We start from the raw sequence: 56,721 nt of genomic DNA, 5'->3' as shown, positions 1-56,721 counted from the left end.
TGGAGAGGGCCGGCATGGCAAGTGAACCCCTCACGCCGAAGGGCATGAGCTACCCGACGGACGGCGCGTCCACCTACCCCGTGCAGGACATCGCGGCCGCCTGGGAGCGCGAGCGGCCCGGCACGCCCGTCGCGTCGATCGGGATCGTCACGCCCATCTGGCGGCTGGCGAAGCTGCTCGGCGACGACCGGCGTCGGGTCCTCACGCGGGCCGGGGTCGATGCCGCGACCCTCGACCTGCTGAGTGTTCTGCGGCGGAGCGGCAAGCCGTACACGCTGAGCACACGCGAACTCGGCCGGCGGTCACTGGTCACCGCGGGCGCCATCTCGCAGCGCGTCGCCCGCGCCGAAAGCGACGGGCTCGTCACCCGCCGGCCCGGGGAAGGGCGGCCGCGCACGGTCCTGGTCTCCCTGACCCAGGCCGGGCACGACCTGATCGAGACCACTGTCGACCAGGTTCTGGGCCGGGAGGCCGAGCTGATCGGCGGCCTGACGGGCGAGCAGCAGCACCAGCTCACCGAACTGCTGCGGGTACTGCTCCAGGATGTCCAGCACCGGCTCGGCGACGACCGTATCTCCCAAGTCGGCGACGAGTGACAGGCGTACTGCAGGGCGGCCCGTGCCTCCGGGCGGCACCCGGCGCTGTCTCGTGCTGGACGAAGCCACCACTCATACGGCCTCGGGGCTCAGGCGCAGCGGACCCTGATCCGGGACCTGATCCGGTCCATGGCCGGCCGGACGGCACTGGTGGTGGCGCACCGACATATGTCGTTGCACCGGGCGCAGTTCGACGAACCCCAGCCGGGCCCTAACGCCGCAGGTAGGCCAGGACCGCGAGCACTCGCCGGTGGTCCGCGTCGCTGGAGTGCAGCTCCAGCTTGTCGAAGATGTTCCCGATGTGTTTCGACACGGCGGCCTGACTGACCGACAGCAGCTGGGCGACGGCTGAGTTTCTCTCTCGTCCTCAACTCCTGCCGGTCGCGCCTGGGACAGTACGCGGGTTCGCTGCTCGTTGTGGTCATGGCGTCCGCGTTCTTCACGGCGCTCGCCACGATCGTGGACCGTGTCAAGCGGGCCGGGCTCGGGCACGGGCCGGTGCAGACCGCCGAGTCCCTGACGGGCCTGGTCGGCAGCACCTCCGGGCTGACGGCCCTGCTGCTGGTCGGCAACACCCTGTCGCTCGTCGTCCACCAGCGTCGACGCGAGATCGGCGTACTGCGCACGATCGGGGCGACGCCGGCCCAGATACGGACCGAGATCGTCGCGGAGACCTTGGTGATCGCGCTGGCGGGCGGTGTCGCGGGGGCCGTCGCCGGCAGCGCCTGCGCCGGCCCCGCCCTGCGCTGGCTCATCGCCAACAAGGTCTTCCCGCCCGGCCCCGAGGCGGGGTTCTCCCCGCAGGGCTTCGCCGTCGGCGTGCTGAGCACCGCGGCGGTCACCGTACTCGCCGCACTCGCCGCGGTGTACCGGCCCACACGCACGTCCGCGCTCGCCGGCCTGCGCGAGGCGGAGATCGAGCGCCGCGCCATGCCGGTCGGCCGCCTGGTCACGGCCGTGCTCACCCTGGCCCTCGCCGGGGCCGTCTGGCAGCGCTACGAGCACAAGGCCGGTGCGAGCCACGCCGTCAACGGCGCCATGGGGCTGTGTCTGTTTTTGCTCCTGTCGGCCTGGCTGCTGGCTCCGCTCCTGGTACGCCCGCTGGTCGTGCCGGGTGCACTGCCGGGGCTCCTCCTCTCCCGTTACTCCGGGCACCTGGCAGCCGTGAACAGCGTGCACGCGGTACGGCGGGTGGCGGCCATGTCCGGTCCCCTGCTCATCGCGGTGGGGCTCAGCGCGGCGCTGTTGTGCAGTGGCGCGGCGTCGGACGCGATCACAAAGAGCCGGGTCGCCAAGGACACGTCCGTCACCACAGCCTCTCCGGCACCGTCTCCGGCCACGTCGTCCACGGGCACGTCGCCAAAGTCAGGGCAAGTGGAGGACGGCAGCCTCGACGTCGCCGCCCTTCGCGAACAACAGCGTCGGAACGAGGTGGGAACGCGCGTGCTGATGGCGCCGCTGATCGTCTTCTCGGCCGTCGGCATCCTCAACTCCCTGCTCCTGGCAACCCGGCAACGCCGTGGAGAGTTCGCCGTACTGCGGCTGACCGGCGCCACCGGGGCGCAGATGCTACGCATCCTCTTCTGGGAGTCGGTGGTGGTCGTGGTCGGCGGTGTTCTCACCGCGGGCGCTGTGCTGGGCGTCTTCCTGTCGGTGCTGTCGCGACGGCTGGCACCGTACGGTGTGGACTCCGGCTCCATCGTGCCCGGGGAGTCGCTGGCCCAAGTCGTCCTGTTCTGCGCCACGTTGGGCCTGCTCGGCGTACTCGTACCGGGCGCCCTGGCGCTGCGCGTACGCGCGGTGCGGGCGGCGCGGGCCCGGGGTTGAGCAAGGACGACTGTGGGCCGGTCATCCACGTCGTCCCGGAGGCGGTTCCACAGCAAGGTCATTCCGGCATGCTCGTACAGCCCGCGAGATGCCTGATTCGCCGCTGATGGGTGGGGGTAATACTCGTTTTCCGATTCCAAGCACGGCACCCACGCCCCCGCCGGAGGTCGAGCATGCTTCACCGACACCGTGGCTGCGGCTCTGTCTAAGCTGATGCGCGTGGATGTGACGGGGTGTCTTGGGTGCGACCTTCTCGCTGGGCGCAGGGAGCTGCCTGGAGGCGTCCTGCACGAGACCGGGGCATGGGTGGTGAACCACGTCGTCGGTCCGATGAATCTCGGCACCTTGATCATCGGTCCACGGGAGCATGTAGTGGCTGTCGCTGAGCTTGACGACACAGCGATGGCGGAACTCGGTCCTCTGTTGCGCGATACCGCTCGTGTCGTGGAGACGCTGTGCCGACCCGAGCAGACCTACGTATGTCTGTGGTCGCACGGCCGCGACGGGCGCAAGCACCTGCACATCGCGGTCCAGCCCGTGACCGCCGAGGTGAGGGCCCGCTACGGCGGGCTGCGCTCAGAGCAGCTCCAAGCCCGGATGCTGGCGGACGGTGACGAGCCGAATCCCGCGGACGTCGAAGAGTTCTGCGTACGGGCCCGTGAGCTGTTCCGAGCGGTCTCTGGCAGCGCCGGATAACCGCGGCTGATCATCGGCGCCAGGCCCACGTCACGGTCGCGCAGATGCGCATCGTGTCCTCCACGCACTCGCAACAGGCGGTCGGAGGAGGCTCATCGGGTCGAACTCAACGCGGCCGCCCGGCCACCCCGTGCCCGACCCTGCTCTGCTTCCGAGGCAGGCCGGCAAACCCGGTGGCGACAGGTGCCGGGCCCTCCAGCAGAGACCGGGACGCCAACGTCGTCTCCTGTCCCCTGGCGCCGGGTCCAGAGCTGAGTACGCGTACTCATGCGCATCACCACCAGGCTCGACACCCTTCAGCCGTGACGAACACCCTTCCAGCGCCGAAACGCCGGCGCCCCTGGTCGCACCGAACACGCCGGGGCGTGGACCTTGCCCTCGCGATCCCGCTGTTCCTGCTGGAGACCGCGTGGCTCGTGCTGGACTGGATGTTCGGCCACGGCTTGGAGGTATGGGCAGCGCAGGGCGACCAGGCCCGGATCGACGCGGCCGAGCTCGCTCACATCGGTCGGGTGCGGGTGCTGCTGGTCGCCGTACTCATCTTGGCAGTTCTCGCCGGAATCTTCCGTGCCCGCTGGACCGTGATCGCACACCTGCTGGTGGCTCTCCTCGCCGGCGGGGTGCTGACGGTCGTGCGGCACCAGTGGGATCACCACCACGCCCCGCCCCCGGGTGCATCCGCTACAGCGCAAATTGCTGAGAGCGCCGGGCGCGGCTCGGGCCCGGTGTTGGCTGTTGTAGTTACTCACGGACGGCGAACTCGCAGACCACGCCACCATCGGCCGGTCCCCCGGCGGACTGTCCACAAAGATGCGTGTGCCAGGCCCTGGTGCCGGCCGACAAAGCAGTAACCCACCGCCCACCGGTGTCGTCGTCGACGGCTTGAGTCGCCGAGCCCATGCTTCCACGACTCACCGAAGTCGCCATTCGCCTCAATGTGTTCAAGGATCACGCGGCGCTTGCCCCGCCGCTCGGGGTCGGCGGCCCGGGATCCACGAAACCAGCGGCCTGCCCGGACCACCGTGCCCAGGACAGGGCCGCGTCAGCGCCAGGTCTGGTTGCTGAAACATGGAGGTCTTTCCCCTCTGTTCGTGTTGCTGCTCTTGGACCACCCGCCGTCCGCCCTGCGGGCCCGCGCCGCGGTGTGTGCGGCACGGGCACGCAGGTCTGGCTTCACGCCTCCGGGCACCAGTCCTGCAACAGCCGGAAGAACGCCTCCTCGTTGCCCGTGAGGCCCGCGTCCTGAAGAGCCCGCTCCGCCTCGGCGAGGACCGTGGGCGGGACGACGGGTGGTCGCGGGCAGTCCGGCGGGGCGGACGCGTCGTCGAAAGCGGCCCGCACGGTGTGCAGCAGTCGCAGGTAGGCCTGTACGGCGGTGCGCTCACGGTCGGTCAGTACGGCAGTGCGCATCGGTCGCCTCTCCCCGTGTCGTCTCCCACGCGCCCGAGGGCGCGTACGCCCCCGTACGGCGGCGCACCCCCAGCTTGCCTTCCACCACTGACAATCGGGTCCCGCTCCACATCCGTTCGCCCACTCAGCGGAGGTCGAACCTCTCCGAAGCACCCGCTCGACCTGGGGGTTACGCGCCTCACCCCCACGGCTGTGGCGAGAGGCGCGGCCCACCGGCGAACAAGCCCCGGCTACAGCCCCACGTACCCCAACGAGGCCTCGATCCGCCCCGCCAGATCGTCCCTCTGCACCGGCCCCCGCAACGACGACCCCGCCAGCCACCCCCTGCACTTGCTGGCGAGCAGCAGGCCGAAGCTCTCGGCCTCCTGTTCGTCGGCGAGGTCGAAGTGGGTGCGGGCGGCGACCTTGAGGACGGTGGGGCCGAGGTCGGCGCCGTCTTCAAGGAGGCGGGCCGCGACCCTGGCGCCCTCGATGCGGTGGCCGCAGTGGCCGGCCTTCATGTGCCACAGTTCGTGGCCGAGGATCACCAACTGATGGTCGGGTGCGGTGCGTTCCTCGACGACGACGAGGTCCTGGTCGGCCATGTCGACCCACAGCCCGCTGGCGGTGCCGGGCGGGAAGGCGGCCGTACGGAAGTGGACGGGGCGGCCGCGGCGCCGGCTCATCGCGTCGCACAGCGCGGCGTACAGGTCGGCGGGCGGAGCCGGGGCCGGGACGGTCAGCTCCGAGACCAGCTCGCCGCACAGACGCCGCATTTCCCTACCCATGCCCACAGTCCTCCCCAGGCTCACGACTCGGGCCGCTTGACGCTCTCCAGGAGCATGTCCAGCCACTCGGCGACCTTGTCGCGGTGCTGGTCGGTGGGCAGTTGCGCGGCCCGCCAGGCGATTTGGCGCACGCCGTGGTCCTGCAGCAGTCGCTCCAGGGGGTCCGCGGCGGCCGCGGCCGCCGCCCGCTCCCGGTCGGCGAGTTTCTGCAGCAGCTCCTGCTCGGTGCGCTGGAGGGCGCCCGCGAGCGCCTCGGGGTCCTCGGCGGTGAGGAAACCGGCGTGCACGCGGAAGAAGCGCTGGAGTGCGTCGCAGTGCTCCATGGTGGGCCGGCGGTCGCCGTTGAGGAGGGCGCCGGCCTGCTGCCGGGACATGCCCGCGCCGTCGGCGATCTCCTGCTGGGTGTACTTGCGCCCGTTGGGTTTGAGCCGGGTGCGGCGCAGCAGGTCGAGGCGTTGCAGGAAGCGGGCCTGAACGTCCGGCTCGCCCTCGGGCCGGCCGCTCAGCAGCGCCTTGACCACGGACTCGGGCACACCGCAGGCGACGGACAGCCGACGGGTGTCGAAGACCTCCGCGTGCGGGACGCCGAGCCGGTCCGCGAGTGCCGCGACACGGGCGACGACGGCGGACAGCGAAACCGTCGCCGTGGCGCCCGGTACCTCGTAGCCATCCGTCACCGACAGGTCTCCTACGTCTCTCCCAGCCCCCTCACGGGCACGGACGTGCGCCGTGAACTGCCGGGAGACTAGCGGGTGGTTCGAACTCACATCCAGGTCTCGCCACAACTGTGGCCAATTTCAGCCGTCAACGGGCGTGGAATGCCACGATAGTTGACACGACTCGCGTCCCGGCATCAGGATCGGGGCGCCGCGTAAGGCCGCATCAGGCAAGAGGGGTGACCTCCCGATGGCATATCAGGCAGGAGGGCAGCGGCCGGCACCGCGGCCCGTCCCCGAGAAGCTCGAAGCCCAGGCGTATCTCCAGGACTACGCCGCGCTTGTGGAAGCCGTCCCCTTCCCTTCCGTCGTGCTCGACCACCGCTGGGACGTCGTACTGGCCAACACCGCTTTCGCGTCACTCTTCGGCGGGGTGGGCCCGCACCCGACGGCCATGCCGGGCGACAACTTCCTGAGGTTCGTGCTGTTCCACCCGGACGCGGCCACGGTCCTCGGCGACCACGAGCCGAGCTGGTGCCTGCCGATGCTGGCGCACTTCGCGGCCGCCGTGGAGCGACACGGCCACGACCACGGACTCCAGGCGATCCGCCGGGAGATCGCCCAGGACCCGATCATGGAGGCCGCCTACCGGCACGGCCTGCCGCACTGGATCCGCGCGGTCGGCGAGGGGGCCGTGGAACCGGACGGCGCGGTCCGTCCCGTGCTGCACCCCGACCCGCGCTGGGGCGCCACCGACTGCCGCATCGTCGACGAGACCCCGAGAGCCCTGCGGGAGATGGACTACACGCGGCTGACCATGGTCCTGCGCGAGTCCCGCAGGCCCGCGCCCGCGCCGCGCCGACCGCGCCGGGTCCGCCGGACCGCGGGTCACCTCAGCGTGGTTCCCGCCCCCGAGGCCTGACCGGGCACCGTCGGCGTTCAGGTCGCCGACGGCGCCTGGTCGGCGGGGGCGCCCGTACCCGTCTTCTCCGTGCCGGCTGTCCGCTTCGCCGCCTGGATCTGCTGGTACACCCGGGTCCGCAGCTCGGCGAAACGCGGGGCCACGCGCGTGGTCAACTGATCGCGTTCGACGGGGAGATCGACCTCCAGCTGCTCCTGCACGACGGTCGGGGAGGCGGACAGGACGACCACCCGCTCACCGAGGTAGACCGCCTCGTCGATGTCATGGGTGACGAACAGGATCGTGATCCCGCGCTCCCGCCACAGCCCCCGGACGAGGTCCTCCAGATCGGCGCGGGTCTGCGCGTCCACCGCCGCGAACGGCTCGTCCATCAGCAGCACGTCGGGCTCGTACGCCAACGCCCGTGCGATCGCGACACGTTGCTGCATCCCGCCCGAGAGCTGCCACGGATAGGCCCCGGCGGCGTCCGCCAGGCCGACGGAGCGCAGGGCCTCGTCGACCAGTCCGCGCCGTCGCGACCGCCCCAAGCCCTTCTGCCTCAGCGGGAGTTCGACGTTCTCGCCCACCCGCATCCAGGGGAACAGGCTGCGCCCGTACTCCTGGAACACGAACGCCATTCCCGGCGGCGGACCGGTCACCCTGCGCCCCTGGAGGAGCACGTCGCCCGCCGTCGGCGGGAGCAGACCGCCCACGCACTTCAACAGGGTCGTCTTGCCACAGCCCGACGGGCCGACGAGACAGACGAGTTCACCGGCGCCCACGGTGAAGGTCAGGTCGCGCACCGCCTCCACGCGCCGCCCGGACCCCTCGTACACCTTCTTCAGGCCGCGCACCTCAAGCATCCCGTCCCCCATCAGCCCCGCCCCTTCACGAGCGCCCCCCGGGCCGCCGGCCGGCGGCGCGCAGACCGTGGTACCAGCCGAGCATCCGCCGCTCGAACAGCTGGAAGAGGACCGAGAGGAGGAAGCCCAGCAGGCCGAGCACCAGGATCCCGGTCCACATCTCGGGGACGGCGAAGCCCCGCTGGAACTGCACGACGGTGAAGCCGAGACCGTTGCCGGCGGCGAACATCTCGCTGATGACCATCAGGATGATCCCGACCGACAGCGCCTGCCGCAGCCCCGCGAAGACCTGCGGGCCCGCCGACGGCAGGACCACCTTCCGCAGCCGTGCGAGGCCCGTCACCCCGTAGGAGCGGGCCGTCTCCGCCATCACCGGGTCCACCGCCCGTACGCCCTCGACCGTGTTGAGCAGGACCGGCCACACACAACCGCTCGCGATCACCACGACCTTCATGGTGTCGCCGATGCCCGCGAACAGCATGATGACCGGGACCAGGACGGGCGGCGGCACCGCGCGCAGGAACTCCAGGACCGGTTCGCACACCGCGCGCACCCCCCGGTACGAGCCGATGACCGTGCCCAGCGCGACCCCGACCACGGCCGCCGTGACGTAGCCACCCGTCAGCCGCAGCAGGCTCGGCACCACGTCCGCGCGCAGTCGGTCGGACGTCCAGACGTCCGGGAAGGCATCCAGGACGGTCCGCAGGGGCGGCCAGTACGGGTTCGTGCTGTCCGCGGACGCCAGCCACCAGACCGCCACGAGCACGGCCGGCAGGGCGAGGGCGTACAGCAGCCGCACGAGGGCACGGCTCACACCGTCACCTCCCCGCGCACCGACTGGTGCCAGGCCAGCGCCCGCCGCTCCACCGCCCGGGCGCCCATGTTGACCAGCAGTCCGAGCAGCCCGGTCACCACGATCAGCGCGTACATCTCGGGCACCGCCTGCGAGGTCTGCGCGACGGCGATGCGCGCGCCCAACCCCGGTGCCCCGATGACGAGTTCGGCGGTGATGGCGAGGATCAGCGCGACGGCCGCGGCCAAGCGGACACCGGTCATGACGTACGGCAGCGCGGTCGGCCACAGCACGTACCGGATCCGCGCCCAGGTGCCGAGGCCGTACGACCGCGCCGTCTCCTCCGCGACCGGGTCGACGTCCCGCACGCCGTACAGGACCTGGATCAGCACCTGCCAGAAGGAGGCGTAGACGACCAGCAGGAGCACCGAGCGCAGTTGCGTGCCGTACAGCAGCACCGCGAGCGGGATCAGGGCGACCGAGGGGATCGGGCGCAGGAACTCGATGGTGGACGCGGTGAGTTCGCGCAGCAGGGGCACGACCGAGATCACGACCCCGGCGAGGATCCCGGCCGTCACCGCGATGGACAGCCCCAGCGCCCAGCCGGTGAGGGTGTCCCCGAGCGCGGTCCAGAACGCCGGGTCGCCGAGCTCGGTGAGGAGCGCGTCGGCGACGCGGGCGGCCGGCGGGAAGTAGTTCTCGTCGACGATGCCGAGGCGCGGGACGGCCTCGCACAGCGCGAGGAAGCCCGCGAGCCCGGCCGCACCCAGGACGGCACCCGAGCCCCTCACGGCAGCAGCTTGTCCAGGTCCGGACTCTGCTTGAACAGGCCGTCCTGTTGCGCAAGTCGGGCGAGCCGCTCGATGGAGGCGCGGTCCGGTTCGGCGGGCCAGCGGGGCAGGGTGAGCCGGCCCAGCAGGGTGTCGGGGATCTTCGTGTACGTGGTGAGGATCTCGCGGACCTCGTCCGGGTGGCTGTCGGCGTACTTGAGGGACTCGATGGTCGCCTCCTGGAACCTCTTCACCAACTCGGGGTTCTTCTGGGCGTATTGCTGCGAGGTGAAGTACATCGCGACGGTCAGGTCCGGCGACACGTCGAAGAAGTTGGACGCGATGGATTTGCCGCCCGCGGCCTTGACGGTGGCGAGCGCGGGCTCGGGGGTGCATGCGGCGTCGACCTGTCCGCCGGCGAGCGCGGCCGGCATCTGGTCGAAGGGCATCTCGACGAACTCGACCTTCGAGGCGTCGCCGCCGTCCTTGCGGACCGACTCCCTGATGGAGGTGTCGCAGATGTTGTTGAGCGTGTTGACCGCGACCTTCTTGCCCGCCAACTGCTTGGGGGACGTGAGGGGGCTGCCCTTCTTCACGGTGATGCCCGCGAAGTCGGCGCCGTCCTCGGCCGTGGAGGCGACGCCGTTCGCCACCGCCTTGACGGGCAGCTTCTTGGACTGGGCGACCAGCAGGGAGGTCGTGTTGCTGAAGCCGAACTGGAACTGGCCGGAGACGACGCCGGGCACGATCGCCGCCCCGCCCTGGGCGGGGATCAGCTGCAGCTTGAGGCCGCGCTTGGCGTAGAAGCCCTGTTTCTGGCCCAGGTAGACGGGCGCGACATCCAGGATGGGGATGACGCCGACCTTCAGTGTGGTGGTGCCGCCCGACGCGGCGCCCGCGTCCGACGCGCCGGAGCCGTCGGACGAGCCGCAGGCCGCCGTGCCGAGTAACAAGAAGCCGGCCGCGAGACCGGTGAACAGACGACGCATGGCTCCCCCTGTGCAGACAACGACGTTCCGACAGGCTGTGCGCATCTCGCACAGTAGTGCTCACCGGTACTCAGCGGGAAGCCGTGCGCCGTGCTGCGACCCGTCTCGAGGGTTCACAGATCCAGCACGAGCCGCTTCCCCCGGCACCGGGACACGCAGATCATCATGGTCTCGCCGGTCTCCCGCTCCTCGTCCGTCAGCACGGAGTCCCGGTGGTCCGGGGCGCCTTCGAGGACGTCCGTCTCGCAGGTGCCGCAGGTGCCCTCGGTGCAGGAGAACAGCACCTCGACGCCGGCGGCGCGCACGGTGTCGAGCACGGAGACGCCGGGCGGGACGGTGAGCGTGCGGCCGCTCTGCGCGAGCTCGACCTCGAACTCGGCGTCCTCGCCGGTCTGTTGCTCCTTGGGCTGGAACCGCTCGATGTGCAGGGCCCCGGCCGGGCACCGTTCCTCCACCGCGTCGAGCAGGGCGCCGGGCCCGCAGCAGTAGACGAGGGTGCCGTCGGACAGGGCGTCGAGCACCGAGGGGAGGTCCAGCAGACCGGTCTCGTCCTGCGGGGCGACGGTGACCCGGTCCCCGTAGCGCTCCAACTCCTGGGTGAACGCCATGGATTCGCGCGTACGGCCGCCGTAGAGCAGGCTGAACTCGGCGCCCGCCGCCTCCGCGGCCGCCAGCATCGGCAGGATCGGGGTGATGCCGATGCCGCCCGCCACGAAGCGGTAGCGGGGAGCGGACCGCAGGGCGAAGTGGTTGCGCGGGCCGCGCACACGTACCTTGTCGCCCTGCCCCAACTGCCCGTGCACGTACGCCGATCCGCCCCGCCCGTCCGGCTCACGCAGCACCGCGATCCGCCAGGCGTCCCGGTCGGCGGGGTCGCCGCACAGCGAGTACTGCCGCTCCAGGTCCGGGCCCAGGACGACGTCGATGTGGGCGCCCGGCTCCCAGGCCGGGAGCGGTTCGCCCAGCGGGTGGCGCAGAGTGAGGGCGAGCACGCCGTCCGCCGCGAACTCCCTGCGGTCGACGACGAGTTCGGCTTCGTAGACGGTCATGAGCTGTTTCCTCGCGGCTCGTGTCCTGCCGGCTCGTGCGCTGGCGGCTCGTGTCCTTGCGGTTCGTGTCCTTGTGGGTGGGCGAGCATCCACTCCCACATCTCGACGGGGTCCTGCGAGGTGTGCTCGCGGCCGCAGTGGCAGGTGCCGTGCAGGATGTCCGTGCCCGGCAGCCAGTCGATGCGGTAGATCTCGCCGGTCGGGCTGGTCACAGGACCTTCTCCACGGGCTTGTCGCCCTCCTCGACCAGCCGGGCGAGGATACGGCGGGCGGCGAGGCCGCCGGTGTCGATGTTGATGCTCAGCTCCTGGTAGCCGGTGCGCTCGGTACCGAGCGTCTCCTGCAGCAGGTTGAGTGCGTCGACGTCCTGCATGACGACGGTGTGGTTGTTGCCCCGCAGGAACTCCGTGACCTCGTCGTCGTCCGTCGCCCAGTCCCGGGAGACCATCCAGAAGTCGTACACCTTGCCGTCGGCGGACGGCGTGATCGCGTACGTGATCTCGGTGTGGAAGCCGTTCGGGTCGCTGCCGTCCGCCTCGGGCAGCACGCCGACGGGGGCGATGCGGCTGTGCAGCAGATAGAGGCACGGCGCGTGGTACTCGATGTCCTGCCACCGCGTGATCCGGCCCTCGATGCCGGTGGAGCGGGCGTAGAACGGCGGGCACTCGGCGTCGTCCATGTGCCGGCTCACCCGCACGATCCCCGCGCCCTCGTCCACCTCGGTGGTGATCGGCGTCTCGGCGACCTCGGGCGTCCCGATGTAGCCGCCGTGCAGGTACGTCTCGTGGGACAGGTCGAGGAGGTTGTCGACGAGGAGCCCGTAGTCGGCGTCGATCGGCTCCATGCCGCGGACGGTGGTCCAGCCGGGGGAGTCGAGGTGACGGGCCCGCCGGATCGTCAGCGGGTCGGCGAGTGCCGGGTCGCCGATCCACACCCACACCAGGGAGTCCTGCTCGACCACCGGGTAGGAGGCGACGCGTGCGGTGCGCGGGACGCGTTTCTGCCCCGGCACGTACACACACGTCCCCGTCGTGTCGTACGTGAAGCCGTGATAGCCGCACACGATCCGGTCGCCGTCGAGCCGGCTCTCGGACAGCGGGAACCGGCGGTGCACACAGCGGTCGTGCAGGGCGACGGGCGTCCCGTCCTCCTCGGTCCGGTAGAAGACGAGCGGCTCACCGAGGATGGTCCGTCCGAGCAGTTCCTCGCGCCCGACCTCGTGGCTGTAGGCGGCGACGTACCACTGGTTCCTGGCGAAGGCGGTCATGTGCGGCATGGATGCGGCTCCCGTCTCTCTTGATGCTCGCATCGTGCGGGAGCGCTTCGCAGGGCCGCAATGCTTCTTCCGTCTCACGGAAGGGGCCGGTAAATCGCCTGTTTGGAGCGGCAGTTAGGGTGCCGGCAGGGCACCTCGTCAGTGCCGGCGGTGCTGCCCTCCGCCGCCGTCGCCGGTCTGCGGGGGGTATGGCGGGTGGCTCCCTCGGCGCGTTGGAACGGGGCCGGCCGCCCAGGAATCGTCAGCCGTTTCGTCGGAGTCGAGCATGCCTTCGCCGTAAAGATCCTGCAGCCAGTTGGACTGGTAAATGGTGTCGAGATAGCGCTCTCCGAGGTCCGGGGCGATGGCCACCGCGGTGAGTTCACGCGTGTCGTGGTCGGCCAGCCAACGCATCGCGCCGCTGACGACCGTGCCGGTGGAGCCGCCGAACAGGAATCCGCGTCTGGCCAGACGATGGCAGGCACGGATGGTGTCCGTCTCCTCGACGTGTATCACCTCGTCCACGTAGGACTCGTCGAGCAGCGGCGGACGTATGCTCATGCCGAGACCGGGAATCATGCGGCGGCCCGGCGCATCACCGAAGATCACCGATCCGACGCTGTCCACCGCGACGATCCGCACCGGCCGGTGCCACTGGCGGAAGTAGCGTGCGCAGCCCATCAGGGTCCCGGTGGTGCCGGCGCCGACGAACAGTACGTCCAGGCGCGGGAAGCGCTGGGCGATCTCCGGCGCCGTCGTGCGGTAGTGCGCCTTCCAGTTGCCCGGATTGGTGTACTGGCTGAGCCACACGTACCGCTCGTCGGAATCGCACAGCGCGCGGACGTAGTCGATCCGCGCGCCCAGGAAGCCGCCGTTGGCGTCCAGGTCGGCGATGGTGTGCACCCTGCTGCCCAATGCCTCCATCAGGAGTCTGGTCGACAGGTTGCAGCGGGAGTCCGTGACGCACAGGAACCGGTAGCCCTTGCTCGCCGCGATCATGCTCAGGGCTACGCCGAGGTTGCCGGACGAGGACTCGACCAGGATCGACTCCGGTGTGAGGACCCCCTCCCGCTCGGCGGTCTCCACCATCTCGGTCGCGGCCTTCAGCTTGATCGAGCCGGCGAAGTTGAAGCCCTCGCACTTCAGGAACAGGGAGCGCCCGAGGATGGGCCGAAGGTCTACATAAAGCTGTGTTTCGTTGAAGGCATGGGGAGCGGATATGACGGGCACGACGGCCTCCTCCTCAACTGCGGCAGGACTTTCGGAACGTCCCTCCGGCCGTGGTCACCCGTACCGGCGCAGTTCGTGGAAGAAGTCGTCGACGACGTGCAGCTCTCCGGAGCGGACCACCTCGTCGTAGACGTACTTGCCGACCGCGAGGTCGAGCACCCCGAGGCCGAACGGCGAGAACACCACCGGCCGCCCCGACGGCACCGTCACCCGTCCGGCCATCACGTCGTCCAACGTGCCCTGCAGGAAGTCCCGGTTGCCCGTGAGCTGCTCGGCCAGGTGCGGCGAGGTGTTGGCCTGCAGACAGTGCTCGACGTCATCGACGATGTTGGCCGAGGCGAGAACGATCTCGGGCGAGAGGTCGCGCAGTGACACGTGCAGGACCAATGGATTGTGGGAGAACCATGCAGGGTCGCTGACGTGCGGCTCACCGGCGACGGTGGCGAAGACCACCAGGTCACTGCAGCGGATCAGCTCCTCGGCGCTGTCGTGCACCGTGATCCGGCCCGTGGTGCCCGACTGCTCCAGGTAGCGGCGGAACCCGGTCGCGCTGTCGGCGGACAGGTCGTGCACGCCGATCTCGTCGAACGACCAGCCGCTGCCGGCCAGGAACGTGTGGATGTAGCGGGCGATCAAGCCCGTCCCGAAGAATCCGACACGCGTGGGCCGTGGCCGGTCCCGGCTGAGCCGGTCCGCGGCCGACGCCGCCGACGCGGCCGTCCTGGTGGCACTGATGATGGAACTCTCCAGGCAGGCGAACGGGTAGCCGGTGTCCTGGTCGTTGAGGATCAGCACGGCGGACGCCCTGGGAATGCCGGCCTGTACGTTCTCCGGGAAGCTGGAGATCCACTTCAGACCGTCCACCCGTACGTGCCCGCCGACCGAGGCCGGCAGCGCGATGATCCGGGAGGATGGGCGGTCGGGGAAACGCAGGAAGTACGACGGCGGGTTCACCGAGTCACCGGCGCCGTGCACCCGGTAGGTGGCCTCGACCAACTCGACGATCTGCTTCTCGCGCCCCTGCAGCACCTGCTGGACCTGGGCACCGGAGATCACCGCGAAGGGTCGCACGGCGTGCGGCTCGGTGGTCGCGGACGCCGTCACGGCGGTGGGGTCAGTGGTCATCGGGCGGTCACCTCGGCGGTCGGCGAGCAGGAGGACAGTCGCACCGGGTCGGCCATCGCGACGAGCACGTCGCGTGATCCCTCGAAGGCCTCCCGGCTGTGCGCGGTGCGTATGTTGTCGACGAGCATCAGGTCGCCGGCCTGCCACGGCTCGCGGGCGGTGTTGGCCTCGTAGACCTTGTTGAGCAGCTGCACGACGTCCTCGCCGATCTGGTCGCCGCCTCCGAAACGGGTGTTGAACGGCAGCCCGTCGGCGCCGTAGACCTCGACGAGGTACTCGCGGACCTCGGGGGCCAACGTCCACTCGTTGAGGAACGAGATCTGGTTGAACCAGCAGCGTCGGCCGGTGATCGGATGGCGCACCACGGCGCTGCGGCGCTGCCTGGTGCGCAGGGTTCCGTCGGGCTGCCATTCGAAGTCGATGGCGTTGGCACGGCAGTACCTCTCGACGGCGCCCCGGTCGTCGGTGCCGAACGCCTCGGTCACGGACGATCCGATCTCGTCGTTGTAGCTGCGGGTGAGCAGCCAGCCCTCCCGCTCGAACCGCTCGGTCAACCCGGTGGGCAGATCCTCGAGCACCGTCGCCGCGTCGGCCACTCCGGTCGCCCCGCCCTCGGTGGGCGCGGTGAGGCAGGCGAACAGCATCAGGCCGGGGAACTCCAGCGTGTAGCTCAGTTCGTGGTGCATGCACATCGGCTGGTTGGCCGGCCACTGCGCGGAGGAGTACACCCCGTCGGCGTAGGTCCGCCGGGGCGCGAAGGCCTCGCGCTCCGTCATCAGCCCGGTGCTCAGCCGTTCGAAGACGGCACCGGTCCCGGCCACGTCGCGCAGCCCGACGCCGCGGACCACGACGCAGCCATGCTCGGCGACGACGGCGCGCAGAGCGTCCCGGTGCTCGGCCGCCCAGCTCGGCGCGTCGCCGGGGGCCTCGGCCCGAAGTATCGGCGGTCGGCCGGGTTGCAAGTCGACGTCGTCGAGCAGTGACGCCGGGGGGATGGAGGACATCGCGATTTCCTTTCGGTGTGCGGCTGTCTGCCGCTCAGGAAGAAGGCAGTAGTTCGGCGGTGCGCAACACGGCCTGTGCCGCCTCGGCCGGACAGGTGCGCGGGAAGTAGTGGCCGCCCTCGGCGAGTTCGTGCAGGTCGACGCGGACCGCGAGGAGCTCCCAGTCGCGGTGGCGGCGCGGGTGATCAGCCGTGATCGGGTCGTCGGTGGCGACGACCACGGTGACCGGCGCGGAGAGCTTCACCGCGGGGGGAGTGTCGAGGACATCGGCGAAATAGCGATGTGCGGACACGCCGTCGTGCCGGTAGGCGGCACCGACGAGTTCGGCACGCCGCGCATCCAGCTCCTGGAGCTCGGTGTAGCCGCTGTCCGTGCTCAGCTTCGCGGCGATCTCGGCGTTGCTCTGCCCGGCCAGCTCGGTGACGGCATCGCGCCGGTCAGCGGCGTTGCCGAGCAGCTGCGCGCCGACGAAGACCCGTTGGACGTCCACGCCGCGCTCCTCCAGCCGCAGGGCCGTCTCCAGGGCGAAGGCCGCGCCCGAGGAGTGACCCCACAGCAGGACTCCGGGCAGGCCACGTTCGGTGATCTCGGCGACGACCTGAGAGACCACGTCCGCCATCGGTGCGAAGGGCTCGCTCTCGGCGGCCACGTCGTGACCGGGCAACTCAACGGCGTAGACCGCGATCCCACTGCCCCGCAGCGCCTGGGCCATCGGCTGGAAGTTCACCGCGTTGCCGCCGGCGTAGGGGAAGCACACCAGGGCACCGGCCGGCGCACCCTCCGGTTCGGACAGCGACTGGAGCAGCCCGGACGGCCGGTCGGACCTGCCGTCGACCAGCGCGGCCAGATCGGCGAGGACCGGATGACGGGTCACGTCCTTGAGCGACACCGCGCGGTCCAGGGTGATCGCCAGCTTCACGGCCGACAGTGATGTGCCGCCCCGGTCGAAGAAGTGGTCCCGTCGGTCGATCCGATCCTGCGGGACGCCGAGCACCTCCGCCCAGGCGGCCGCGAGCCGCCGCTCGGTCGGCGTACCCGGAGCGTGGCGGCCTCCCTCGTGGTCCTCGACGACGTCGAGTTCTCCCGCGAGCGCCGCCAGCGCCCTCCTGTCGGTCTTGCCGTTGGCGGTCAGCGGCAGACTCTCCCGCCAGTGGAAGGCCGACGGCACCATGTACTCCGGCAGCGACTCACCCAGCCGGTCCCGCAGGTCCTCGACCGGGAGTGCCCCCGGGCCGGAGCAGAAGGCCACAAGGTGCTTGCTCCGGTCGGGCCGCTCGGCGACCACCACCGCACCGTCGCGGACACCGGGCACCCGCAACAGGGTGTTCTCGATCTCGCCGATCTCGATCCTGAAGCCACGGATCTTGACCTGGGTGTCGCGGCGTCCGAGGAACTCCAGCTTGCGCTCGGGCAGCCAGCGGCCGTGGTCGCCACTGCGGTAGAGCCGGGCGCCCTCGTGGTGCGGATCGGGCATGAAGGCCTGCTTGGTGCGGTCGGGGTCGTTGACGTATCCGCGGCCGACGCAGACGCCGGAGAAGACGATCTCGCCGGGGGCGCCGAGCGGCACCGGTGACAGCTGCCCGTCGACCACGTAGACACGCACGTTGCCGACGGGGGGACCGAGCGGCACCCGTTCGCGGTCCGGCACCCGGTCCATGACCTCGTGGTTGGTGTCGTCGGAGGTCTCGGTCAAGCCGTACGCGTTGACCAGCTTGATGCCGGGCTCGGCCGCGAACCAGCGCTGCGTGAGCTCCTTCTTCAACGCCTCACCGGTGACGGACACGCACCGCAGGTCGGGCAGCTCGCGCGGGTGCTGCTCCATATGCGTCAGGACGATTTCGAGGTACGACGGCACGACCTGGAGCACGGCGACCCGGCCGCGGGCGATCGTGTCGACGAACCGCTGCACGTCCAGGATCACCTCCTGCTCGACCAGCAGGGTCCGCCCACCGACCAGGAGCGCGGACACCAGTTGCCACAGAGAGATGTCGAAGCACTGGGGGGCGGTCTGGGCGACCACTTGCCCCTCGCCGATCTCCAGGTCGTCGATCTTGGCGTAGAGGTGGTTGAGCATGCCGGCGTGCTCACACATCGCGCCCTTGGGCTCTCCCGTGGAGCCGGAGGTGAAGTAGATGTAGGCGAGTTGGTCCGGCGCGACGGCGATGCCCAGGTCGTCGTCGGCATGGCCCTCGTCGTACGCCGTGCCGACGAGGAGCTTGCGGACCCCGGGCAGTGAGTCCAGGGCCTGGTCGAGCGAGTCGGAACTGCCGGGGTCGGTGAGCACGAGCCCGCACTCGGCGCGGGAGAGCATGGCCGCGATGCGGTCGGCCGGGAAGTGCGGCTCGACGGGCAGGTACACGCCTCCGGCCTTGAAGATCGCGAGGACGGCGGCCATCCAGTCCAGGTCTCTCCCGGTCACCACCGCGACGACACCTTCGCGCCGCAGCCCCCGTGCCAACAGGGCTCGTCCCAGCCGGTTGGCACGTGCGTTGAGCTCCTGGTAGGTCCAATGCCGGTCGCCGTGCACGGCGGCGACGGCATCCGGGCGTATCCTCACCCGCTGCTCGAACAGCTCGTGCATCCGGGCGTCCGGCAGGGTACGGCGCGGTCCGGACAGCCCTTCGAGCTGGAACCGGAGCTCCTCGGGTGAGAGCAGGCTCTGCCGCTCGTGCTCGGCATCCGGGTCCGCGACGACGAGCGCGAGCGCGGTGAGGTGGTAACCGGCGACCCTGGCGGCGTAGTCCGCGTCGAGTACGTCCGTCCGGTACCGCAGTCGCAGCACGGGTCGGCCGCCGTGGTCCGAGAATCCCACCCACAGCACGGTGCCTGCGGCGAGATCGCCGCCGGCGCCCGTCGGACGGGGACCGAACGTCGGATGCGGATCGAAGACGGTCTCGATCGACGCTTCGGTCAGGCCCAGCTCGCGCCTGAGCTCGTCGACCGGAAAGTCCTTGTGCGACAGCAGTTCCGACGCGACGCGATGGGTGTCCGCCAGCAGCGCCCGCCACGATTCGGGTGCCGTCGTCAGCCGGCAGGGCAACGGTCGGCCGCCCTCCTCGGCGACGTAGCCGGTCGTGACGTCCTGCTCGCCGGACAGCGCGGCGAGCACCTTGGCGTGCGTGGCCAGCATCACGGTGCCGAGCGGCATCGTGAGGTCGTCCGCCAACCGGCGCACGGCTCCCATGACGTCGTCCGGGATCGTGGCCTCGTACTCGTCGACGCCCGTCATGGGATGCGGCGCCCACCGCGGGATCGTGGTGGATCCGCCGGCGACGAGCACACCGCGCCAGAACTCCTGGTCCGCTCCCACTCGCGTTGCCATCGATCTGTCCCTCTCCGCCCGCCGTGACCGGCATGTCCGTCACCGCCGACCACGGCGGCTCCACTGTCGTCGTTGCTCTCGGCAGACCAACGGGCCGGTTTGTCCAGCCAGTTGAGCCAGCTGACCGAGAGGGTCCTGCTACCCCTTGCGCACCAGTGCCGGCGGCCGACCGGGGGCCTCTCTCGTCTCCGTGGCCGGGTTTCCGCCCCACCGCGCGTGCTGCGGGACTTCCTCGCCCTTCATGAGAAAGGAGTCGGGCGCAAGGACCGCGCCGTCACCCATCGTCACGCCGTAGTGGACGTGGGAGCCGACACCGACGGTGCATCCGTCGCCGATCGTGCTGCGGTCGGACTTGAAGGTGCCGTCCTCCTGCGAGTGGCACTGGATCTTGCTCCCCGCGTTGAGGGTGCAGTCGTCGCCGATGGTGGTGAGCATCCGCTCCGTCAGGTAGCAGCCGTCGTCGAAGACCCTGCTGCCGAGCCGGACACCCAGGAGCCGCCAGATCACGTTCTTGAAGGGGGTGCCGTTGAAAACGTCGAGGTACTTGTCGGGCACCTTCCACAGACGCTCGTGCCACCAGAAGTACGGGTCGTAGATGGAGCACAACCGCGGTCGCAGCCCGCGGAAAGCCACGATGGCTCGCTCCACCAGTACGAAGTAGAGGGGGGTGAACACCAGGGTGAACACCAGGAATGCCGCGATCGGTACGTGTCCGAAGGAGTCGTACAGATCGGCATCCGCGAGGGCGAGCAGCGTGAGCACGAAGAAGTAGAGCCACCGCACGAGGAGGAAGAGGACCATCGTCCGGATGTTGTAGCGGTTCTTGGCAGCAAGGTTGCGGCGAAACTCGTCCCCGGTCCGCATGTGGTCGAACCGGGAGTCGCGCTCCACCGACCGGGGAATCTCGAAGCACGGTGAGCCGAGCAGACCCACGCCCTCGCGCGTCTCGCCGTCGAGCGGAATCATCACCTTCGTCGCGAGGAGGCAGTTGTCGCCCGTCTTCGCCCCGGACGGATAGACGATGTTGTTCCCGAGGAAGTTGTGCGGCCCGATCGACGCCCGGGACACCCGGAAAGACGTGCTCGAGAAGTCGGCATTGACGATGGACAGGCCGTCGGCGACCATCGTGCCGCTGCCCACAGAGCACAGATACGGGGTCTCGTGCTGCACTTCTGTGCCGAAGTTCGACCCGGTCTGCTCCACCCGGGACAGGTCGTATCCCAGGCCGCGTAGATAGTGGACGATGTAGGAGCTGTCACCGAGGAGCCATTTGAAGAACTTCACGTTGGTGAGGCGCGCGATCGCCCGGTGCGTCGAGTAGTGAAAGCCGTACAGCGGATAGACCCTGTCCGGCTTGACGGCCAGATGCAGCAGGCGCGGAACAGTGAACAGAGCGGCGACGCCCATGACGACGAAGCCGAAGAACAGAGCGCAGGAAACGATCAGCGCATCGACGTAGAGCTCCGGCGACACGAGCCCCGCCGCGCCCGGGTCCAGCCGGTTGCTCAGCGCCGGAACCTGTGTCAACAGCACGTACAGACCCCCGACGGCCAGCGGCACGGAGAGGAAGAACAGCTGGCCCACGGTGGCCAGGGCGAAGCCGACCCGGCGCAGGGTGCCGCACCTGGCGGGCGGGACCCTCACATAGTCGACCTCCGTGCGCTGCGCCTCAGACCCGTGCCACCGCTGGCCGTCCGGGACCGCCTGGCCGCTGTACAGCGAGGACGTATGGCCGAGCTGCGCCCCGTCGCCCATCGATGTGTCGATGTCGAGCACGGTCTTCTCGCCGATGAACACATCCCGGCCAAGGGTGACCGGGCCCGTCTGAATACGGCCCGCATGCGCCCGGTAGCAGAGGAAGAACGAGTCCTTGCGGATCACCGTGCCGGCGCCGATCGTGAGCAGGTCGGTGCAGACCGGAACGTTGCGGGAGAGGATCGTGACGTCCTTGCCGATGCGGGCGCCGAGTGCCCGCAGGTACAGCACGTACAGGGGATTGCCGACGAAGAAGACCATCGGGTTGGCGTGCAGCAGCACCTTGACGGTCCAGAAGCGCAGATAGGTCGGACCCCAGACCGGGAATTCGCGTGTTCTCCACCGGCCGACAAGGATCCATTTGGCCGCGATCGGGAAAGTGCACATGCCCACGAATCCGGCGCCGCCGAAGACGACGGACCGCAGGTAGATGTCCATCGCATTCGAGCTGGCGGATATCCATTCATAGCCGCGTGCGGTGAAAAATGCGGCGACGAAAGAGTATCCCAGAAAGAGCAGGAACTGCAGCGTTCCGCAGAGGGTGTACTGCAGCGTGCCGACCGGAGTCACCACCTCCGACGGTGTCGGGACCGCTGAGCCGGCGGGGGCGGGTGCGGCAACGGAATCGGTGGTGGCGAGCCCCGTCGCAAGGCTGCGGACTGTCGGGTAACGGTAGATGTCCTTCATCGACACGGATGGCAGATCCGCCCGCTTCCTGACGCGTGCACAGAATTGGGCCATCACCAATGAATTACCGCCGAGGTCGTCGAAGAAATTGCTTTCGACCGACACCTGCTCGACGCGCAGGACGCCGGCCAGTATCTCGGCGAAGTTACTCTCGGTGTCTGTCGACGGGCTGTTGTCCGTCGACAGGCCGTTCGTTCTGCGCTTGGCGACTGCAGAGTCATCCGGCAAGGTCGTCAGGGAATCGGCAGAACTCTCCACCATCAAGCTCCTTGAGGAAATTTGAACACCATCGGCCGGTGCGACCGATGCCCGGTTTCCTCGCGCTGAGCGTCGAGCGCTCAGCAGGCAGAGCAATTCAGACGCCGCGAGTCGTGAATTCATGCCCTCACGAGACCAGTGCGCTCTCAGCTTCCGTCGTCCACCGGCGGGGTGCCACTCGACTCGATCGCGGTCGCGCGGCACGAGGACTCGTCGGTGCCGGGGAAAGTCGGTTCCAAGGGCCTCAGAGCCGGGCATGCGGACCAGGTTCGCATTACTGCGTACGGGTGGGCGTGGGCCTGGTCCGTGGGTGACTTGAGCGCCTTCCGCGAGGAAGGGAATGGAATACCGGGGCGGCTTGTGCGCGGTGTCTGACAGGGCGCTGGCCGCGGCGGAAACCGTCGGTGTCCGGCGCGTCAGTCGGACGGCTCCTCGGCAGGTGACGCCACGGTTGAGCCGAGGGCGCGCTGGTGGGCGACGATGCCGGGCAGCTGCTCGTAGATCGCGTCGATCAGATCGCAGATGCGCTCGGTGATCGGTTGGCCGAGGTCGGTGAGCTCGTAGTCGAGCCGCCTGGCGACCGTCGGGTGCGGCGTCCGTATGGCGAGGCCGTCGTCCTCAAGGCGCTGGAGGGTCTGCCACAGCATCCGGTCGGAGACCCGGGCAACTCCCGCGGTCCCGAAACGCTCGCCGACCTGGCCGCCGAGCTCGGCGCGAACGCCCGGGCCACCACCCCGGAGGAGGCCGCGGAAGCCGGCGACCTGGTGGTGGCGAACGTAAGGCGCGACCCGCTGCCGGAGCCGGCCTGTTCGCGGCTCCGTCACGGCATGGCCAGGCGCCGGCGGTACGACGGGAGCGGGCCGACGTCGAGCAGGACGGCGACTTCCGGACGCAACCCCGAAGAGTGCTGGCCCCTCATACCAGTCGAAGCACCAGTCGAAGCACCAGTCGAAGCCCCACGATGCAACAGTCGACATGCCAGTCGAACCAACCCGGGAACTCGGAGAGGAGCGTCTGTTGGCCCGTCAGTTGTCCCGCCGCAGGTTCATGGTCTACTCGCTTGCCGCGTCCACCCTGACCGTCGCCGCCCCCATCGGCTGCGACACGTCGTCCGCGGAAGGCGCCGAGGCCGTCCGGAGGCCGTCCGACGTCCTGGTGACCGGGACCGATGAGGAGATGCTCGTCCTCGAGGTCACCGAGGCCAACAAGGTCGTCGTAAAACTGCCGCGCGTCGAGGTCGGGCAGGGCGTCACCACCGCGGTCGCCATGATGATCGCCGAAGAGCTGGACGCCCGGCTCGTCGACGTGGAGATCCCGCTCGCGGAGGCGCGCTCCAAGGGCAACCAGTTCACCGGCGGTTCGAGCTCGGTCAGTTCGCTGTACGGCCCGGCCCGCGAGCTGGCCGCCACCGCGCGCGCCAAGCTGGTGACCGCGGCGGCCCGGCGCTGGAGTCTTCCCGCGCGGTCGCTGCGTACCTGGAACACGAGGGTGATCGCGCCGGACGGGCGGTCCGCCACCTTCGGCTCGCTGACCGCGAGTGCCGCCGGGATCCAGCGTCCTGCCGTGTCGAGCAGACCGAAGCCGGCGTCCCGGCACCGGGTGATCGGGCGGCCGACGACCAGGATCGACGCCCGGGACATCGTCACCGGCAAGGCCGAGTACACCGGGGACCTCGCGGTGGCCGGGGCGAAGCCGACCGTGGTGGCGCGGCCGCCGACGCTCGGGGGTAAGGCCGTATCCGTCGACGACCGGGCGGCCCGCGCGATGCCGGGCGTCCACGCCGTCGTCAAGGTCGCCGGCGGGGTCGCCGTGGTGGCGGACTCCTTCCACCATGCCTTCAAGGCCAGGGACGCACTGCGGATCACCTGGGCCCCGGGCCCGCTGGCGTCGCTGTCCGACACCGCGATCCGTGCGCGGCTGCGGGCCGCCGTCCCCCGGCTCCCGGCACCGCCGCGCGGGTCGGCGCAGGTGGAGGGCGAGTTCGCGTTCGCCTTCGTCAGCCACGCCCCGATGGAGGTGCTGACCGCGGTGGCGGACGTGCGGGCCGGTCGTGCCGAGATCTGGTTCTCCTCCCAGACGCCGATGGACGCGCGGGAGTCCATCGCCTCGGCGGTCGGGCTGCCCGCGTCGAAGGTACGGGTCCATGTCGTGCGGGGCGGCGGCTCCTTCGGCCGTCGGCTCAACTACGACGCCGCGATCGAGGCGGCCCTGATCTCGAAGGCGGCAGGCCGGCCGGTCAAGCTGATGTGGAGCCGCGCCGACGACATCCGGCACGGCAGGATGCGCCCGGCCAGTCATCACCGGATCCGCGCCAGCCACGCCCGGGGGAGGGTGGTCGCGTTCACCCACTCGATGGCCTCGGTGAGCGAGTCGTACGGCGAGGAGGGCCTGTCCGCCCAGGGCGGGACGACCCAGAGCGGAACGACCCGGAGCGGGACGCCCCACGGCGGAACGACCCCGGCCCTCGCGCGCGCCGCCGGGCCGCTGCCCAGCGACAGCGGCCTGTACAACTTCGGCCGCGTCGACGGGAACGGGGGCTCGGTCGAACTGGCGATGCCCCTCGGGGCCTGGCGGTCGGTGGACTCCGGGACGATGCGGACCGCGGAGGAGATCGTCGTGGACGAGGTCGCCAGGAGCCTGGGCAAGGACCCGGTCGCCTTCCGGCGGACCACGCTGCGCAGCAAGGCCGTCAGGGCCGTGCTCGACAAGGTCGCGGCCGCCGGACACTGGGGCCGCCCCCTGCCGGCGGGCCGGGCGCAGGGCGTGGCCGTCCACGAGGAGTACGGCTCCTGCGTGGCCTGTCTGGTCGAGATCGACGCCACCGACCCGAAGAAGCCCCGGGTGACCAAGGTGGTGATGGCGGCCGACGTCGGAACGGCCGTCAACCCGCGCGGACTCGAGGCCCAGCTCATGGGCACCGCGATCGACGGCATCTCCACCATCCTGACGGCCGGCCTGCACATCGACCGGGGCGCCGTCCGCGAGAGCAGCTACGCCGACTTCCACTACGCCCGCCAGCGGCACGCCCCGCTGCGCTTCGAGGCGCACATCATGCCCTCCCGGCGGGAACCCGGCGGGGCGGGCGAACTCGGCGTGCCGGCCGCGGCAGGTGCCGTGGCCAACGCCTACGCCCGGGCGACCGGATCCAGGCCCCGCCGCTTCCCGATCAACTTCTAGTCAACCTCTCAACCTCCAGTCAGCTTCCAGTTCCAGAGAAGGTGCCGATGCCGTCCTACTCCTTCGTGCTCAACGGGAAGCCCGTCACCGTCGAGGCCCCGGCCGACATGCCCCTGCTGTGGGTGCTGCGGGACCTGCTGAACGTCACCGGACCCAAGTACGGCTGCGGTGTGGGCGTCTGCCGTGCCTGTACGAGTCACCTGGACGGCGCGGAGATCCAGCCCTGCGTCGTTCCGGTCGCGGACTGTGTGGACCGCGAGGTCACCACGATCGAGGGCCTGGCCGACGGCGAGAAGCTGCACCCCGTCCAACAGGCCTGGCTCGACTGCGACGTGGCGCAGTGCGGCTTCTGCCAGCCGGGCCAGATCATGGCCGCGGCGGCCCTGCTGAAGAGGACGGCCCGTCCGACCGACGCCGACATCGACCGCATCGAGAACGTCTGCCGCTGCGGTACGTACTCCCGGATCCGCGAGGCGATCAAGAAGGCCTCGACGCCCAGGTGACGGCCTAGGCATCTCGTCGTCAGAGAGCAGTCAGAGAGCAGTCAGACAGCAGCAGTCAGAGAGCAGTCGGAGACCGGAAGTTGGGGCGGTGCCGTCGGTTACGCTGCCCAGGTGTCCACTGATGAATCGTCCTATTGGTGTGCTCGTAGTGATGTGTCCGACGTGCTCGGTGCCTACGACGGTCTCGAGGCCTGGACGCTGCACGCGACCGCGCTCACCGACCGCGACGAACAGGTCGTCGTCTCCCTCCACGAACGACTGCACCACGAACTCCAGCACACCACGCCCTGGGGCCTGGTGGCCCGCTTTTCGGCGGACCTCGCCCGGCTCGGTGTCCTGACGGAGCGACTGAGGCTGCTGTTCCGCTTCTGCCGGGAGTCGTCCCGGCTCGTGCACGAGACCTACGCCACGACCCTGTCGATCGGGGACGACACCGCCGCCCTGCGGTTCCTCGGCGAAGGCTCCGACTACCGGCGCTACTTCGACCAGGGCCGACGCCTGCTCGGCGGGCTGGACTGGGAGACCGGCCGGTTCCGGGTCGACGCGGTGCTGAGGGCGGCCATGGCACCGGCCGCGCTCGAACCGGCGTACGCCGGGGGATTCGAGGCCGTCCGCACGCGCGATCTCAACGCCCCGGACACCCGCCCCGACGCCCGCCTGGAGACCATCCTCGCCCTCGACCTGCCGCAGTTCGGGCCCCAGGGCCTCGGCCCGCACTCCGGCCCGGACGAACTCGGCGTCTTCTTCGACGAGGTGGCGGAGTGCCTGACCCGTCAGGGCCTGCCCACCTTGCGCACGGCCCCCGTGCGGGCCCTGATCGACGACCTGTTCGAGGACGTCGCGCGGCTCAGCCCCGAGCTGCGCGCCCGCATGGAGCTGGACACCGTCCGCGATCCCGTCCCCGACGACATCGAGGAACACCAGCGGGAGCGCATCCGCCTCCACGACACCGGCCCCCTGCCGCTGGAGATCGTCCCCCAGGCGGAGATCGCCGCCCGTGCGGCCGACTTCGCGCGCCATCACGACCGGTTGGGCAAGCACGTCCTGCTCGTCTGGGCGCGAGCGGACCTGCTGGCCCGCCAGTTCGCCCGCCCCAACGCCCTGGAACAGCGCGAGGGGTTCGTCGTCGCGCTCCAGGCGGCCGGTCACGACTCGGAGGGGCGGGCCGTGGCGCGGCTGGGGCTGCTGGAGACCGACAACCCGGCGGAGGCGGTGAGGGCCTTCACCCTGCCGGTGGTCTGCCTGAGCACCGCCGCCAGTCTCGCGGACGCGCCGGGCACCGCCCGGTCCGACGGCATCGACACGATCCACGCGGTGGCGGACCTGCCGATCGTGTCCCAACTCGTGCACACCTTCCGGCAGAAGGCCCACGTGACCTGGATGCGCTCCGACGTCGACGGGGACCGGAAGCTGCACCTGTTCTCCTACACCGTCAGCGTGCTGCCGGGCATCGTCTGGCTCCAGCTCACCGGCGAGGCGGGACGGCACTACACGCAGCGCTGGCTGACCTCGCTCGGACCGGACCAGGCGGAGCACCGGCCGGAGGCGTTCACGGAGTTGCTGCCGGGCATCGACGCTGCCGTCCAGCACGTCGTCAGCGCCTGGTGGATCATCGACCAACAGGGCGGACGTTCCCATGCCTGACACCATCGACCTACTGTCGCTCACCGCGTCCATGACCGGTGCCGACGGAGAGGTGACCGTCGACAACGAGCGGATCGCCCGTCTCCTCGCGGAGCTGGGCCTGACCGAGGGCGCCACCCGGGACGGCGTGGACGGGATGCTCCGGCTCGCCCTCGACGATCTGCTCGACGAACCCCTGACGATGCGCGGCGGCTCCCGACGGGCACGCATCCCCGCCCCGCGGTTCAGGACCGTGCTCGCCTCCGCGCTGCTGGTGACCGCCCTGAAGCGGGCCGGGGTGAACGGCACGGCGGACCTGGTCCTGGCGGCGCTGACCCCGTTCCTCTTCGACGTCGACCGCGTGCGGGTGGACACCAGGGAGCAGCTGGTCCTCGCCGCTCTGCGGGCCCGGCTCGCCTCCCGGGAGGAGATCCGCGTGTTGTGGGAGGACCTCCCCGCCCATTTGCGGCACGAGGTGGACCTGGACGAACTCATCGAACTGGTCACGGCGATGGAGAAGGCCAGTGCGGGGGGCCTGCGTCCGAGTGGGGCCACCGGTGGGGCCGCCGGTGAGGCCGCCGGTGGGGCCGGTGAGCCGGGCGGAGCGGCCGCGCCCGGCGTGTTCCGGGGCTCCCTGCGCCCGGGCAACGGTGTGTCCGCCGGCCGGCGCACGCCGCGGTTGCGGATCCTGGTGGTCGCCGACGAGTGGTTGCCCACGAAGGGCGGGATCAGCGTCCTGAGCCAGTCGCTGTGCCGGGCGCTGGCCGCGGCGGGCCACGAGGTGTTCTGCCTGCTCCCGTCGGCCACCCCGCAGGAGATCGCGGACGCCGACGACGGCAGCGTACGGTTCGTCCTCGCGCCCCCGCTTCCCGGCGCCTCGGAGCGGGACCTGTTGATGCGCAAGCCGGTCCTCCCGGGCGGCCTGCCTCCGGATGTGGTCATCGGCCACGGCCGGGTGACCGGTCCGGCCGCCTTCCTCCAGACGGAGCAGAACTTCGACGGAGCGGCCCGTCTCCACTTGGTCCACGACTGGTCGGAGGAGACGGACCGGTACAAGAAGGCACGCGGCGTCGATCTCCACGCCCGGGCCGAGGACCGCAAGTGGACCGACCTGGACCTGGGGCGCGGCGCGACCCGGGTGGTGGCCGTCGGCCCGAAGCTGCACGAGCTGTGCGTTCAGGAGTTCTCGGTGTGGCCGGAGGTTCCCCGGCCGCTGCGGCTCGATCCCGGCTTCGACAGTCCGCTGATCCGGCCGCGCGTGCCGGTAGAGGGCCCACCGCGGATCCTCCTCACGGGACGGATGGAGGACCACGCGGTGAAGGGGCTCGATCTCGCGGCCCGCGCGATCGGTCATGCCCTCGCGCTGCGCGACCCGGAGGAGCCCGAGGTACGGCTCATGGTCCGCGGGGCCACCGACGGCCAGGCCGAGCGTCTCGACCGGAAGATCAGGAAGTGGGCAGGTCAGCCCTCGCTGAACCTCGTGGTCCGGCCCTTCACGACCAGGAAGGAGCGCCTCGACCACGAACTGCTCCTCGCGACCCTGGTGCTCATGCCGTCGCGGGCGGAGGGGTTCGGCCTCGTCGGTCTCGAGGCGATCGTCCAGGGCACGCCCGTACTGATCAGCCGCCGGAGCGGACTCGGCGACCTGCTCCAGGAATGCCTGCCGAAAGAACTCGCCGCGCGCACCGTCCTCCCGGTGACGGACCAGCCCGACCGCGACACGCCGCGCTGGGGCTCCGCCGTCGCGGCCGTGCTCCAGCGGCCCGAAGCGGCCTTCGGCGACGCCGAGACCGTACGCACCGTCATGGAGCGGAAGCGCAGCTGGGCCAGGGCCGCGGCCGAGCTGGTCGACGGTCTGGCGCGGGACGGTGACGGGCCGTCGGAGGGGTGGCGGCTCACGGTGTGAGAACGGAGCGGCTCACGGCGTGAGGACGGGGCCGCTCACGGTGTGGGCCGCTCACGGCGTGAGGAGGGACGCGCTCATCGCCCGTGCCCTCGGCCAAAGGGGCGGTACGGGACGCATCCCCGCCGGTGCCTTCAGCCGAACGGCCGATGTCCGGCGCCGCACCCGCGCCCAAGAATCGGCAGGGAACACTTCTCGGCGCCTGCCGCTTCGCCCCGTGCCCCGCGCGAATCGGGCCGCCGACCCCTCTGAAAGACGGAGAGGCCGCCCTGATGACAGGCGCTGTCGAGTCGGTCCGAGCCCCATCACCCGAAGTCGCCCCGCCGCCGGGCGAGGTGCGGCGCAGCCGGTTCCGGGCGGTGGTGCGCCGATGGCGCGTCCCGCTGTGGGCCACGGCGGCGACGCTTCCGCTGTACCTCGTCTGGGCGTTCTTCCGTGCCACCGGCGGCGGCGACCTCGCGGCCCAGGAGACGTGGGCGCGCTTCGCGGTGGAGCACGGGGGTTCGGCGTACGGCCTGTTCTGGTTCGGCGGGCTGCACATGGCGAACTACAGCGTGATCTCGCCGTATCTGATGGGCGCCTTCGGCGTGCGGACCGTCGCCGTCGCCTCCGGTCTGGTGGGTGGCTGGCTGGCCGCCGTCCTGCTGGTGCGGTGCGGGATCCGGCGTCCGCTGGGACCCGCGCTGCTGGCCGCGTTCGGGCTGTGGTGCAACGTGGCGGCGGGGCGTGAGACGTTCGCGCTAGGTGTCGCGCTGGGCCTCGCGGCCTGTGTGTCGCTCGTGGGGGAGCGCCGGGTGGGGATCGCGGCGGGGTACGCGGTGCTCGCGACGGCGGCCAGCCCGGTGGCGGGGCTGTTCCTGGTGGTCGCGGGCGCGGCCCACGGTCTCGTCCGGGACCGGGCGCGGGCCGCCGCGCTCGTGCTGCCGCCGTTCGCGGTGGTGGCGGCGACCACGCTGTTCTTCCCGTACTCCGGGGAGCAGCCGATGCCGGCGGCGCGGACGCTCTGGCCCGCGCTGCTGGGCGTGGCGGTCGCCGTGCTGGCGCCGCGGGGCTGGCGGGTGGTGCGGTGGTGCGGCGCCGTGTACGCGACGGGTGTCGGACTGACGTACCTGATCCCCTCGCCGATAGGGACCAACGTGGAGCGGCTCGCGCTGCTGTTCGCGCCCGCCGTGCTGCTCGCCGCCCTGCTCACGGTGGAGCGGCGCCGCCGCTGCCGCCGCGCCGCCCTCGCCGTGGCGCTCGTGGCGTCCCTGGCGTGGCTCGGATCGGGGACGCCGCTCACCTTCCTGCGGGGGTCGGCCGAGGTCCCGGCGTGGGCCGTCGACGCGCCCAGCGTCGTACGGGCGTTGCAGCGGATGGGCGCCGACCGCGCCCGCGTGGAGGTCGTCCCGGCCGCCGACCACCGCGAGGCCGCCCTGCTGTCCCCGTACGTCAACCTGGCGCGCGGCTGGAACACCCAGCTCGACATGGAGCGCGGCCGCATCTTCTACGACGGGACGCTCACCGAGACGAACTACCGGGCGTGGCTGGACCGTTGGGCCGTCGGGTTCGTGGTGCTGCCCTCGGCCGAGCCCGACCGGTACGCGGCGGACGAGGCCCGTCTGGTGCGCGGCCGGCCCGGCTGGCTGGAGCCGGTGTGGAGTGACCCCCACTGGCGGGTGTACCGGGTGCGGGACGCCGTACGGCTGGTGTCGGCGCCCGCGAGCGTGGTCCGTACTTCGAGCGCCGACCTTGCCGTGCGGATGCCGCGGGCCGGCTCGGTGACCGTGCGGGTCGCCTACTCGCCGTGGCTGCGCACGGCGGGCGGCTGCCTGCGCGAGGAGGGCGGGTTCACGCGCCTGACGGTGCGTGAACCGGGCGTGTACCGGATCGGGGCCGCGTACGTTCCCATCGCGTCCGGCTGTTGAGCACCGGCCGGCCCGGCCCTGCATCCGGTTCCCGACGTGACGCGGACCCTACGAAGGGCCGCGTCCCCGGCTCAGGTGTCGCGTGTCACCCCGCGGTCGCGGACGGGGCGGGCGACGGCGCGCCCGTCGGCTTGGGCGTGCTGGTGTTCACGTTCAGGTCCGGACGCGGGGTCAGGACGACGACCGGCGCACCCCCCTGCGGTGCCGGCGGGGTCATCTGGTCCGCGGGCAGCTTCGGCGGCGTGGTCTGCTGGAAGACCGTCTGCTCGAAGTTGACCATCCCGGTCTTCTCCAGCACGGTCATGTGGTCGAGCACGGTGTCGTTGGCGAGGTCGGCGAGCTCGCGCACGAGCGTGTTCTTGGTGTTGGCGCGGATCTTCGCCACCGTCGGGAAGATCTGACCGTGCGTGATCCGCATGATGTTCGACGCGGTCTGGTCGAACTCCTTGCCGTTGCTCGACTGCGCGGTCTGCACGAACTGCTGCTGCTGAGGACTCGCCACGTTGGGCAGGGTGATGCCCAGCTGGGGGGCGATCTTGCGGCACAGCTCGTCGAGGCCCGCGTGCCCGACGATCAGGTGGGCACCGGCTTCCTTCATCTCGGGCGTGGTGCCCTTCTGCATGGTGATCTCGCCGAGCGGGTACTCCCACAGCCCGGCCGCGCGCACCTTGACCACGAAGTCGCGGTCCGCCTCGGTGAGCGGCCCGAACTGGGTGTTGGCGATGATGCGGTCCTGAGTGGTGCTGGTGTTCTGCAGGCCGAGCATGGCGGGATAGGCGAGAGCGGTGATGGTCAGCGTCAGGCTGCCGATCACGAAGACGGTTCCCGCCTTGGTCCGTGAAATGCGCATGACTGCTCCCTGGCGTGAAGTGGCGACGGACGCCATGGAGTACGGATCGGTTGCGCCAACTGATCACAGGGAACGGAAATTTTTGCCTCAGACCTTATGACGTGCATCACTTCACTGTGTCGAACCGCAGGTCAGGGCTCATCGCGCCAGCTCCGTGCGGGCCGTCTCCGGCAGCCGCAGATACACCAGCGACGACAGCAGACACAGCACGGCCACGTACCAGGGGAAGAGCCCCGAGTGACCCGTCTCCTTGAACAGCGTGCCCACATACGGGGCCGTCCCGCCGAACAGCGCCACCGTCAGCGAGTAGGGGAAGCCGATGCCGGCCGCCCGTACCCGGGGCGGGAAGATCTCCGCGTTCACGGCGGCGCTGATCGAGGTGAAGCCGGTCAGCAGGACCATGCCCCCGCACTGCACCAGCAGCAGCACCGCGAAGGAGTCGGTCAGGGCGTGCAGCAGCGGCACGCTCAGCAGGGCGAAGCCCAGACCGAAGAAGAGGAGCAGCGGGCGGCGGCCGAAGCGGTCGGAGAGCAGACCGCCGATCGGCTGGAGCAGCCCGAAGAAGGCCAGCGAGATCGTGCCGGCGAGCAGCGCGTCCGACTTGGCCATGCCCGCGTTGAGTTCGGCGTACGTCGGCAGGTAGGAGGTCCAGGTGTAGTACGCGATGGTGCCGCCCGCGGTGATGCCGCAGATCAGCAGGGACTCGCGCGGGTGCCGGCGCAGCGCCTCCAGCAGGGCGGGACGCGGCCCCTCCCGCTGTTCCTCGCTGCGGGTCTCCTGCGCGCCCTGCCGGATCCAGAAGCCGACCAGGCTGAGTACCGCGCCGAGGATGAAGGGGACGCGCCAGCCCCAGCCGTTCATCTGCCCCTCGCTCAGCGTGTCCACGAGCAGGGTCGCGATGCCGGAGGCGACGAGTTGCCCGGCGGTCGTCGACACGTACTGGAAGCTGGAGAACAGCCCGCGGCGGCCCGGCCCCGCCGACTCGACGAGGAAGGTCGTCGAGGCCGCGAACTCGCCGCCCACGGACAGCCCCTGGAGCAGCCGGGCGAGCACCAGTACCACCGGCGCGGCGACACCGACCGCCGCGTACGTCGGGGTCAGCCCGACCAGCAGGCTGCTGCCGCCCATCAGCAGGATCGTCACCGTCAGAGCGGCGCGCCGCCCGTGCCGGTCCGCGATCGCGCCCATGAGGAGCCCGCCGACCGGCCGCATGAAGAAGCCGACCGCGAAGACGGCGAACGTCGAGAGCAGCGGCACCAGCGAGTTGTCCGCGCCTTCGGGGAAGACGGCGGCGGCTATGTAGGTGGCGAGGAACGTGTAGGCGTACCAGTCGTACCACTCCACGGCGTTGCCCACGGAGGCGGCGAGGAGCTGTCGTACGGGCCGTTTCGTCGGCGTGTGCGCCGGGTGCGTCTCCGTCATGAGCGCCACCTTGCCCCGGGGCCCTCGACGGCACACCTCCCGTACCCATGACTTTCACACCCGCGCCACCAGACCCTTCCCTGACGTTTGGTGCTCCTGGAACACTCCTTTCGCGCGCATTCCGTCACGATCCGGCCGGTCGAACACCCTCCAGGCGAGAGGTACCTCAGCCATGTCCGAAGCCAACCCCGCAGTCAACCGGCGCCGATTCCTCCAACTCGCGGGCGCCACCACGGCGTTCACCGCGCTGTCGAACAACATCGAGCGTGCCGCCGCACTGCCCGCGAACCACCGCACGGGGTCGATCGAGGATGTCGAGCACATCGTCGTCCTGATGCAGGAGAACCGTTCCTTTGACCACTACTTCGGCAAGCTGAGAGGCGTCCGCGGCTTCGGCGACCCGCGCCCGGTGACCCTGGCGAACGGCAAGTCGGTCTGGCACCAGTCCGACGGCACGAAGGACGTCCTGCCGTTCCACCCCGATGCCGACGACCTCGGCATGGCCTTCCTCCAGGACCTCCCGCACGGCTGGAACGACGGACATGCCGCCTTCAACGGGGGCAAATACGACAAGTGGGTGCCCTCGAAGGGCTCCACGACGATGGCGTACCTGACCCGCGAGGACATCCCGTTCCACTACGCCCTCGCCGACTCCTTCACGATCTGCGACGCCTACCACTGCTCGTTCATCGGCTCCACCGACCCCAACCGCTACTACATGTGGACGGGGTACACCGGCAACGACGGCACGGGCGGCGGCCCGGTCCTCGGCAACGACGAGGTGGGCTACGGCTGGACGACGTACCCCGAGCGCCTGGAGAAGGCCGGGATCTCCTGGAAGCTCTACCAGGACGTCGGCGACGGCCTGGACGCCAAGGGCAGCTGGGGCTGGATCGAGGACGCCTACCGCGGCAACTACGGCGACAACTCGCTGCTGTACTTCAACCAGTACCGGAGCGCCCAGCCCGGCGACCCCCTCTACGACAAGGCCCGCACCGGCACCGACGCCCGTAAGGGCGAGGGCTACTTCGACCAGCTCAAGGCCGATGTGAAGGGCGGCAAGCTGCCGCAGATCTCCTGGATCGTCGCCCCCGAGGCCTTCACCGAGCACCCGAACTGGCCGGCCAACTACGGCGCCTGGTACGTCGCCCAGGTCCTGGACGCGCTCACCTCCGCGCCGGAGGTGTGGGCGAAGACGGCCCTGTTCATCACGTACGACGAGAACGACGGCTTCTTCGACCACCTGGTCCCGCCGTTCCCGCCGGCCTCCGCCGCGCAGGGCCGGTCCACGGTCGACGTCGGCCCTGACCTGTTCAAGGGGGACTCCGGTCACGTCGCCGGACCGTACGGCCTCGGTCAGCGCGTGCCGATGCTGGTCGTCTCGCCCTGGAGCAAGGGCGGTTACGTCTGCTCCGAGACCCTGGACCACACCTCGATCATCCGGTTCATGGAGCGCCGCTTCGGCGTCCACGAGCCCAACGTCTCGCCCTGGCGGCGGGCCGTCTGCGGCGACCTGACCGCCGCCTTCGACTTCTCCCGCAAGGACACCCGGCCCACCGCCCTGCCCGCCACCGACGGCTACCTGCCGCCCGACCGCGAGCGCCACCCCGACTACGTGCCGGCCCCGCCCGCCAACCCCGTCCTGCCCAAGCAGGAGCGGGGCCTGCGACCCGCCCGCCCCCTCAGGTACGCGCCGTACGTGGACGCCTCGGCGGACCCGGCGGCCGGGAAGCTCACCCTCACCTTCGCCTCCGGCGCCCAGGCAGGCGCCGCCTTCCTCGTCACCTCCGGCAACCGCACCGACGGGCCGTGGAGTTACACCACGGAGGCCGGCAAGACCGTCGCCGACGCCTGGAACTCCACGTACTCGAACGGCTCGTACGACCTGACCGTGCACGGCCCCAACGGCTTCCTGCGCGTCTTCAAGGGCCCGGGAAAGGCGGCCGGACCCGAGGTCACCGCGCGGCACACCGGCGACGACGTCCAACTGACCCTCACCAACCGGGGCTCCGGCACGGTACGGCTGAAGGTCACCAGCGGCTACGGCTGCCCGGCCAGGACCTTCACGGTGCGCCCCGGCGCCACGGTCCGCCACACCGTCGACCTCGCGGCGAGCGCGCGCTGGTACGACCTGACCGTCACTTCCGACGCCGACCCGGCGTTCCTGCGGCGGTTCGCGGGGCACGTGGAGAACGGGCGGCCAGGGGTGAGTGACCCGGCGATTGCCGTCGGGTAAAGGCTGAACCATGCCGTATCGCCGGGGCTGGTCAGGTCCGGGTCGGGTCGGGATAGTGTGCCCCGGTGACCACGCATTCGAACACTCCTGCAGGCTGGTATCCCGACCCGCACGGAGCGCCCCAGACGCTCCGTTACTGGGACGGTGTGCAGTGGACCCAGCACACCAACCCCGACCAGCAGCAGGGTGCGGCGGCGCAGCAGATTCCGCAGCAGCCGGCCGGCCCCGACCCGCGTGTGCAGCGTCAGGTGCAGCAGCAGGCCGGGGTCGCGGCCGGCGGTTCCGGCGGCGGCACCCTCTTCAGTGAGCCGGTGCTGGTCGTCAACCAGAAGGCCAAGCTGATCGAGCTGACCAATGAGTACAAGGTCATGGATCAGAACGGCAACCAGCTCGGCTCCGTCGTCCAGGTCGGGCAGAGCGCGCTGAAGAAGATCCTGCGCTTCGTCGCCAGCCTCGACCAGTACATGACCCACAGGCTGGAGATCCGTGACGCCTACGGTCAGCCGGTGCTGAAGCTGACGCGGCCGCGCAAGATATTCAAGTCCCGGGTCGTCGTGGAGCGTCCGGACGGGCAGCAGGTCGGCGAGATCGTCCAGCAGAACGTCTTCGGGAAGATCAACTTCGCGATCAACGTAGGCGGCCGGCAGGTCGGCGCCATCAGGGCGGAGAACTGGCGGGCGTGGAACTTCGCGATCGTCGACCACGCGGACAACGAGGTCGCCCGGATCACCAAGACCTGGGAAGGCCTCGCCAAGACCATGTTCACCACCGCGGACAACTACGTCCTGCAGATCCACTACCAGCTGCCCGAGCCGCTGCTGAGCCTCGTCGTCGCCACGGCGCTCACCGTCGACACGGCGCTCAAGCAGGACGCGCGCGGTCTCGGCTGACGCCCCGTTCTACAGCGGTGTGAGGTGCCCCGGTTCGGACTTCGGCCGGGGCATCGGCACCGGTGTGTGCCGCAACGCCGGTTCCAGCGACGCCGACTCCGGCTTCAGCGCCAGGACCGCGGCCACCGGGTGCTCCTCCTCGCGCACCGGTTCGGGTGTCGCCCGCGACAGCAGCACCACGCCCCATGAGGCGATGCCCGCTCCCGCCAGCGCGAGGAGCACGCCCGCCGCGCCGCCCTGGAGCCGCTCGCCGAGCAGCGCGAGGCCGATCACCGCGGCGGCCATCGGGTTCGCCAGCGTCACCACCGCGAGCGGCGCGCCGAGGCCACCGCGGTAGGCGGTCTGCGACAGCAGCAGCCCGCCCGCCGCGAAGGCCGCGACGAGCAGCGCCACCCCGACCACCTGCACGCTCAGCAGCGGGCCCGAGCGGTCGGTCGCCGCCACCGTCACCGTCTGCGTGAGCGCCGAGGCGACACCGGAGGCGAAGCCGGACGCGGTCGCGTGCCGCAGACCGGGACGGGAGCCCGGTCGCGCCAGCAGCCCGATCAGCCCCGCCGTCACGGCGGCCACCGTCAGCGCCTCGGACGCGCTCAGCACGTCCTCGGGTGCCGAGCCGGACGCCGTGACCAGGATCGCGGCCAGACCGGCCAGCGTGTACGCGGTGCCCCGCCACTCGGCCGCGCCGACCCGCCGCCCCGCGACGCGCGCGCCCATCGGCACCGCCGCGACCAGGGTGAGCGCGCCGAGCGGCTGCACCACGGTGAGCGGGCCGTACTTGAGGGCCACGACGTGCAGCAGCGCGGCAAAGGTGTTGAGACCGACGGAGCACCACCAGGCCCCGGAGGCCAGCATCCGCAGCGTCCCCGAACCGGGGGCGCGGGAGGCCAGCCGTTCCTGGGCGACGGCCGCGGCGGCGTAGGCGGCGGCGGAGAAGAGGGACAGGGCGACGGCTACGAGGGTGGCGTTCATCGGCCCGCTCCGACCAGGACGTTCTCCTCGGCCGGGATCAGTTGCCGCGGTACCCGTCCGGCCGTCGTGGCCGTCCGGTGCGGCGAGCGAAGCGAGATGGGGGTCCCCCCGGACGAAGTCTGGGGGAGGATCACCGCGAGCGCGAGGCCGAGCAGGGCCGCCGCGACGATCGCGTCCAGCCAGTAGTGGTTCGCCGTCCCCACTATCACCAGCAGCGTCACCAGCGGATGCAGCAGCCACAGCCACCGCCACCGCGACCGGGTGGCGACGATCAGGCCGATCGCCACCATCAGTGCCCAGCCGAAGTGCAGCGACGGCATCGCGGCGAACTGGTTCGACAGGTGGTCGGTCTGCGGCGGGCCGTACACCGAGGGCCCGTAGGCCCGCGCGGTGTCGACCAGGCCGGTCGCGGCGAGCATGCGCGGCGGGGCCAGCGGGAGCGCGAGGTGCAGCAGGAGTGCGGCGCCGGTGAGGGCCGCGAGGACCCGGCGGGCCCAGACGTAGTGCGCGGGGCGGCGTAGGTAGAGCCAGACCAGGAGGGCCACGGTGGCCGGGAAGTGGACCGTCGCGTAGTAGGTGTTCGCGAGGTGCACCAGGGTGTCGCCGTGCAGCAGCCAGGACTGCACCGCGCCCTCGCCGGGCAGGTGGACGGCGCGTTCCAGGTCCCACACGCGGTGCGCGTTGCGGAAGGCCTCGGCGGTGTGGCCCGTCGCCAGCTGCCGGCCGAACTTGTAGACGAGGAAGAATCCTGCGACGAGCAGGAGCTCACGGACGAGCGGGGGCCGCGCTGTCGCGTCGGCCTCCGCTGCGTCAGGCGCGGTGCGGGCGTTCATCCCCCGGCCCCTTTACTGGCGGTGGTGCGTGCGGTGGTGCTCGACGGGCTGGTGGCCCGCGCGGACGCCATCGATACGGATGCGTACCGATACGACAGTGTACCGATACGGTCGTGTACCGGTACACTGCCGTATCGATTGACGTACGCCACACTGGGTGGGAAGCCTCGAGCACCACTCGAATGAGGAGACAGCCGATGACGTCGCAGGCCGCGGACGACCCGGGGACGGTCGCCGCCTCGCGCCGCTCCAAACTCACGCCCGAGCGCGAGCAGGAATTCTTCGACGCCGTCCTCGAACAGCTCCGCGAGTGCGGATACGACGCCGTCACCATGGAGGGCGTCGCCACCAGCACCCGGTGCAGCAAGTCCACGCTCTACCGGCAGTGGAAGACGAAGCCGCAGCTCGTGGCGGCGGCCCTGCGCTCCTACCGCCAGGTGCGGTTCACCGGCATCGACACCGGCTCACTCGCCGACGACCTGCGGGCGGTGGCCCGGACCGCCGCCGGCTGGTCGGCCAGCGACACCAAGCTGATGCACGCGCTCGGCCACGCGGTCATGCAGGACCCCGAGCTGCGGCAGGCGCTGCGCGAGGCGCTGGTGGAGCCGGAGATGGCCGCGCTGAGGGAGATCCTGCGGCGCGGGGTCCAGCGCGGGGAAGTCGCCGCCGACCATCCGGCGCTGGACTTCGTGCCCACGCAGATCTTCGGAGTGCTGCGTGCCCGGCCCATGCTGGAGGGCGAGTACGCCGACGCGGAGTACATCACCCGGTTCGTGGAGGCCGCCGTGCTCCCGGCACTCGGCCTCACCTGAGGCCGCACCTGAGGCCTCGCCTGAGACCCAGGCCGCCGTCCGCGGGATGACCGGACGGTGACCTGCTCGCGCCGCACCGTGGGGACGGGGGCGGCGCGCACCCCCCGGCCGGGTGGGGCTCCTCTTGAGCGGAGGGGCGCCCCACCCGGCCGGTCCCGTGGGTACGGGCGGATCAGACGTTCTGGCCGCTGCCGCCGCCGGTCGACACCTTGATGCCCTTGGTGATCTCGTCGATCACGGACTCCTTCTGGCCGGCGTCCACACCGAAGCGGACCACCACGAGCAGCTTGGAGTTCGCGGGCGAGGGGAAGGCGAGCGACTCGACGATGCCGTCGGCGCCCTTGCTCGTGACCGCCTTCCATCGGACCAGGTAGCCCTTCTGCCCGGCCACGGTCACCGCCTTGGAGGCGAGCACTTCGTGCGAGGTGATCTTCCCGTAGGTGGTGCCGCCGTACGACTCCTCCGCGTTCGTCGAGATGTCCGCCTTGGCGACCTCCTCGGGCGTGCTGCCCTCGGTGCCCAGCAGCTGGGCGGGCGCGGAGTACGCGCCGCCCTTCGTGCAGGACTTGGAGGTGTCGCCCGGGCAGTCGTAGGAGTCGTTCGACGTGACCTGCGCGCCCACTCGGAGCTGCTGGCCGTACCAGTCGTCCGGGATGGGGATGCTGATCCGGCTGGCCGCGTCGGTCACCGAACCGCTCTCGATCTTCGGCGCCTCGGACTGGTTCGGCGAGGGGCTCTGGCCGTCCTGACCGTCCTGTCCGCCCGAGCCGCCGCCGGAGTTCCCGCCGGGACCGCCCTGGCCGCCGTTCGAACCGCCGCCGTCCTGGCCGCCGGGGCCGCCCTGTCCGCCCGGCCCCTGCTGGGAGTTGGCCGTGTCGCTGCCCGAGTCGCCGCTGTCGGACAGGGCGTACACGCCCACGCCGATGCAGGCGAGGACCACGGCGGCCGCGGCCACGGCTATGCCGTTGCGGACGGCGCGGCGCGGGCCGGGGGCCGGGGGTGCGCCGGGATAGGGCGGATACGCCGCGTATGCCCCGCCGGTCGGCTGCTGCACCGGGGGACCCCATGCGGCGGGCGAGCCCGCGGCGCGGGTCTGGTCCGTCCACGCGCTGCCGTCCCACCAGCGTTCGGTGGCGGGACCGTCATTTGTCTGTCCGGGGTCGGGGTACCACCCGGGAGGAGTCACCTGCGTCATACCCCCACGGTATGAGGTGTCTGTGAAAGAGGGATGAGAGGGCCTGCCGGCGGCAGGGCCGTGCCGGGTGCGTGGGCCGTGTGCGGCGGGCTGCGGGTCGTGGAGGATTGCTCGCGCCCACGCGGCGGAGCCGCACATCGGTACAGCCCCGCGCCCCTCAGGTGGATGACCTCGTCCTCCGGAACCGGCTTCCGTCAATTCGTCGAGGTTTTCCCCAAGTTGACGTGCATCGCCCCAGCGCAGGCCCGCCCCCCTCCGGCGCCCGCGCTCCCTTTCACCCCTCGCGGCAACAGGTGGTCGGACCGGGCTCCGCTTGCGTCGTCGGAGGGCTACGCTCAAGGTCGTACGTCGTTCGGGCGACTTGGGGAGGTAACGGGATGACGGAGGTACGGCCCGGTGCGGCCGCCTCGGCTTCCCTGTGGGAGCGCGACGAGGAAGTGGCGGCCGTCGAGCAGGCGGTCGACGCGCTCTGCGCCGACCGGTCGTCCGCGGGCAGCCTGCTGGTGTTCCGCGGCGAGGCGGGACTCGGCAAGACCACGCTGCTCACCGAGACGCGCCGCATCGCCGAGGCACGCGGCTGCACGGTGTGGTCCGCCCGTGGCGGCGAGACCCTCAGGTCCGTCCCCTTCAACGTCGTACGACAGTTACTGCAGCCCGCCCTCGTCTCGCTGATGCCGGAGGAGGCCCGCGAGTACCTCGGCGACTGGTACGACATCGCGGGACCCGCCCTCGGCATCACGGAACCGGGCGAACGCCGGGCCGACCCGCAGGGCGTGTGCGACGGCCTCGTCGCCGCGGTACGCCGCCTGGCCAAGCGCTACTGGCCGCTCGTCCTGCTGATCGACGACGCGCACTGGGCCGACCAGGAGACCCTGCGCTGGCTCGCGGCCTTCGCCGAACGCCTCGACGACCTGTCCGTCCTGGTCGTCGTCGCCCGCAGACCCGGTGACGTCAGCGGCGACAGCGCCCGCCACCTGGACACGGTCGCCGCCACCGCGGGCGCCCCCGTGGCCACCCTCAGCGCCCTCACCCCGAACGCCGTCGCCGGCCTCACCCGCACCACCCTGGGCGAGCACGCCGACGCCCCGTTCTGCCGCGAGGTCTGGGCCGTCACCGGCGGCAACCCGTACGAGACCGTCGAACTCCTCGCCAAGGTGCGGGACGGCGCGATGGAGCCGGCCGAGTCCTCCGCCGCCGAACTGCGCCCCCTGAACAAGTCGGCCCGCGGCGGCGGCCTCGTCGCCCGCCTGGAGGAACTCGGCATCGACGCCACCCGGTTCGCCTGGGCGGCCGCCATCCTCGGCGCCGACATCTCCGTCGACCTGGTCGCCCAGCTCGCCGGAATGAGCCCAGGCGACGCCGACCGCTGCGCCGAACTGCTGCGCCAGGCCCGCATCCTCACCGAACCCGCGTCCGTGGCCGGCCGGCCCGACGACGGCGACCTGGAGTTCGTCCACCCGCTGATCGCGACCGCCGTCTACAACTCCATCCCGGACGCCCTGCGCACCGCCATGCACGGCATAGCCGCCCAGGTCGTCACCGACTCCGGGCGCGGCGCCGCGGCCGCCTCCCGCCATCTCCTCCAGGTCCATCCCGACGACGACGACGAGCTCGTCGAGCAGCTGCGCGAGGCCGCCCGCGAGCACCTCGCCGTCGGCGCCCCCGACGCGGCCCGCCGCTGTCTGGAACGCGCCCTGCTGGAACCGCCCCTGCCCGACGTCCACGCGCAGGTGCTCTACGAACTGGGCTGCGCCACCCTGCTCACCGCGCCGTCCAGAACCATCGGCCACCTCCAGACCGCGCTCGCCATGCCGGGCCTCGACGGCCCCGAACGCGTCGACGCCGTCTTCCGTCTCTCCCAGGCCCTCCTGCACAACGACCAGCTGGAGGAGGCCGTCCGCACCGTCGAGGCCGAGGCCGCCCGGCACACGGAGGGCCCCGCCCGGCTGCGGCTGCAGGCCGTGCAGTACATGTGGGAGGGCATACACGCCGGCGAGGCCGCCTCACCCGGCCGCTCCGAACGCCTCGCCGCCCTCGTGCGCACCTGCACCGGCCGCGACAACTCCGAACGCGCCCTGCTCATCCTGCGCGCCTTCGACACCATGACCCACGGCGACAACGCCGAAGAGGTCGTCGAGCTCTGCGACCGCGCCCTCGTCAACGGCCGCCTCGCGCCCGGCCTCGGCTGGACCGACACCGAGTGGGGCATCGAGCTGCTGCTGATGCTCGCCAACTCGTACGCCTACACCGACCGGCTCGACCGCGCCGAGGCCCTCTACACGGAGGCCCTGCGCACCTACGAGTCCGCCGGCTGGAGCGGCGGCCACATCGCGCTGGCCCACGCCTACGTCGGCCTCGGGCACCGCCGGCGGGGCCGCCTGAGGGAGGCCGAGACCTCCCTGCGTGAGTCGCTGCGCCTCGCCGAGCGCATCGGCCGCGGCCTTCCCCTGTACTGGACGGCGACCTGCAACCTCGTCGACACGCTGCTCGCCCGCGGCCACGTCGACGAGGCCTGGCGGGTCGCCGAGCAGTACGGCTTCGCACCGCCGTACCCGTCCACGATCGTGCTGCCCGACCCCCGTTCGGTGCGCGGCCGGCTGCTGCTCGCCGTCGGCCGGACCCAGGACGGCATCAACGAACTGGAGGCCGCGGAGAAGGCGGCGGCCGCCCGGGGCCACCACAACCCCGTCCTGGTCCCCTGGGCGGTCGACCTCGCCCGCGCCCTGGCGGTCGAGGACCCGGAGCGCGCCGCCCGCCTCGCCGCCGACGTCCGCCGGCAGGCCGAACGCTTCGGCACCGACAGCGCCATCGGCGAGGCCCTGCGCTGCGCCGCCGCCCTGGAGACCGGCCAGCGCGCAGTCCGCCTCGCCGCGCAGGCCGTCGCCTACCTGGAGGCCTCACCCTGCCAGTACGAACACGCGGCCGCCCGCGTCGAGTACGGCATCGTCTCCCGCTCGGTCTCCGAGATCCAACGGGGCCTGACCCTGGCCCGCTCGTGCGGTGCCGACGGACTGGTGGCCCACGCGCGGGAGGTGCTGGAGACGGGACGGGGGCTGCGGTGAACCACGCGGCGCGTCACACATGACCAGCTGGTGGCTCACAGCCTGACCGCTGGTCGCTCACATCGAGATCAGCTGGTCCGTCACCGCCGCCAGCCGCTTGCGCACCGCGGGATGGTACGTCCTCTCGTGCGCCCGCGCCGGACGTGTCCCGTCGAAGTAGCCGCCCGTGCCGGACTCCCGGGTGGCCAGCGCCAGGACGCCCGGCGCGCCGTCGGCGACCGATTTCCGCGGGGGAAGCCGCCCTCGCGGACCATTGCCGTGTCCATGTGGGTCGCCGGGTGCAGCACGTTCACCGAGACGCCGGTGCCCGCCAGTTCCTGAGCGAGGGCGAACGTGTGGGCGGCCAGCGCGAACTTGCTGCGGCAGTACGCCGAGAGCCCGCTGTAGCCCCGGATCAGCTCGGGGTCGTTGAAGTCGAGGGGCTCCTGGCCGGCCGAGCCCACGTCGACGATCCGCGCGGGCGTGTTCACCAGCAGCACCGGCAGCAGGGCACGGGTCAGTACGACCGGCGCCAGGTAGCTGACCGCCAGCCGCAGCTCATGACCGTCGGTGCTCACCTCACGGCCCGACCCCGGCGCCCACGCCCGCGTTGTTGACCAGCACATCGAGCTCCGGGTGTGCCTCGGCGACCCGGGCTCCCAGCTCACGCACCTGTGCCAGCGACGCCAGGTCGGCGACGAACCCCTCGGCCGCGCCCTCGCCGCGCAGCTCGTCGACCAGCCGCTCCGTGCGCTCGGGGTCGCGGCCGTGGGCGAGGACGAGGTGCCCGGAGCGGACCAGCTCGAAGGCGACGTACCGGCCGAGACCGGAGGTGGCGCCGGTGATCAGGATGGTGGACATGTCTCCACCGTAGGCACGTGCCGCCGCCCCGAGCGAGCTGCCGCCGAGGCTACGACCAGCAGGGTCACCCTCGCCCAGCGCCGGGCTTGCGGGCCATGGAGCCCACGGTGAAACGCAGGTCCGGAAAGGCCGTCGTGGATGTCGCGCCTTGTGGGGAATAGTATCTGACGAACCGTCAGTAAGTCGGGCCGACGCCGTCAGCGTTCGTCACATGCCGTGAGCCGCTTCTTCGCGCGAGTCGAGGACGAGCACCGCGACGTGCAGGGATGTGCGTTGCAGGCCCGATTCGAAGTCGCATCCCAGGAGACGTTCGATGGTGTGGAGACGCTGGTAGAACGCCTGGCGGGACATCCCGGCCCGCTTCGCCGCGACCGACTTGTTCCCGGCTGAGCCCAGATAGGCGCGCAGTGCGGGGAGAAGGTCGCCGCCGTTGCGGTCGTCGTGGTCGATGAGGCGGGTCAGCTGCCGTTCCGCGTACCGCTGGAGGCGGGTGTCGTCCCGCAGTACGCCCAGCAGTTCCGGCAGCCCGACGTCGGACGGGACGTAGAACCACTGGTCCCGGGATACGGGCGTGATGGCCTCGGCGGTCTGCTCGGCCTCCTGCCACGACCGGGCGATCCCAGAGAGGTCGGTCACGCCGGGACCGACCGCGACGACGGCGTCCGGGCCGAGCTCCTCGCGTGCGAGCCGGCCGATCCGCTCGGCGACCGGTTGCCATGCGCTGGCCTGCGCCAGCGCGAGAAGTACGCCGATCCGGCCCGGGGTCGTCTCGCCGACCAGTGCGCGTACGCCGGTTCGCTCCAGTTCCTTCGCGATCCGTTCGTCGAGATGCTCACCCTCGCCATCGGTTCTGGTGTGGCGGATCAGTACGGCGAAGAGCCGGTGCCCGAAGGCCGGCAGCCCCAGTGCCTCGGCGCGGGCGCGGGCGTCCGCGGGAGAGCGGAAGCGCCGTTCGCACAGGTCCCGCAGCACGGAGCGGTGGGCCCGGCGCTCCCACCAGGCCGGTCCGGCCAGGCGTGCCATGGTCAGGGCGACCGCCGCACGTTCCAGCACCAGGACGTTCTCCGGGTCGGGCTCAGGGCTCAGCCGGCTGTCCAGCAGGATCAGCCGCCCCCACGATCCGTGGTGGTCCTGCACTGGGGCTATGAGCCAGCCCTCCGGGCCGCTCGGTGTGATCCTCTCCAGGGTGGGCGCGGCCCGGGAGCGCCGGGACCAGGCCGACACCACCGGCTCGTACGGCCGACCGAGCAGCTCACACATCAGGACCCGGTGGGTGAGGTCCTCGAGCACCACGGGAGCTCCGGTGAGCTCCGCGGTGGTGTGCACCACTTCCTCGGGCGCCGCGCCCCTCAAGGTCAGGGCGGTGAAGATGTCCTGGATGTCCCTGCCGCGGCGCAGCAGTGCCCCCTGGGCGTCGAGGATGAGGGCGTGCACCGTCTGGGTGACGTCGATGAACCGGACGCCGCGGGCGAGCTCGACCAGCGGTACCTCGCGTGCGCGGCAGGCCGCGACCAGTTCGTCGGGCAGCTTGCGGTAGCGGTGACCGAGCTCCACGATCAGGCCGGCCGCGCCGACGTCGGCGAGCTGGTCGACGTAGTCACGCAGCTTCGAGGCGTCCTCGGGATACGGCATGCCGGTCGTCAGTACCAGTTCGCCGCCTTCCAGGAAGTCGGCCGGATTGAGCAGTTCGGTGACATGCACCCATCGCACCGCGCGGTCCAGCCGTGACTCACCGGCAAGGACGCGAGGCAGCCCTTCGACGAGTACGGGGAGCTCCAGGACTTCCCGCATTGTCAGGAATCGCCCAGTTTCGGGACGTTTCATCAGTATCAGTGACGCTTTCATCCAAGGGGTGAGGCACACCCTTGCACCTGGCCGTCACCCTGACAAGAGGTTCCTCGCTCCTTCCCGGAGCCGTCCGCTCCGCTGTGACAGACCGTCTCGAGGAGGCCTCATTGTGGAACAGAGTGTGGGTTGACCTGCGATGTCGGCCGCACGAGAGTGAACGCCATCCCAGCAGCGACCACATTCGGCTCGGCCGGCGGTGCTCGTTCCACGATCGCCGTCCGGCATTCCCCGGCAGAAGGAGCGCCCCATGAGTACCCCGAAGCGGGTCGCCGTGATCGGCGTCGGAAGCATGGGCAGCCAGGCGATGTGGCGACTGGCCGCCCGCGGCGCCGAGGTCATCGGTTACGACCGGTACGCGCCAGGGCACGACCGCGGCGCCGCCGGCGGGGAGTCCCGCATCTTCCGCGCGGTCCACCTCGGTGAGCCCGCGTACATTCCGCTGCTGCGGCTCGCGGACCAACTGTGGGAGCGGCTGCAGCGGGAAACGGGCTGTTCGCTGCGACGTCGCAGCGGATGCCTCGTGATGGGAGAAGCCACGTCACCGTCCATGCGCCTCCTCCTCTCCTCCAGCGCCACCCACCGGCTGGATCACGAGGTGCTGGACCGCGAGGAACTCGCCCGCCGCTATCCGCAACACCGTCTCCCGGAGGGCCACACCGCCGTCCTCGACCGGATGGGAAGCATCATCCGGCCCGAGGCATCCGTCCAGGCCGCCGCCGGGCGCGCCGAACAACTGGGCGCCCGTCTGCACCGCTACACCATGGTCCGCAGCGTCGCACCGGCTGCGAGTGGTGGCGTGGACATCGTCACCGACCACGGCACCGACCATGTGGACGCGGCCGTGGTGACCGCAGGTCCCTGGGTCAACACCCTGCTCCCGGACCTTCCGCGGACGGTCGACATCCGACGGCTGATCAGCTCCTGGCACCTCCCCACCCGCCATGACTGGTTCGCGGGCGGCGCCCCCGCCTTCGTACGCAGCACACCCCACGACTGCTACGGGCTTCCGTCGCCCGACGGCATCTCCGTCAAGCTCGGCCTCTCCCTCGCACGCTATCTGCCGGTTCCCGACCCCGAACGGCTCGACCGTACGGTCCGCCCGGCGGAACTCGACACCTTCCGCGAGCTCATCGGTGAACTGATGCCCGATCTGAATCCCGACCCCATCAGGCTGTCGGTCTACATGGAGGGCTACACCGAGTCCGGAAACCCGCTCGTCGGTCATCTCCCCGGGGAGGACGACATCATCGTCATGGCCGGATTCTCCGGCAGCGGTTTCAAGCTCTCGCCTGCCATGGGAGAGCTCGCCGCCGACCTGGCGCTCAACGGAACCACGAACCATTCCGTCGGCTTCCTCGCGCCGGCCATATCCAGTTTCCCGAAGCAAAAGAGTGGAGCACCTTCATGAGTATTCCCTCGTTCCGCCCGAAGTACGTCTCGTTCGACTGCTACGGCACGTTGATCAACTACCAGATCACCCCCATCACGCGTGAACTCGTCGGCGACCAGATTCCCGCAGACCAGTGGGACCGCTTCGTGCGGGAATTCCGTGGGTACCGCTACGACCAGGTCCGCGGCGAGTACTACGCCTACGAGCAGGTGCTGCACGACTCCTTCGAGCGGATCTGCCGCAGGTGGGGTCTGAAGGTGGCCCCGGACGCGGGGAAGCGGTTCGCCGACGGCGTCCGCAGCTGGGGACCCCACGCCGACGTGCCGGAGCCGCTGAAGAAGATGGGCGAGCACTACGAGCTGGTGATCCTTTCCAACGCCGACGACTCCTTCCTCGAGGAGAGCGTGCCCCGGCTCGGGACGGACTTCCACGCGGTCTACACCGCGGAGCAGGCCGGCTACTACAAGCCCCGGTACGCCGCGTTCGAGTACATGCTCGACCAGCTCGACGCGTCCCCCGAGGACTTCGTGCACGTGTCCTCGCACACCCGCTACGACCTCATGCCGATGCACGACATGGGCTTCCGCAACCTGATTCTCCTGGACCGTGGCTACGACCCGGTGACCCACGGCTACGACTACGTGACCGTGAAGTCCCTGGACGAGCTCAACCGCATGCTCGGCATCTGACTCGAGACTCAAACAAAGAACTCCCCGCACCTGAGCGGCAGATGTGCTCGCCCCCGCCGCACATCCCATCGTTTTCTTCTCTGTTTCCCCGGGGTCTCGCGCGGCCGCGCCGTAAGCCCGCGCGTTCTCTCTCCGCCGATCACCGGCGTCACAACCCCCCACTTCTGGGACCCGTACGTCCCCGCATCACGGATTCCCCGTGTCCCCAGCGATCCCTAGGAGGCCCTGCCATGGAAGGCAACCGGACAGGACGCAGAACCGTACTCCGCACCGCAGGCGCTCTCGCCGCTGCCACTGCAGTAGCCGGCTGCGGCACCCTCATGGGCACAGGCGAAAGCCGCGGCTCGTCGGGCGGCGGCAAGAAAAGGCTCGTCGTCAGCAACAGCGGTGGCGCCTACAACGATGCTCTGACCAAGGCGATCTACGAGCCGTTCGCCAAGGAGACCGGCATCACGGTCAGCACGGTCAACTACCAGTCTGCGCAGGTCATCGCCCAGGTGAAGCAGGGCCGTCCGCAGATCGACCTGATGGACAACTCGCTGCTGGTCTTCCAGAAGATGGCGCGCCTCGACTGTCTGGAGGCTGTGGACCACGACCGGCTGAAGCAAGCGAAGGGCGCCGGAATTCCGGAGCATCAGCTGCCGGAGCACGCGGTCGGCAAGAACGTGTGGGCGAGCGTGATGGCCTATCGCACGGACAGCCTGAAACGTACCCCGAAGAGCTGGGACGACTTCTGGAACACGCACTCCTTCAGCGGGCCGCGCTCCCTGCAGAGCCCGGACGTCGACATCCCGGAGCTGGAGTTCGCGCTGCTGGCCGACGGCGTGCCGCTGGACAAGCTGTACCCGCTCGACCTGGACAGGGCGTTCGCCTCGCTGTCGCGGATTCGTGGCGGGGTGAAGAAGTTCTGGAACACCGGTGCCCTGCCGGCGGTCCTGCTCGGCCGCAAGGAGGTCGTCATGACCAGCCTGTGGGGCGGCCGCGCCGATGAGCTGATCAGGCAGGGGCAGCCGATCGCCTACCAGTGGAACGGGGCCCGTCGGCTCACCAACGGCTGGGGCATCCCGAAGGGCGCGGGCAATACGGACGCCGCCTACCAGCTGATCGACTTCTCGCTGCGTCCGCAGGTGCAGGCGGCGTTCGCCAGGCTCTCCCCGGCGGGCGGCCCGGTCGTGCCTGCGGCCACCAAGCTGCTCTCGGACGACGTCCTGGCCACACTGCCGACCTCGCCCGAGAACCTGAAGACCGGGTTCGACGCCGATGTGACCTGGTGGGACAAGAACCGCGACGTCGTCGCCAAGCGCTGGCAGGAGTGGGCCGATGCGTGAGCGAGCCGCGCAACTCGCCTCCGCCCTGGCTCCGAGGTCGTCGCTGACGGGCAAGTCCCTGTCGGTGGCCGGGCTGCGTAAGTCCTACAGCGGGACGACGGTGGTCGACGGTGTGGACATGGAGATCGCGGCGGGTGAGTTCGTCACCTTCCTCGGCTCGTCGGGCTCGGGCAAGACGACCACGCTGATGATGCTGGCCGGGTTCACCGAGCCCGACTCCGGCACGGTCACCGTCGACGGCCGGGACATCACCGGTCTGAACCCCGGAAAACGCGATTTCGGTTTCGTCTTCCAGCAGTATCTGCTCTTCCCGCACATGACCGTCGCCGAGAACGTGGCCTTCCCGCTGCAGTTGCGTGGGGTGCCGAAGGCGGAGATCCGCCGGCGGGTGGGGGAGACCCTGGAGGCGGCGGGGCTGTCGAAGTTCGCAGGCCGCCGCCCGCGGGAGCTGTCCGGCGGTCAGCAGCAGCGGGTCGCCCTGTGCCGGGTGCTGGTCTACCGCCCGCCGATCGTCCTGATGGACGAACCGCTCGGCGCCCTGGACAAGAAGCTGCGCGACCAGATGCAGACCGAGATCAAGTCCATCCAGCGCGAACTCGGCCTGACCGTCATCTACGTCACCCATGACCAGGAGGAGGCCCTGGTCCTGTCCGACCGCATCGCCATCATGAAGGACGGCCGCATCGAGCAGTTCGACACTCCACGCGGTCTCTTCGAACGCCCCTGCACCCCGTTCGTCGCCGACTTCCTCGGCGCCGCCAACTTCCTCACCGGCAAGGTCGAGGAGCCCGGTGAGGACGGATGCACCCGGGTACGCCTCGACACGGGCGGCGTGCTCACCGCCCGTGCCCACCCCTGCGTCCCCGGGCAACGAGTACGGGCGGCGGTCCGGCCCGGCAGGCTGCGACTGGTCGGCCCGGACGGGAGCTGTTGCACCGGCACCGTGGAGACGGCCGTCTATGTCGGCTCGCTGACCCGCGTCACCGTTCGCCCGGACGGTGCGGCCCCCCATACGCCGCCGCTGCGGATCGAGACCGCTTCTGCCCCGCCCCGCCCCGGGGAGCGGGTCTGTGTGACCGCCGACCGTGAGGACGTCAGTGTCTTCGACGAGACGGACGGGGGGTGAGTCGTGGCCGGCACCGCTCTCGCACCCGGCAAGGTGCGTGTGAAGACGTCCGCGATGCGCGGGCACCGATCCCGGATCGCCCTGGTCAACGCCGTCCCCGTGACGGTGTTTCTCCTGCTCCTGTTCGTCTGTCCGATCATCGGCGTCCTGTCGCTCAGCCTCAAGGGCGACGGTGGCGGCTTCACCCTGCACTGGTACGCCGACGCCCTCAGCGGGGCGAACCTGTCGGTACTGATCTCCACGCTCAGGATTTCCGCGGAGACGGCCGTGCTCAGCCTGCTGGTGGGCTTCATACTCGCCCACGCCATCGCCCGGATGCGGCCCGTCTTCGCCGCCCTGGCCATGCTGATCGTGGTCGTGCCGCACTTCATCAGTGCCCTGGTGCGCACCTACGGGTGGATCATCATGCTCGGTGAGCACGGCCTCATCAACACACTGCTGACGTCCGTGCACGCCCCGGGCGCGCCGTACACGCTGCTCTACAACGAGACCGGCGTGGTCATCGGCACCACCTCGGTGATGCTCCCCTACACCGTCCTGGTCCTGCAGGGCGTGATGCGGGGCGTGGACCGCAGGCTGCTGGCCGCAGCCGCCGGGTTCGGCGCCGGACGCCTGACCATTTTCCTCAGGATCTACCTGCCGCTGGTGGCACCGGGCGTGGGAACGGCCGGCCTGCTCAGCTTCATCCTGTGCCTGGGTTACTACATCACCCCGGCCCTGATGGGCGGCGACAAGCAGACCGTGGTCGCGGCCCTGATCGATCAGCAGGTGATGAAGCAGGACCAGTGGAACTCCGCAGCCGCCTTCGGCGTGATCCTGCTGCTGCTCACCTTCGCCGGCCTGGGCGTGCTGGGACTGGCCAAGCTCCGCCGCAAGAAGGCGCACGCACGAGGGGACAGCTCATGATGGAACTCCCCGCCACCCGAGCCGGACACCTCGGCCGCGCCCTCAGCGCCACCGCCATCCTGCTCTTCCTGGCCATGCCCATCGTCATCATCCTGGTCACCTCCTTCGGTGCCGACGGCATCGGCACCTTCCCGCCGAAGGACTACAGCGCCCGCTGGTACGAGCAGATGGCCGCACCCGGCGGCAACTGGGCCACCTCCATTGCCCTGTCCAGCCTCGTCGCCGCGCTGACGACGGTGTTCTCCCTCATCCTGGGAGTCACCGCCGCCACCGCGCTGGCCCGCGGCCGGCTCCCGCTGCACACGGTGGTCTACGGCCTGGTGCTCGCTCCGATGCTCATCCCGCAGGTGGTCATCGCACTCGGTCTGTTCCTGTTCTTCGAACCGGTCGGCATGCTCGGCAGCCCCCTGGCCATCGCCCTCGGGCACACCGTGCTGGCCACGCCCATCGCCATCCTCATCATGATCTCCACCCTGCGGGGCATCGACGAACGGCTGGAGGACGCGGCGGCCAGCATGGGCGCCGGCCGGATGACCATCGCCCGGCGCATCACCTTCCCCCTGGCCACACCCGGCCTCATCGCCGCCGCCGTGTTCTCGTTCATCACCAGCTTCGACGAGTTCTTCATCGCCCAGTTCATGTCGACCCCTGACACCCGCACCCTGCCGGTCCTCGTCTTCAACGCCCTGCAGTTCGACGTCGACCCGACCGTCACCGCGGTCAGCGCCGTTCTCATCGCGCTGGCCATCCTCGCCCTCGCCCTGGTCGCCGTCGTCCGCAAACTCGGCGGACACCGCCATCAGCAGGGCGTGCTGCCCGTCGAACCCCTCACCTGAGCCTTGCGCCGGCATGGGCCGCGCTACCGCTGACAGCGCCGTCGGCCGGGCCCCGAGTGGTGCCCGGCCGGGATCCCCCCCCCGAAAACTTCCCCGCAGGAGACTCGAAATGAAGACGATCCCGTTCTGGACAGATACCGCAGGGGCGTTCCCCGACCGCTCCGGCAAGCCGCTTACCGAAGACACCGACCTGGTGGTGATCGGCGCCGGCCTGACCGGTCTGTCCACCGCCCTCCACACCGCCCGCAAGGGCGCCCGTGTCACCCTTGTCGAGAAGGGTCAGATCGGCTCCGGGGCCTCCGCGCGCAACGGCGGCATGGCGAATCTGGGCTTCACCATCGGCGTACGCCAGGCCATCCGCCGGTACGGCCTCGAACGGGCCCGCGAGATGTACAACTCCTACGGCGAGGCCGTGGACACCGTCGAGCGGCTCGTGAACGAGGAGTCCATCGACTGCCAGTTTCGTCGCGTCGGACGCCTGGGCGTCGCGTCCCGCCCCGCGCATTTCGAGAGCAAGAAGGCCCAACAGCGCGACCTGGCCCAGTACTTCGGACACGAGACCACACTGATCGGCAAGTCCGAGCTGCGTTCCGAGATCGGATCCGACGCCTACCACGGCGGCCTGCTGGACCCGCTCAGCGCCGCACTGCACGTCGGCCGCTTCGTGCGCGGCATGGCCGAGGCGTGCGAGCGCACCGGTGTCGAGATCCACGAGCGCAACGCGGCCGTGGGCGTGCGGCGTACCGCCGCCGGCCGTTTCGAGGTCAGCACCGAGCGCGGTGTGGTCCGCGCCGGGCAGGTCATGATGGCCACCGACGCCTACACCGACAAGAACTTCCCGTGGCTGCGCCGCCAGCAGGTCTGCCTGGGAAGCTTCATCATCGTGACCGAGCCGCTCGGCGAGGAACTCGCCCGGGACATCATCCCGAAGGCCCGCCTCATCGTCGACTCCAACAAGGTCTGCCACTATTTCCGGCTCACCCCGGACAACCGGCTGCTGTTCGGCGGCCGCGCCCGCTTCGCACCGTCCGACCCCACCTCGGACAAGAAGAGCGGACAGGTCCTGTTCCGTGAGATGTGCGGGGTCTTCCCCCAACTCGCCCGGACGAAGGTCGAGTACGTGTGGGGCGGCTCCGTCGGCTTCGCGATGGACCGCATCGTGCACGCCGGGCAGACCGAGGACGGCGTGTACTACTCCGTGGGATACGCGGGCCACGGCGTGCAGATGGCCACGTACATGGGTCAGGTCATGGCCGAGGTGATGGACGGACACCCCGAGGCCAGCCCGGTCCGCGACCTGCCCGCACCCCGCATCCCCCTCTACAACGGCACCGCCTGGTTCCTGCCTTTCGCGGGCGCCTACTACAAGACGCTGGACCGCATCCGCTGACCGGTCGGCAGCACCTCTACCCATACAAGGAGACACCCAAGATGACTGTCGTCCACGATGTTCCCAAGCAGTTGTTCATCGGTGGTGGTTGGCGGGACGCGGAGTCCGGCCGGACCCTGGCTGTCGACAACCCGGCCACCGGTGAAGAGCTGTGCCAGGTCGCCGACGCCTCTCCCGCGGACGGCCGGCGTGCCGTCGAGGCGGCGGTCGCCGCGCAGGCGGCCTGGGCCGCCACCCCGCCGCGCGTGCGCAGCGAGATCCTGCGTCGCGCCTACGACCTCATCATCGCCCGCACCGAGGACCTCGCGCTGCTGATGACGCTGGAGATGGGCAAGCCCCTGGCCGAGGCGCGTGCCGAAGTCGCCTACGCCGCCGAGTTCTTCCGCTGGTTCTCCGAGGAAGCCGTCCGTATCGACGGCGGTATGACCACCGCCCCCGACGGCAAGAACCGCCTCCTGGTCACCCGACGGCCCGTCGGCCCCTGCCTGCTCATCACCCCCTGGAACTTCCCCCTGGCCATGGGCACCCGAAAGATCGGCCCTGCCATCGCCGCCGGCTGCACCATGGTCCTCAAGCCAGCACCCCAGACCCCCCTGTCGTCCCTGGCCCTGGCGGAGATCCTCACCGAAGCCGGCCTGCCCGAGGGCGTGCTGAACATCGTCACCACCACCGACGCCGCCGGCGTCGTCGAACCCCTCCTGCGCAGCGGGCAGATCCGCAAGCTCTCCTTCACCGGCTCCACCCAGGTCGGCCGGATCCTGCTCGCCCAGTGCGCCGACACCGTCGTACGCACCTCCATGGAACTCGGCGGCAACGCCCCCCTCATCGTCTTCGACGACGCCGACCTCGACACCGCCGTCGAAGGCACCATGGTCGCCAAGATGCGCAACATGGGCGAATCCTGCTGCGCCGCCAACCGCATCTACGTCCACACCACCATCGCCGAAGAGTTCGCCACCCGCCTCGCCTCCCGCATGGCCGCCCTGAAGGTCGGCCCCGGCACCGAACCGGGCGTCCACGTCGGCCCCCTCATCGACGCCACCGGCCGCAGCAAGGTCGACGAGCTGGTGCGTGACGCCGTCAAGCGCGGAGCCACCGTCCTCACCGGCGGTCAACTCCCGTCCGGCCCCGGTTGCTTCTACCCGCCCACGGTCCTGACCCAGGTGTCTTCCGACTCCGCCATCATGGACACGGAGATCTTCGGCCCGGTCGCCGCCATCCGCACCTTCGACCACGAGGACGAGGCCGTCACCGCCGCCAACGACACCGAATTCGGCCTGGCCGCCTACCTGTTCACCCAGAACCTCGACCGCGCCCTGCGGGTCAGCGAACGCCTGGAAAGCGGCATGATCGGCCTCAACACCGGTCTCGTCTCCAACCCCGCCGCCCCCTTCGGCGGCGTCAAGCAGTCCGGCCTCGGCCGCGAAGGCGGACGCGTCGGCATCAGCGAGTTCCTCGAATACAAGTACATCGCCGTACCCACCGGAGCCTGACATGCCCGACCGCCTCGTCGTCCTCTACCGCGGCAACCTGCCTCCGGCCACAGGACTCATCGAGCGGCTCGCGGACACGGTGTACGCGACCGAGGAGGAGCTCCCCCTTCTCCTCCCCGGCGCGGACGCCCTCCTGGCCTGGGTCACCATCACCCCGGCCATCCGCGCAGCCTGGCCCGACAACCCGGACAAGGCCCCCCGCTGGGTCCACGCAGCCTCCGCGGGCGTGGACTCCTTCCTCTTCCCCGCCTTGGTCAACGACCCCGGCGTCACTCTCACCAACGCGCGCGGCGTCTACGACCAGCCGACCGCCGAATACGTACTCGGTCTGATCCTCGCCCTCGCCAAGGACTTCCCCGGCACCTGGGAACACCAACAGCGCCGCGAATGGCGTCCGCGCCCCAGCGACACCATCACCGGGCGCACCGCCCTGGTCTGGGGCACGGGCCCCATCGGTCGCGCCATCGCCCGGCTGCTGCGCGGCGCCGGCATGCGGGTGCAGGGGGCCGGGCGATCGAGCCGAACCGACCACCCCGACTTCGGCACGGTGAACGGCCCCGCCACGCTGCATTCCGCACTGGCAGAGGCCGACTACGTCGTCCTCGCCGCCCCCCTCACCAAGGACACACGAGGCATGGTCGACGCCTCCGTACTGGCGGCCATAAAGCCCGGGGCCCGGCTGGTCAACGTCGGCCGAGGCGCCCTCGTCGACGAGAAAGCGCTCATCGACCACCTCACCGACGGCCGACTCGCCGGAGCCGCCCTGGACGTCTTCAACCAGGAGCCACTGCCCGCACATTCGCCCCTGTGGAACATGCCCGGTGTGATCATCTCTCCGCACGCGGCGGGCGAGACCACCGGCGAGCGGGAAGCACTCATCGAAGTGTTCCTCGACAACCTCACCCGCCACATCGAGGGCCGCCCGCTCCGCAACGTCGTCGACAAGCGGCGGGGATACGTGGTGGGCTAGGCGTGGGCTAAACGCTCTCCTCCTCCGCGAGCACCCGCTGTGCCGTCGCGAACGCCGAGTTCGCCGCCGGGACCCCGCAGTACACGGCCGTCTGGAGCAGGACGGCGCCGATCTCCTCGGGCGTGAGCCCGTTGCGTCGCGCCGCCCGGACGTGCATGGCGAGCTCGTCGTAGTGGCCGTGGGCGACCAGCGCCGTCAGCGTGATCATGCTGCGCTCGCGGCGGCTGAGCGTGGAGTCGGTCCAGATCTCGCCCCAGGCGTAGCGCGAGATGAAGTCCTGGAAGCGCGCGGTGAACGGAGTCTGCCGGTCCTGAGCCCGGTCCACGTGGGCGTCGCCGAGCACCTGCCGCCGCACCTCCATGCCCCTCCTGGCGCCCCCGTCGAGGTGGGCCCGCAGGGTGGTGAGGACGGCCTCGGGGCACTGCGCGGGCGCCAGGTGCGAGGCGCCGGGGAGCTCGACGAGGGCAGCGCCGGGCACCGCGTCCGCGATCTCCCGCAGATGGGCGGGAGGCGTCGCCGGATCCTGCCGGCCCGCGATCAGCAGGGTGGGCGCGGAGATCTCCGCGAGCC

General features: G+C 70.6%; 46 protein-coding genes and 2 pseudogenes (1 of these 48 cut by a window edge). 23 read left to right on the top strand and 25 right to left on the bottom strand.

The annotated features are described in order from the left end of the window. Positions 1–44: 44 nt before the first annotated feature. Complete coding sequence (locus ACFYWX_RS27280) at positions 45–596, top strand: MarR family winged helix-turn-helix transcriptional regulator (protein ID WP_389426759.1); 552 nt, start codon at positions 45–47, stop codon at positions 594–596. 211 nt (positions 597–807) lie between these two features. Here the strand turns inward: ACFYWX_RS27280 and ACFYWX_RS27275 are convergent. Then, positions 808–951, bottom strand: a pseudogene (locus tag ACFYWX_RS27275) (LuxR C-terminal-related transcriptional regulator); the annotation flags it as partial. A 68-nt stretch (positions 952–1,019) separates the two neighbouring features. On the opposite strand from ACFYWX_RS27275, the gene ACFYWX_RS27270 reads away from it, so the two are divergent. From ACFYWX_RS27270 to ACFYWX_RS27260, 3 genes are all read left to right on the top strand, one after another. Next, entirely contained in the window at positions 1,020–2,423 is a 1,404-nt protein-coding gene (locus ACFYWX_RS27270; protein ID WP_389426737.1) for an FtsX-like permease family protein, read from the top strand. A gap of 423 nt (positions 2,424–2,846) precedes the next feature. After that, positions 2,847–3,119 carry a hypothetical protein gene (locus ACFYWX_RS27265; protein WP_389426736.1) on the top strand — a complete coding sequence of 91 codons (273 nt, stop codon included), beginning with the start codon at positions 2,847–2,849 and terminating at the stop codon, positions 3,117–3,119. Between the two features lie 365 nt (positions 3,120–3,484). Then, positions 3,485–3,970, top strand: a complete 486-nt coding sequence (locus tag ACFYWX_RS27260; protein ID WP_389426735.1) for a DUF6234 family protein — start codon at positions 3,485–3,487, stop codon at positions 3,968–3,970. A gap of 322 nt (positions 3,971–4,292) precedes the next feature. Here ACFYWX_RS27260 and ACFYWX_RS27255 read toward each other — a convergent pair whose 3' ends face one another. From ACFYWX_RS27255 to ACFYWX_RS27245, 3 genes are all read right to left on the bottom strand, one after another. Further along, the gene (locus tag ACFYWX_RS27255) at positions 4,293–4,529 is read right to left on the bottom strand and encodes a hypothetical protein (protein WP_389426734.1); all 237 of its coding nucleotides are present in this window, start codon (positions 4,527–4,529) and stop codon (positions 4,293–4,295) included. 230 nt (positions 4,530–4,759) lie between these two features. Further along, entirely contained in the window at positions 4,760–5,284 is a 525-nt protein-coding gene (locus tag ACFYWX_RS27250; protein ID WP_389426758.1) for a toxin-antitoxin system, toxin component, read from the bottom strand. 32 nt (positions 5,285–5,316) lie between these two features. Next, entirely contained in the window at positions 5,317–5,973 is a 657-nt protein-coding gene (locus ACFYWX_RS27245) for a helix-turn-helix domain-containing protein (RefSeq protein WP_389426733.1), read from the bottom strand. Positions 5,974–6,202: 229 nt separating this feature from the next. Here ACFYWX_RS27245 and ACFYWX_RS27240 point away from each other — a divergent pair, with 229 nt between their 5' ends. Further along, the gene (locus tag ACFYWX_RS27240) at positions 6,203–6,874 is read left to right on the top strand and encodes a hypothetical protein (protein ID WP_389426732.1); all 672 of its coding nucleotides are present in this window, start codon (positions 6,203–6,205) and stop codon (positions 6,872–6,874) included. A 17-nt stretch (positions 6,875–6,891) separates the two neighbouring features. Here the strand turns inward: ACFYWX_RS27240 and ACFYWX_RS27235 are convergent, their stop codons facing one another. From ACFYWX_RS27235 to ACFYWX_RS27175, 13 genes are all read right to left on the bottom strand, one after another. Next, entirely contained in the window at positions 6,892–7,728 is an 837-nt protein-coding gene (locus ACFYWX_RS27235) for an ABC transporter ATP-binding protein (protein ID WP_389426731.1), read from the bottom strand. 13 nt (positions 7,729–7,741) lie between these two features. Then, positions 7,742–8,530: an ABC transporter permease gene (locus ACFYWX_RS27230; RefSeq protein WP_389426730.1), complete on the bottom strand. Its 789-nt coding sequence runs from the start codon at positions 8,528–8,530 to the stop codon at positions 7,742–7,744. Further along, a complete protein-coding gene (locus tag ACFYWX_RS27225) occupies positions 8,527–9,300 on the bottom strand; it encodes an ABC transporter permease (RefSeq protein ID WP_389426729.1) in 774 nt (257 codons plus the stop codon). The genes ACFYWX_RS27230 and ACFYWX_RS27225 overlap by 4 nt, the downstream gene beginning before the upstream one ends. Continuing rightward, on the bottom strand, positions 9,297–10,268 hold the full coding sequence (locus ACFYWX_RS27220; protein ID WP_389426728.1) for an ABC transporter substrate-binding protein: 972 nt from the start codon (positions 10,266–10,268) through the stop codon (positions 9,297–9,299). Before ACFYWX_RS27220 ends, ACFYWX_RS27225 begins: the two co-directional genes overlap by 4 nt. A gap of 113 nt (positions 10,269–10,381) precedes the next feature. Then, a complete protein-coding gene (locus ACFYWX_RS27215) occupies positions 10,382–11,317 on the bottom strand; it encodes a PDR/VanB family oxidoreductase (RefSeq protein ID WP_389426727.1) in 936 nt (311 codons plus the stop codon). Then, complete coding sequence (locus ACFYWX_RS27210; protein WP_389426726.1) at positions 11,314–11,529, bottom strand: hypothetical protein; 216 nt, start codon at positions 11,527–11,529, stop codon at positions 11,314–11,316. The genes ACFYWX_RS27215 and ACFYWX_RS27210 overlap by 4 nt, the downstream gene beginning before the upstream one ends. Further along, on the bottom strand, positions 11,526–12,593 hold the full coding sequence (locus tag ACFYWX_RS27205) for a Rieske 2Fe-2S domain-containing protein (protein ID WP_389426725.1): 1,068 nt from the start codon (positions 12,591–12,593) through the stop codon (positions 11,526–11,528). Before ACFYWX_RS27205 ends, ACFYWX_RS27210 begins: the two co-directional genes overlap by 4 nt. Positions 12,594–12,731: 138 nt before the next feature. After that, complete coding sequence (gene sbnA / locus ACFYWX_RS27200; RefSeq protein ID WP_389426724.1) at positions 12,732–13,802, bottom strand: 2,3-diaminopropionate biosynthesis protein SbnA; 1,071 nt, start codon at positions 13,800–13,802, stop codon at positions 12,732–12,734. 54 nt (positions 13,803–13,856) lie between these two features. After that, a complete protein-coding gene (sbnB, locus tag ACFYWX_RS27195) occupies positions 13,857–14,927 on the bottom strand; it encodes a 2,3-diaminopropionate biosynthesis protein SbnB (protein WP_389426723.1) in 1,071 nt (356 codons plus the stop codon). Beyond that, positions 14,924–15,931 carry a TauD/TfdA family dioxygenase gene (locus ACFYWX_RS27190; protein ID WP_389426722.1) on the bottom strand — a complete coding sequence of 336 codons (1,008 nt, stop codon included), beginning with the start codon at positions 15,929–15,931 and terminating at the stop codon, positions 14,924–14,926. Before ACFYWX_RS27190 ends, sbnB begins: the two co-directional genes overlap by 4 nt. Before the next feature lie 34 nt (positions 15,932–15,965). Beyond that, positions 15,966–19,253 carry an amino acid adenylation domain-containing protein gene (locus ACFYWX_RS27185; protein WP_389426721.1) on the bottom strand — a complete coding sequence of 1,096 codons (3,288 nt, stop codon included), beginning with the start codon at positions 19,251–19,253 and terminating at the stop codon, positions 15,966–15,968. Between the two features lie 138 nt (positions 19,254–19,391). Continuing rightward, positions 19,392–21,956, bottom strand: a complete 2,565-nt coding sequence (locus ACFYWX_RS27180; RefSeq protein WP_389426757.1) for a Pls/PosA family non-ribosomal peptide synthetase — start codon at positions 21,954–21,956, stop codon at positions 19,392–19,394. A gap of 413 nt (positions 21,957–22,369) precedes the next feature. After that, entirely contained in the window at positions 22,370–22,777 is a 408-nt protein-coding gene (locus tag ACFYWX_RS27175; RefSeq protein ID WP_389426720.1) for a winged helix-turn-helix transcriptional regulator, read from the bottom strand. 223 nt (positions 22,778–23,000) lie between these two features. Here ACFYWX_RS27175 and ACFYWX_RS27170 point away from each other — a divergent pair, with 223 nt between their 5' ends. The 5 genes from ACFYWX_RS27170 to ACFYWX_RS27150 all read left to right on the top strand — a co-directional run bounded on the left by ACFYWX_RS27170 (position 23,001) and on the right by ACFYWX_RS27150 (position 31,066). After that, the gene (locus tag ACFYWX_RS27170) at positions 23,001–25,130 is read left to right on the top strand and encodes a molybdopterin cofactor-binding domain-containing protein (RefSeq protein WP_389426756.1); all 2,130 of its coding nucleotides are present in this window, start codon (positions 23,001–23,003) and stop codon (positions 25,128–25,130) included. A gap of 47 nt (positions 25,131–25,177) precedes the next feature. After that, a complete protein-coding gene (locus ACFYWX_RS27165) occupies positions 25,178–25,633 on the top strand; it encodes a (2Fe-2S)-binding protein (protein ID WP_389426719.1) in 456 nt (151 codons plus the stop codon). A 153-nt stretch (positions 25,634–25,786) separates the two neighbouring features. Further along, on the top strand, positions 25,787–27,277 hold the full coding sequence (locus ACFYWX_RS27160; RefSeq protein WP_389426718.1) for a hypothetical protein: 1,491 nt from the start codon (positions 25,787–25,789) through the stop codon (positions 27,275–27,277). Further along, positions 27,270–29,162 carry a glycosyltransferase family 4 protein gene (locus ACFYWX_RS27155; protein WP_389426717.1) on the top strand — a complete coding sequence of 631 codons (1,893 nt, stop codon included), beginning with the start codon at positions 27,270–27,272 and terminating at the stop codon, positions 29,160–29,162. Before ACFYWX_RS27160 ends, ACFYWX_RS27155 begins: the two co-directional genes overlap by 8 nt. Positions 29,163–29,431: 269 nt before the next feature. Further along, positions 29,432–31,066 (top strand): hypothetical protein, encoded by a 1,635-nt coding sequence (locus ACFYWX_RS27150; protein ID WP_389426716.1) that lies wholly within the window; start codon positions 29,432–29,434, stop codon positions 31,064–31,066. Between the two features lie 85 nt (positions 31,067–31,151). On the opposite strand, the gene ACFYWX_RS27145 is transcribed toward ACFYWX_RS27150, so the two are convergent. Then, positions 31,152–31,916, bottom strand: a complete 765-nt coding sequence (locus tag ACFYWX_RS27145; RefSeq protein ID WP_389426715.1) for a DUF4142 domain-containing protein — start codon at positions 31,914–31,916, stop codon at positions 31,152–31,154. Between the two features lie 138 nt (positions 31,917–32,054). After that, positions 32,055–33,338: an MFS transporter gene (locus tag ACFYWX_RS27140; RefSeq protein WP_389426714.1), complete on the bottom strand. Its 1,284-nt coding sequence runs from the start codon at positions 33,336–33,338 to the stop codon at positions 32,055–32,057. A gap of 172 nt (positions 33,339–33,510) precedes the next feature. On the opposite strand from ACFYWX_RS27140, the gene ACFYWX_RS27135 reads away from it, so the two are divergent. Together ACFYWX_RS27135 and ACFYWX_RS27130 are read left to right on the top strand one after the other, a co-directional pair. Further along, complete coding sequence (locus ACFYWX_RS27135; protein WP_389426713.1) at positions 33,511–35,574, top strand: phosphocholine-specific phospholipase C; 2,064 nt, start codon at positions 33,511–33,513, stop codon at positions 35,572–35,574. Between the two features lie 65 nt (positions 35,575–35,639). Continuing rightward, positions 35,640–36,464 (top strand): phospholipid scramblase-related protein, encoded by an 825-nt coding sequence (locus ACFYWX_RS27130; RefSeq protein WP_389426712.1) that lies wholly within the window; start codon positions 35,640–35,642, stop codon positions 36,462–36,464. A 9-nt stretch (positions 36,465–36,473) separates the two neighbouring features. Here ACFYWX_RS27130 and ACFYWX_RS27125 read toward each other — a convergent pair whose 3' ends face one another. Together ACFYWX_RS27125 and ACFYWX_RS27120 are read right to left on the bottom strand one after the other, a co-directional pair. After that, positions 36,474–37,433: a hypothetical protein gene (locus tag ACFYWX_RS27125; RefSeq protein WP_389426711.1), complete on the bottom strand. Its 960-nt coding sequence runs from the start codon at positions 37,431–37,433 to the stop codon at positions 36,474–36,476. Then, positions 37,430–38,266: a phosphatase PAP2 family protein gene (locus tag ACFYWX_RS27120; protein WP_389426710.1), complete on the bottom strand. Its 837-nt coding sequence runs from the start codon at positions 38,264–38,266 to the stop codon at positions 37,430–37,432. Before ACFYWX_RS27120 ends, ACFYWX_RS27125 begins: the two co-directional genes overlap by 4 nt. A gap of 197 nt (positions 38,267–38,463) precedes the next feature. Between ACFYWX_RS27120 and ACFYWX_RS27115 the strand changes: the two genes are divergently transcribed. Further along, positions 38,464–39,078 (top strand): TetR/AcrR family transcriptional regulator, encoded by a 615-nt coding sequence (locus ACFYWX_RS27115; protein ID WP_389426709.1) that lies wholly within the window; start codon positions 38,464–38,466, stop codon positions 39,076–39,078. A 172-nt stretch (positions 39,079–39,250) separates the two neighbouring features. Here ACFYWX_RS27115 and ACFYWX_RS27110 read toward each other — a convergent pair whose 3' ends face one another. Beyond that, on the bottom strand, positions 39,251–40,273 hold the full coding sequence (locus ACFYWX_RS27110; RefSeq protein ID WP_389426708.1) for a DUF2510 domain-containing protein: 1,023 nt from the start codon (positions 40,271–40,273) through the stop codon (positions 39,251–39,253). Positions 40,274–40,650: 377 nt separating this feature from the next. On the opposite strand from ACFYWX_RS27110, the gene ACFYWX_RS27105 reads away from it, so the two are divergent. Next, complete coding sequence (locus tag ACFYWX_RS27105; RefSeq protein WP_389426707.1) at positions 40,651–43,335, top strand: ATP-binding protein; 2,685 nt, start codon at positions 40,651–40,653, stop codon at positions 43,333–43,335. Between the two features lie 57 nt (positions 43,336–43,392). On the opposite strand, the pseudogene ACFYWX_RS27100 reads toward ACFYWX_RS27105, so the two are convergent. After that, positions 43,393–44,175 (bottom strand): annotated as a pseudogene (locus ACFYWX_RS27100) (SDR family NAD(P)-dependent oxidoreductase). Between the two features lie 207 nt (positions 44,176–44,382). Continuing rightward, positions 44,383–45,966, bottom strand: a complete 1,584-nt coding sequence (locus ACFYWX_RS27095) for a PucR family transcriptional regulator (RefSeq protein ID WP_389426706.1) — start codon at positions 45,964–45,966, stop codon at positions 44,383–44,385. Positions 45,967–46,270: 304 nt separating this feature from the next. Between ACFYWX_RS27095 and solA the strand changes: the two genes are divergently transcribed. The 9 genes from solA (at position 46,271) to ACFYWX_RS27050 (ending at position 56,151) form a co-directional block, all read left to right on the top strand. Continuing rightward, positions 46,271–47,431 carry an N-methyl-L-tryptophan oxidase gene (gene solA, locus ACFYWX_RS27090; protein ID WP_389426705.1) on the top strand — a complete coding sequence of 387 codons (1,161 nt, stop codon included), beginning with the start codon at positions 46,271–46,273 and terminating at the stop codon, positions 47,429–47,431. Further along, positions 47,428–48,102: a haloacid dehalogenase type II gene (locus tag ACFYWX_RS27085; protein WP_389426704.1), complete on the top strand. Its 675-nt coding sequence runs from the start codon at positions 47,428–47,430 to the stop codon at positions 48,100–48,102. Before solA ends, ACFYWX_RS27085 begins: the two co-directional genes overlap by 4 nt. Positions 48,103–48,422: 320 nt before the next feature. Next, positions 48,423–49,430 (top strand): ABC transporter substrate-binding protein, encoded by a 1,008-nt coding sequence (locus ACFYWX_RS27080; RefSeq protein ID WP_389426703.1) that lies wholly within the window; start codon positions 48,423–48,425, stop codon positions 49,428–49,430. After that, on the top strand, positions 49,423–50,556 hold the full coding sequence (locus ACFYWX_RS27075; RefSeq protein WP_389426702.1) for an ABC transporter ATP-binding protein: 1,134 nt from the start codon (positions 49,423–49,425) through the stop codon (positions 50,554–50,556). Before ACFYWX_RS27080 ends, ACFYWX_RS27075 begins: the two co-directional genes overlap by 8 nt. Before the next feature lie 3 nt (positions 50,557–50,559). Further along, complete coding sequence (locus tag ACFYWX_RS27070; protein ID WP_389426701.1) at positions 50,560–51,462, top strand: ABC transporter permease; 903 nt, start codon at positions 50,560–50,562, stop codon at positions 51,460–51,462. Continuing rightward, positions 51,459–52,298, top strand: coding sequence for an ABC transporter permease (locus ACFYWX_RS27065; protein ID WP_389426700.1), 840 nt, complete (start codon positions 51,459–51,461; stop codon positions 52,296–52,298). The genes ACFYWX_RS27070 and ACFYWX_RS27065 overlap by 4 nt, the downstream gene beginning before the upstream one ends. Before the next feature lie 109 nt (positions 52,299–52,407). Further along, positions 52,408–53,688 carry an NAD(P)/FAD-dependent oxidoreductase gene (locus ACFYWX_RS27060; RefSeq protein ID WP_389426699.1) on the top strand — a complete coding sequence of 427 codons (1,281 nt, stop codon included), beginning with the start codon at positions 52,408–52,410 and terminating at the stop codon, positions 53,686–53,688. 41 nt (positions 53,689–53,729) lie between these two features. Continuing rightward, positions 53,730–55,181, top strand: coding sequence for an NAD-dependent succinate-semialdehyde dehydrogenase (locus tag ACFYWX_RS27055; protein WP_389426698.1), 1,452 nt, complete (start codon positions 53,730–53,732; stop codon positions 55,179–55,181). Between the two features lies 1 nt (position 55,182). Continuing rightward, a complete protein-coding gene (locus ACFYWX_RS27050; RefSeq protein WP_389426697.1) occupies positions 55,183–56,151 on the top strand; it encodes a D-2-hydroxyacid dehydrogenase in 969 nt (322 codons plus the stop codon). Between the two features lie 7 nt (positions 56,152–56,158). On the opposite strand, the gene pcaD is transcribed toward ACFYWX_RS27050, so the two are convergent. Beyond that, positions 56,159–56,721, bottom strand: the 3' portion of a protein-coding gene (gene pcaD, locus ACFYWX_RS27045; RefSeq protein ID WP_389426696.1) for a 3-oxoadipate enol-lactonase. Its footprint extends 559 nt past the window's final position; the window shows 563 of its 1,122 coding nt (coding positions 560–1,122); the start codon falls outside the window, past its right edge; its stop codon occupies positions 56,159–56,161.

The sequence above is a fragment of the Streptomyces sp. NPDC002888 genome, assembly GCF_042888465.1.
GTDB lineage: Bacteria > Actinomycetota > Actinomycetes > Streptomycetales > Streptomycetaceae > Streptomyces.
The sequence above is the reverse complement of the archived record's forward strand: the minus strand, read 5'-3'. Positions and strand labels throughout refer to the sequence as shown.

What these genes read in the sequence shown, in the direction of transcription:
- ACFYWX_RS27140 (WP_389426714.1), bottom strand. Translation starts at nt 33,338, where the DNA reads ATGACGGAGACGCACCCGGCGCACACGCCGACGAAACGGCCCGTACGA.
- ACFYWX_RS27055 (WP_389426698.1), top strand. Translation starts at nt 53,730, where the DNA reads ATGACTGTCGTCCACGATGTTCCCAAGCAGTTGTTCATCGGTGGTGGT.
- ACFYWX_RS27065 (WP_389426700.1), top strand. Translation starts at nt 51,459, where the DNA reads ATGATGGAACTCCCCGCCACCCGAGCCGGACACCTCGGCCGCGCCCTC.
- ACFYWX_RS27115 (WP_389426709.1), top strand. Translation starts at nt 38,464, where the DNA reads ATGACGTCGCAGGCCGCGGACGACCCGGGGACGGTCGCCGCCTCGCGC.
- ACFYWX_RS27270 (WP_389426737.1), top strand. Translation starts at nt 1,020, where the DNA reads ATGGCGTCCGCGTTCTTCACGGCGCTCGCCACGATCGTGGACCGTGTC.
- ACFYWX_RS27185 (WP_389426721.1), bottom strand. Translation starts at nt 19,253, where the DNA reads ATGGCAACGCGAGTGGGAGCGGACCAGGAGTTCTGGCGCGGTGTGCTC.
- ACFYWX_RS27110 (WP_389426708.1), bottom strand. Translation starts at nt 40,273, where the DNA reads ATGACGCAGGTGACTCCTCCCGGGTGGTACCCCGACCCCGGACAGACA.
- ACFYWX_RS27165 (WP_389426719.1), top strand. Translation starts at nt 25,178, where the DNA reads ATGCCGTCCTACTCCTTCGTGCTCAACGGGAAGCCCGTCACCGTCGAG.
- ACFYWX_RS27050 (WP_389426697.1), top strand. Translation starts at nt 55,183, where the DNA reads ATGCCCGACCGCCTCGTCGTCCTCTACCGCGGCAACCTGCCTCCGGCC.
- ACFYWX_RS27150 (WP_389426716.1), top strand. Translation starts at nt 29,432, where the DNA reads ATGACAGGCGCTGTCGAGTCGGTCCGAGCCCCATCACCCGAAGTCGCC.
- ACFYWX_RS27095 (WP_389426706.1), bottom strand. Translation starts at nt 45,966, where the DNA reads ATGCGGGAAGTCCTGGAGCTCCCCGTACTCGTCGAAGGGCTGCCTCGC.
- ACFYWX_RS27180 (WP_389426757.1), bottom strand. Translation starts at nt 21,956, where the DNA reads ATGGTGGAGAGTTCTGCCGATTCCCTGACGACCTTGCCGGATGACTCT.
- ACFYWX_RS27240 (WP_389426732.1), top strand. Translation starts at nt 6,203, where the DNA reads ATGGCATATCAGGCAGGAGGGCAGCGGCCGGCACCGCGGCCCGTCCCC.
- ACFYWX_RS27170 (WP_389426756.1), top strand. Translation starts at nt 23,001, where the DNA reads ATGGTCTACTCGCTTGCCGCGTCCACCCTGACCGTCGCCGCCCCCATC.
- ACFYWX_RS27190 (WP_389426722.1), bottom strand. Translation starts at nt 15,931, where the DNA reads ATGTCCTCCATCCCCCCGGCGTCACTGCTCGACGACGTCGACTTGCAA.
- ACFYWX_RS27135 (WP_389426713.1), top strand. Translation starts at nt 33,511, where the DNA reads ATGTCCGAAGCCAACCCCGCAGTCAACCGGCGCCGATTCCTCCAACTC.
- ACFYWX_RS27250 (WP_389426758.1), bottom strand. Translation starts at nt 5,284, where the DNA reads ATGCGGCGTCTGTGCGGCGAGCTGGTCTCGGAGCTGACCGTCCCGGCC.
- ACFYWX_RS27080 (WP_389426703.1), top strand. Translation starts at nt 48,423, where the DNA reads ATGGGCACAGGCGAAAGCCGCGGCTCGTCGGGCGGCGGCAAGAAAAGG.
- ACFYWX_RS27205 (WP_389426725.1), bottom strand. Translation starts at nt 12,593, where the DNA reads ATGCCGCACATGACCGCCTTCGCCAGGAACCAGTGGTACGTCGCCGCC.
- ACFYWX_RS27105 (WP_389426707.1), top strand. Translation starts at nt 40,651, where the DNA reads ATGACGGAGGTACGGCCCGGTGCGGCCGCCTCGGCTTCCCTGTGGGAG.
- ACFYWX_RS27145 (WP_389426715.1), bottom strand. Translation starts at nt 31,916, where the DNA reads ATGCGCATTTCACGGACCAAGGCGGGAACCGTCTTCGTGATCGGCAGC.
- ACFYWX_RS27060 (WP_389426699.1), top strand. Translation starts at nt 52,408, where the DNA reads ATGAAGACGATCCCGTTCTGGACAGATACCGCAGGGGCGTTCCCCGAC.
- sbnB (WP_389426723.1), bottom strand. Translation starts at nt 14,927, where the DNA reads ATGACCACTGACCCCACCGCCGTGACGGCGTCCGCGACCACCGAGCCG.
- ACFYWX_RS27215 (WP_389426727.1), bottom strand. Translation starts at nt 11,317, where the DNA reads ATGACCGTCTACGAAGCCGAACTCGTCGTCGACCGCAGGGAGTTCGCG.
- solA (WP_389426705.1), top strand. Translation starts at nt 46,271, where the DNA reads ATGAGTACCCCGAAGCGGGTCGCCGTGATCGGCGTCGGAAGCATGGGC.
- ACFYWX_RS27255 (WP_389426734.1), bottom strand. Translation starts at nt 4,529, where the DNA reads ATGCGCACTGCCGTACTGACCGACCGTGAGCGCACCGCCGTACAGGCC.
- ACFYWX_RS27235 (WP_389426731.1), bottom strand. Translation starts at nt 7,728, where the DNA reads ATGGGGGACGGGATGCTTGAGGTGCGCGGCCTGAAGAAGGTGTACGAG.
- ACFYWX_RS27120 (WP_389426710.1), bottom strand. Translation starts at nt 38,266, where the DNA reads ATGAACGCCCGCACCGCGCCTGACGCAGCGGAGGCCGACGCGACAGCG.
- ACFYWX_RS27085 (WP_389426704.1), top strand. Translation starts at nt 47,428, where the DNA reads ATGAGTATTCCCTCGTTCCGCCCGAAGTACGTCTCGTTCGACTGCTAC.
- ACFYWX_RS27280 (WP_389426759.1), top strand. Translation starts at nt 45, where the DNA reads ATGAGCTACCCGACGGACGGCGCGTCCACCTACCCCGTGCAGGACATC.
- ACFYWX_RS27155 (WP_389426717.1), top strand. Translation starts at nt 27,270, where the DNA reads ATGCCTGACACCATCGACCTACTGTCGCTCACCGCGTCCATGACCGGT.
- ACFYWX_RS27125 (WP_389426711.1), bottom strand. Translation starts at nt 37,433, where the DNA reads ATGAACGCCACCCTCGTAGCCGTCGCCCTGTCCCTCTTCTCCGCCGCC.
- ACFYWX_RS27220 (WP_389426728.1), bottom strand. Translation starts at nt 10,268, where the DNA reads ATGCGTCGTCTGTTCACCGGTCTCGCGGCCGGCTTCTTGTTACTCGGC.
- ACFYWX_RS27075 (WP_389426702.1), top strand. Translation starts at nt 49,423, where the DNA reads ATGCGTGAGCGAGCCGCGCAACTCGCCTCCGCCCTGGCTCCGAGGTCG.